We start from the raw sequence: 57671 nt of genomic DNA on the forward strand, positions 1-57671 counted from the left end.
CTGTTCAGTATCGTCAAGTAGCCCTTAAAAAAGTTGTCTGATTTAATATTGACAATCCAGCTATTACATTATTGGGGTATGTCTTAGTCAATTCTCTGACTCGTCTGATAACCTTTCCGCTGTCTTTACCTCGATTGATATAATCGCCGCCTAAGATAAGCTGATCCTTCGTAAAATCAATCTCAGCATGCCGTAGCAACATTTCCAGTCCATTGAACTCACCGTGTATATCAGAGATAAAAAACTTCATATGCCTGCCCCCAGTCCATATATAAAAATTCTAATTAGGAAGAGCCGAAGGTTTAATGAGTGCGAGCCATGATATTAACGAAATAGAGCCATAATAGGGAGAACGATTAATTGAGGGGTGGCCCTCAGCCTTCCAGTCGAATTATCGTTCCTCACTCATTGAGAAATGGTAGCACATTGATGTGAGCATCCGTTCTTCACTATTATACTTATCAAGTAATCAAATTACTTGTTCGTTGATAGTTGTGTAGAAGTTCGTAACTTCTTTTATACAATAATGTGGAAGTCTTTTAAAATCTATATATGGTATATGACTCTATTCCTTGGATAACGAATTATCATTTCTTAGTCGCTTTTTTAAGGTAATGCCTTCTTTCTCAAAAATTTCATCTATTGTTTCTCCTTCTCCTTCATGACGTTGGCTGTCCATAAATCCCAAATAAATCGGTTCTAAAGGCTCATCTTTAACCTTTTCTTTCCCCCCCATGTTTTTGATTTTAATTGAAGCTTCACCAAAACCAACGTTTACCGTTTCATACGTGCCTGGCATAGGAAAAAACTTGGCAATTTCGTCTGTACCTGGAATCGAGACGAATTCAATTTCATGACTACCAACTAATTTTGTATCCCTATTTTTACACGGGATTATAATTTGAAAGCTATAATTTGCGAATTCCAACAAGAATTGATAGTAGGGTACTAAAAGACTTTCATCTTTCCTAGTAAAGCCGAGTACTCTTAATTGCATAGGGTTGGGTCCAGGGACATATCGTTCAATTAAATATGTGTAGTTGTCCATGTTATATAAGGAATCTATATGGCTCTCCTCTTTTAACCAATCGATAGTATCTTCAAAATGTGGTATTTGTTCGTATGAAATCAATGATAATGCGATTTTCACTAAAGACTTATATACTGCTATAGGGGTATAGGAATCTCGCACTGCATGAAAAATGATGTGATTATTGTGCATAATGATGGATTCATTATCTTCTGTTGCCTGAATCACAATTCCTTTGTCTGTATAATCAATTCGACATTTTCCATCACGAGATTTATATGAGGGTACTCCATCTTTACCAAAAATCTGTGATAAGGTTCTTCCAAGCCCTAAGTATTTCCCCAAATCATCTTCTAATTTCTGACCGAAGAAACTATTACATGTATCACATTCGCTCTTTAAAACAAACTCCTTATTCCCTAACATCTCAGATATTGCATGAGCTTTTTTTTTGAATTTAACTTCAGGATATTGCTTTCTGCAAAATCTACAAACTTTATCTTTATCTGGTCGATCAACAATAGCCTGAGTTTCTCCTAAATTGTGGACATAGCTAAAAGCAACGTCATAGTTGTTATGAAAATGCATCATACGTTCCGTAAGTTCTTCGAATTTATCATTCATAGGAAGCACCAACCTTCATATTTTTCCTGCATTAATATAGTATCAAATGTTCTTGAGGTAAGCATATGTAATTGTGGCTTATTATTACTGTAGTTGTTTAATCTGAAGCATCCGTCTTCCACATTAATTTCCCACTAGTTTCGAGCTACTACTAATAGATTCTATACGAGTAATTTGAAAGAATTATCATGTTAATCTGCCGGTTAGCTTAATCCTTCACAAGTCTCTAAAAATTAGAATCATTACTCTGAGTTATTAACAATGTAACTTTCACAGATAACCTACAAAATCTCTGCTTCTGAAATATTCATATAGAAATTACTGATCTATATAATTAAAAATAGGCTTAAGTTTTTGTAGATGACTTTCGCAAATCTTTTATACCCATTGTGGATTCTCCTCCCTCAGTTTTAACCATGCTTTATATCTCTCTTTATGTGGATTGGCCTTGACTAGTTACATTGTTTCACAGCTTGATATACCTCCCTAAAAAAATTCTATTTTTATTAAACCAACAAAATTTAAAGCCATTTGTGGAATACCGAGTTTACCTTATATGTCACTCATTTTATATATATGAGCCGTATAACTTCCTATTGCTCATTTGATCTTAACAACGCTTCGCTTCTTATACGTAGGATCTCGTTATATTGAACAAGCATCTCTAGGATATCGTGACTCTCTTTGAGCCACTCACAATCAGAAACTTGCATTCGAGATATTAAAGGCTTGATGTTATTCCTTGAAATCGAGCCATTAAAGAACATTTCCATCCTCTCTTGTTTAACCCATTCTTTGACCGCGTTAGTGCTACCAAAATATGTATTGAACCTTCCTTGCTCAAAACATTCATACAGTGTCTTAGGCATTTGATCGAAATAGAAAAACCACGTTTTTGCATTTGTCTGTTTGGCAACCGCCTCACATTAGCTCTTGTAGAAGCTAACTCAGCAAATTGATACAACTCTTTTACTAAAGCATGTTCGGGGGGGAGGAATAGCGATTAATATTTTCTATAATGTCTTTCAAACACTCATTTTCTTTCGAAGGTGCTTTTCTATTACCATTATAACTAAAGGTATCTCCTGCCATACTTTTTAAGCTCATTTTTAAGGGAATCCATACCGCAAATATAGTATCAGCATGCAAGTCTCCATCTAACCATACGACATCTAAATCATTCTTTTTACGCCATTCTTCACCACCATAACCTGGTTGTTTAGGACCAGAAATCATATATGTTAAAAAATTGACGATTGGGTTGTCGGTATATTCCTTGCCAATGATGTTTTTCAATCTATTCTCTGACATTTACATTGCCCCTTTAATTAAAACACTCTGTATATATTGAAAGGATCTTGTTGAAGAGTTGGACGAAATTCTCAAAATTTGTGGAGAAGCTAGCGGGAGTTTGCAGCAAGCAGATAACAAGACAAAATACGGATTAATTTCGGTGTGCCCGCGAGACCCTAACATCGATTTTGATACCATAATGCTCTTCATAATGTAATGGATCCTAGAGAAAGCTAAGGGAGCGGTTTTGCGAATCCTACAAGAAACAATTGGCTATATAGGTTCAAACCGAAGAAAATCTGTCTAATGGACGGTTTAAGTTATAGAATATTCGGTTCTTGTGAATTAATCTTATTTTCATTCAATTCAGTCAAAATTTATTTCCTGATAGAAAAAGCAACAGGCGAATAATTCACCTGTTGCTTTTCTGTATAATTAATGTCTCAAGTTTCTTAAAATTTGTTGATTCAACTCACGAAGTTCTGTAAAACTTGTGTCTGCCTCTATTTTTGTAGTAAGAACTTTTCCTGATTTCGTCTTAACGGTGGGCACGGCTTTCACTTCGCTGGAGCTACGGTTGCTCCTAACACGGTTCGCTACTTTCGCCATTATTATCCCTCCTTTAAATTATTGATCTAAATATATTATACAAAACTTTCTTACTCTATATGCCAACTAAAAACATACATTAGATTTGCAATGTGAGAAACATCAACTTGATCCACTTTTGCCGTATCTCCAGCTTCAACCGAGATCAAAAAACTTCTTTTCGGAAGGGAAAACGGGATTACTAGAAGTCATGCAAAACGTGGCAGCAGAGAGAAAGGACGAATACCGTTTGATATGCTTCGAGATTACCTCGCTGATCCGTCTGATCAGGATAGGCTGCTCTTAACGGCATCTGCAAATGCGTTCAAGGGTAAGCGACAGCTGGTCTGGTCGAATGGTCTTAAAGCACGTTTTAACCTGAAGGATCTGACCGATGAAGAACTTGCGAAGAAGAAAGAGGAACCGGCCGATATTCTCAGTATTGTACCGTGAGAAATTTGGCTTCAGGCGGCAATAAAAAAAGACATCCCAGAAACCCTGCTAGGTCTCACGGAGAACATGCCCTTCGAGTTGATCCTCGAAGAAATTATGCGATTGATTCGGTAAACTGAAAAGTGTAGCATAAATCAAAGTTTATAATGAAGGTACCCTGAACCCGACTTTAGGCAATCTAAAGTCCAAGTCAAAGGAACGATTTTTTGCCTGCAGAGAGTTTCTATTGTGGCGAATAATTATCCCCTTTTTTTGCGGACAAATATGCACTTTATTTCAAAAAAGTTTTCCTTTCGGAATATATCAAAGCTTATTTTCCGTACTTTGTTCTCTTTTCGAATTATAACTAGACAAAATCTGGGCAACATCTCTTATTCATGCTGTCGAGAAGAGTTTTTGGAACGTACAGGATTAGCCTCTATACAGAAAAACTTCACGTTTTTCATCAGAAAGTTCATCCGGTTTTTTTCCTACGGATTTGTAGTAGTTAAGCATCGCTCTTACCTTCACTTTCGGAGTGACGGGAGTAGAAGGAATAGTAAATATCCCATCAGGAAAATGAAGGTCAAACTCTAAAGCTTCTTGGAATTCTTTTTGTTTCTTTTTATCTTTAATACTCTTATCCTTATTTTGATTTTTATTCAGTTGAATTTGAATATTCATTTTATCCAATGCTGAAAACCTCCTGAAAGGTATTGTTTTACGAGAGCTTCTGCTACTTATACATTACCCTATTTATAAGCTTTCAGATTAATCATTTTAGGCTACCCTAAGATGTCGTAACAATAGATCTGCGGCGAAATGTAGAATTAGTTCATTTTTACAGAACCAAAGAGAAATACTTTCACACTTTAAATCACGAAATCTAAAACCATATAGAACGTTTAAGCTCACTCAGATCCTCTTGCTTTTCTTATAATGATTATATTGAACAACTTAATCATTTAAAAGAATAAGGGTAAGTACTATGGAAAAAAATTATGATCTTCTAACAATTGACGAAGCAAGAGATATTCTGCGAATCGGAAGAAATGGCATGTATGATTTAATTAAAAGAGGCATGCCTCACATTAAAATCGGTAAACAGATTCGAATTCTTAGGGCATCACTTGATGCTTCGGTAGAGGAACATATTATCGCCTCATAAGAAAAACTCCTGTACGGTCTTTAAACCGTACAGGAGTTTTTTGTACTCAATGCATCACTTATTAATAAAACTGTTTCCCCTTTGTGTATTGTCAAATCTATGTGCATAAATTTTAGTCGTGGTCGATATATCTGAGTGACCCAACCAATCTGCGATTGCTTTAATATCAGCTTTCTTATCATATAAAATAGAGGCGACACTGTGTCTCAGATCATGAAATCTAATTTTTTCCAATTTTTTATCTTCAAGAAATTTTTTAAACTGTTCTGTCACTGAATTTACTCGATATGGTTCTCCATTGTCTTTTGCATAAACATAATCACAATCTACATACTCATTCTTCAATAGCTTTTTAAGTATTCTTGCTTCTTTCGATTTTTGCATAATACCTCTACTAAATCATTTGGCATAAAAAGTGTCCGTTTACTTTCTTTCATCTTAGGTTGCTTGGTAATCACTTCTTTACCGGCGGAAGTTCTAACTTCTACAATATTTATTATACCCTGCTCTAAATCGACATTTTTCCACTTCAATCCGCTAACTTCTTCCCTACGAAGTCCAAGCTGTTTTGCGAGATAAACCGGAACTTCAAGCTTAGTACCAACTACTTTTTGTAGCAGTTCAGTCATCTGCTCGTTATTATAGGCTTTCCCCTCAAAAGACTTCTTCTTAGACAAGGTTATTGCACTTGCAACATTGCGGTCTGTAAATTCTTGACTTACTCCATACTTAAGAGCACTTCGAATGCAAGCATGATGCTTATAAATTGTATTTATCGATAATTTTTTTCCCTCACCCAAATAATCATAGTAATTCCTTATATGCATTGGACGAAGCTCACTTAGTTTTAGATTACCGAAGTAATGAGACATATGCTTGGAAATTATATTGTTATACCCGTATCGGGTCGTTGCTTCACACTTCTTTTTAACATAATGCTTCATCCAGTAATCCAGCATATCAACTACGCTCATGCTATTTGAAGTTGCTAAATGTTTATTTTGTTTATTAACTTTAAAAGTTGTTAATGCCTTTTCTTCTTCCTCAATTGTATCGTACGTCTTAGTTGGTTTATACCTTTTTCCATTCACTACTCCATGATCAAGTGTTACTTGAAATTTTCCATTGTTTGTTTTCCGAATACCATTGCCATATTGATCTTCCCCTTTTCAATTTCTATGAGATATCAATAATCTAATATAATAAGGTACGGTCGTAAATGCTATATGTGTCGAACCTTGTTCTATGCCTCTCTTAGAAGAGTCTTTAACCTGAGTGTAAATTAACATGGCAACACTTTTATTAGGAAATACCATAAGTCGAACAGTCACCTTAGACGAAATTAGAATTCTGCTGATTTTTGAAGTTCCTATTTCCTTTGATGATTGTATGATGTTTTAACTTATTTAAATCTGTGACTCGATCATTAATACTAATCATTTGCTAGGTTATATCCACCTTCTGCTTCTTTTGTTTCTCTCTGAACAAGTACAACTTTCGTCAGGATTAGATAATAACTCCTTGGCTTTTTTCAACAATTCGAGTTCTTTTCTGCAAATCAATGTCGTCTGCATCTCACGCTTCGGATGTTCGCCAGGTTTACGATTGCGATTTATTTTAACCATATCTCACCTCTATTTCGCATTTTTTCTTTAAATAGTGGAAAAACAGATCCGTAACATAGAACAGTCGTCTGCTTTCGCTTCTTTTGGGATCCTTAGTAATTATGTATTTGCTCGCTGATGATTCTATAGTGAAAGTAACTTGATATTTGCATTCGCTGTTGTTCTAATCGTAGAGGAGTCTTTAACCTGAATGTAATTTAACATGTAATTAAAAGATATGACAATGGCCATCGTTAGACAAAATGTCTACTTCAAAAAGCTATAACCGGCCCACTTATATCATTCGTCTAACATTTATCTACTTTTTAAGACATAGAAAAACCCAGCCCTTGTGGGGACCGGGTTTTCAGTATGGAGGCGAGGGGAGTCGAACCCCTGTCCGAAGATAACGCAACATAAGCTTCTACGGGTGTAGTTACAGCTTTGATGTCACCCTAGAGACTCCCTGTAACCGGATTCCCTTCGGGTCAGCCTGGTTGTCTTCTTCAGCACACCTCAGGCGGAGATGTGACAGCGTAGCCCACTTAGAGTTGGGCCCTCATCCTGGCACATGGGCGATGCGAGGCGAGAGCACGATTCACAGTTTCTTAGGCTGCGAAAGCGTAGTTGTTTTGTTGTTTGCCGTTTAATAGGCTTTAGCGTTGATAAAGCGGACGCGTCCCCACTACCCGCTACTCATGCCCGACCTACCCCCGTCGAATCCAAGAACGCCCCCTTAATAAAAAGGGTCTGGATCAATACGGGACGAGCGCATGAGTCTCGTCTTCCGAAATGTCTGCTTCAAGCAGCCTTTCCCTCCATAGAAAGGGCTACCCTGGGAACCGACATGACTGTTTACTCCAATTGGAGCAAGCGGCAATAGGTTTCCTCACAGACTTTGATTATACTACATTTCACTACAAAATGGTAGCGGTGCAGGTGGGATGGCTCGACAGATACGAATAGGATATATACCATGTATCGTCTGCTCACACTTACCTGGCTGACTAACTGCCTATTCTATTCGTTACCACATAGAGGATACGATGAACCACCGCATCCTCGTCTATATGTTAGATCAACGCTTCTGATTCTCACGCAATGCACGCTGGATATCGCGCTGTGCATCTCGTTTCGCCGCTGTAGCACGCTTATCATGCTGCTTCTTACCTTTACCCAGTCCGATCAGCAGCTTGGCGTAGCCGTTACGAATGTACACTTTGAGTGGAACGATCGTATAACCGTCGCGCTTGGAGGCGCCGATCAGCTTGCTGATCTGTTCCTTGTGTAGCAGCAGCTTGCGGGTACGAGTCGGGTCTGCTGGATTGCTGCGATTCCCTTCCTCGAACGGGCTGATGTGCATATTGTGCAGGAACACCTCGCCATTACGGATCGTCGAGAAGGCGTCGTTAATATTCGCGCGTGCGCGGCGTAACGATTTGATCTCGGTTCCGGTCAGCACCATTCCTGCTTCGTATGTGTCCTCGATAAAATAATCGTGGGACGCTTTTTTATTTTGAGCGAGTACTTTGTTTTCGCTTTTTTTGGTTGCCATCTGTGGTCCTCCTTCCGCATAGGTTCCCGCGCAGGGAGTTACGGAGTAGATTCAGGTATCTATTGGCTGGAAATCCATGATACCGTGCTTAGTGTATTCGTCGCCATTTCGTCATACCTATCACTGCATACGGAAAATATATGAACTACTCTGGCGCCGATTCGTTGACTACATCAATCGAAAATTACGAAAAACACATATCATTAGGAGATAGGCCGTACACGAACAACCTATCTCCTTTGCAAAATGAATAGGTCGAATTAAACAATGAGGGATAACCGTATCTTGTACTTTTCGACCCTATCCATCCTCTGCTACCGTCTATATCTTATTCCGTACCCTTCGACTTATCCTTCTTTTTCTTGAATTTGCGCTTAGGCGGCTTGCTTGATTCTGCTGGAGCGCTGTTCGTTACTGATGATGAAGAATCGGAAGGCTTACGGGATTTACTTTTCTTCTTTTTACTCGATTCTACCGGGCTGCTGTAACCACCTTTACCAGAGCCGAAGGCGAAGCTACGCGTACTGCTTTCTCCACCCTTAGAGGAACTGGAGAAGTTAATGCCGCTGTCCTTTTTCCGTTTCTTCTTGTTGGAGCTGTTACCGGAGCTTGCAGTTTCACTTCCACTTCCTGCTGGAGTGGCTTGCGCGGATGTAGCTCCTCCTGCGGAGCCACGTTTGCGCTTACTGCGACCGCCTGTAGGATAACGTACGGAATCGCCGCCGTTACCGCTGCTCGCGTTACCTGAAGCAACGCTACTATCTCCAGTACGTCCATTTGGTGTACTCGCTGCTGTACCGTTACCACCAGCATTTGCTTTTGCATTCTTGGCAGCGCGTCCGAAGCGCTCGGCTTTTTTCGCGTTTTTGTTTTTGCTTCTGCGTCCTGTGCCAGCGGCGCGCTCGCCGTTGCCACTATCTGTACGAGTACCGCGTCCGCCGCGGCGTTCACTCTCTCCGCGTGCGCCACGATCTGCAAAACGACGATTCGATTTGGGCATATCCGTCAGCTCGAAGTCGATCGTATGATCGTCCATATTCACGCCGGCTACACGAATGGTAATTGTATCCCCGATACGGAAGATACGTGATGTGCGCTCGCCGAGCAGGATCATCTGTTTATCGTCGAAATGGTAGTAATCGTCCGTCAGCATACCAAGGCGGATCAAGCCCTCTACGGTATTTTCCAGCTCGATAAACATACCGAACCCGGTTACGCTGCTGATGATCCCTTCGAATTCCTCGCCCACTTTATCCAGCATGTACTCCGCTTTTTTGAGCTGATCAGTGTCGCGCTCAGCGTCTACAGCGACACGCTCACGCTCGGATGATTGCTGGGCGATATCTGACATACGGGATTCCAGATACGCCTGACGTTCTGGTGAGAGCCCACCGCCACCGTTTTCGATCACTTCGCGGATCACGCGGTGAATAACCAGATCGGGATAACGACGGATCGGTGAGGTGAAGTGGCTATAGTATTCAGCGGCAAGTCCGAAGTGACCGGAGCTATCTGCGGAATATTTCGCCTGCTTCATCGAGCGTAGCATCATTGTGCTGATCACTGTCTCTTCCTTCTCACCCTTGATCTCCTCCAGCAATTGCTGAAGCGCACGCGGGTGGATCAGATTGCCTGTCCCTTTGACCGCATAACCGAAGTTTTGCACGAAGCCGAGGAAGCTTTGCAGCTTCTCCTGATCCGGGTTTTCGTGAATGCGGTATAGGAATGGCACTTTGAGCCAGTGGAAATGCTCGGCTACCGTTTCGTTGGCAGCCAGCATGAATTCCTCGATAATCTGCTCGGCGATCGAACGCTCGCGTTTGACGATATCGACAGGCTTGCCGCTCTCATCCAGGATGATCTTCGATTCTTCAAAGTCAAAATCGACTGCACCACGACGCATCCGGTTACCACGCAGCTTCATCGCCAGCTCACGCATCAGCTTGAAGTCGTCGATCAGCGGTGCGTATCGCTCCATCAGTTCAGGATCTTCATCCTCCAGAATACGGCGCACATTTTTGTACGTCATCCGTTCCTTCGTCTTGATCACACTGGTGAAAATATCATGCTGCACGACCTTCATATTCTCGTCAAATTCCATCTCACAGCTCAGCGTCAGACGATCTACCTGTGGATTCAAGCTACAGATTCCGTTGGACAGGCGATGCGGCAGCATCGGAATGACGCGGTCGACCAGATACACGCTACAGCCACGATTGTAGGCTTCCTCGTCCAGCTTGGAGCCTTCGCGCACATAATAGCCTACATCGGCGATATGCACGCCCAGACGATAGTTCCCATTCGGCAGGCGCTCTACGTTAACCGCATCATCCAGATCCTTTGCATCCTCGCCATCGATGGTAACAATGTTTTTGCCACGTAGATCGCGGCGACCCTGCTGGATGATCTCTTCTTCCGTGATCGCATCCGGTGCGCCCTGCGCCTCGTCCATCACTTCATCCGGGAAGGCTTCCGGCAGCTGATGCTTGCGAATGATCGACAGAATATCGACACCTGGATCATCCTTATGTCCGAGCACTTCAACAATTCGGCCTTCCGCAGCTGCGCGTCCCTCTGGATAGCTGACAATCTCAGCAACGACCTTTTCACCGTCTACTGCATTGCCAAATGATTCCTTTGGAATGAAAATATCACGGTTAATGCGCTTGTCATCTGGCAGCACAAAGCCATACGTGTCCAGTCCCTGGAACACGCCAACGATGCGCGTATTTTTACGTACAAGTACACGCACTACAACGCCTTCCATGCGTCCACCAGAAGCGTTACGTGAGGTGACCTTCACCAGTACGGTATCCCCGTTCATCGCAGTGTTCAGGTCATTGGCATGGATGTACACGTCTCCATGCTCGCGATCCTCAGGGATAAGAAAGGCAAAGCCCTTCGCGTGCGCCTGAATGCGCCCTTTGACCAGATCCATACGTTCCGGTACGCCATAGCGATTGGCGCTATTCACAACGATATCGCCAGCTTCCTCCAAGCGATTCAGCAGCTTCACAAGCTCCTTAAAATCCGAGGCATCTTCAATACGAAAATGCTCCTCTAGTTCCTGGTACGTCATTGGTTTATAAGCGGTTGCCCGCATAAATGTTAATAATTGTTCTTCTGTAATCATAAAAATTCACCTCGGCCCACCTTCAGCAGCGCTCACGCTCATCCGGCTCATATGTAATTGCAGTTTGATGTGCTTTATACGCTGATCTGTGTCGGTGATGGATGATAGAACGCAGATCGGTCCATGATCTGCTGGACGTCTGCGTGTTGAACGAGTCGAACGATCATGCTTCATGTAGTATACACATACCCTAGTATACACTAATTTAATCCAGAGCCTGTAGTTCCCGGCGAAATTCATAAGCAATCGAGCCACTTCGCATCCGGTATACAAAAAAAGGCGGCACATCCACCACTCTCTCCTTGGTTGAGAGCGGTGAATCGCCGCAAAGGATCTTGCACATCATGGACTTCAGTCTTGCTTCAACTTGCATGGGAATAATGGACAAGCTCGGGAACAGTTCCCATTATAAAACGGTAATATGAACTCTATATGAACAGATAACAATGGATTATTCACCTGTAAACCAATCGCTATTCCCGACAGCCCATTTCATTCTTCCTAACAACAAATAACCCGGTACGCAGACTCCTCAGAGTCTCCATACCGGGTTATCCTTGCTACCCTTATCATCGCTAACGTTCAATTACTTGAAGACAGCAACCAGGATCGCGAATACGAAAAATGCAGCACCCAGACCAGCGGTCGTGCGTTGCAGCACCAGGTCCATACCACGTGCTTTTGTTTTACCGAAAAGATGCTCGGCGCCGCCGGAGATGGCACCGGAAAGACCAGCACTTTTACCTTTTTGCAGCAGCACAACAATAATCAAAGCAACGGAGACGATTGTAAGCAGAATCTGAAAAGTTAATTGCATAATTTCCACCTCCTTGAAGGGTTACGCCGAGCCTCTATAAATGTATATGTACAGGTTGTACAACCATATCATTCTATAGAAACAGCATTTATAGTTTATCATATCGCATACGGCAATGGCAATGCTTTCCTGATGGAGCTACCCACCGTTTTATTATAAAAAAATAGCCATCCGCTGAAACGGATGGCTGCTGTCCGGTACATGGCTGGCTAGAGCGACATAAGTAGCGGCTCAAGCCGCCTGTGCCAGAAATGTACGGTCAGCCGCAACGCCCATTCCTATAACGGATGGCAGGCAGCATGTTACCATGCTGTGCAGCTTTGACGGATACCGATTACCTTGAGCCAAGCCGCTCAAGCATCTGTGATCCAGTCACCATATAGATTGTATAACGGGAAGACGATCCCCGGAGCCGTCATCATGGCAGTGCAGATGAAGTAGCATATTGTCATTCCATCTACTGTCTACCATCTGCTAGTGAACGCTAAACGTCCAATAGCAATGAATGCCCACAATATGAGAATACCCGATGCGAGGTAGAACTCCTGCTGACCTTCATATAACGGGCTCCGTGTCGTCCCTCTCCAGGGCAGCCTTCGTTTGCCGACAAGCGGCAATGATCCGCTGACTGCCCGGTGTCTATCGATTCGGTATATCCCATTTGATCTGTTACAGCGATAGCAGATAAGCTGGTCTATTACCATCAGGAAATGGTGAATGATATTCTCCATTCCTTACCGATAGACGTGTATTACGTCCTGCTCAGATCAATCGGAATGCTCCGATCGAACCGAATTACTTCGTCAAACCTCTGTGCTCAGTCAGGTTGTAGAAGGATTTCAGGCCATCATATTTAGCAACTTCGCCCAGACGATCTTCGATGCGAAGCAGTTGGTTGTATTTCGCGATACGGTCAGTACGTGAAGGAGCACCAGTTTTGATCTGACCTGCATTTGTTGCAACTGCGATGTCAGCGATTGTGCTATCTTCGGACTCACCGGAACGGTGGGAGATAACTGCTGTGTAACCAGCGCGTTTCGCCATTTCGATCGCTTCGAATGTTTCAGTCAGCGTACCGATTTGGTTTACTTTGATCAGGATCGAGTTACCGATACCTTCTTCGATACCGCGGCCCAGACGCTCAGTGTTGGTTACGAACAGATCGTCACCTACGAGTTGAACTTTGTTGCCCAGTTTCTCAGTCAGCAGCTTCCAACCTTCCCAATCGTCTTCGGAGCAACCGTCTTCGATTGTGATGATTGGGTATTTTTCTACCCATGAAGCCAGCAGGTCTACGAACTCAGAAGATGTGAAGGATTTGCCTTCGCCTTCCAGTACGTATTTACCATCTTTGTAGAACTCAGTGGAAGCAACGTCCATACCCAGGAATACGTCAACGCCTGGTTTGTAACCTGCTTTTTCGATTGCTTCGATGATTGCAGTCAGAGCTTCTTCGTTAGAAGCAAAGTTAGGTGCGAAACCACCCTCGTCACCAACAGCTGTGTTCAGACCTTTGCTACTCAGTACGGATTTCAGGTTGTGGAAGATTTCAGCGCCTGTACGCAGAGCTTCTTTGAAGCTTTTCGCGCCAGCTGGGATAACCATGAACTCTTGCACGTCAACGTTGTTGTCCGCGTGCTCACCACCGTTGATGATGTTCATCATTGGTACTGGCAGTTGTTTTGCGTTGAATCCACCCAGGTAGGAGTACAGTGGCAGACCCAGAGCTTCAGCAGCAGCGCGTGCTACAGCCATGGAAACAGCCAGAATTGCGTTTGCACCCAGTTTACCTTTGTTTGCAGTACCATCCAGCTCGATCATTTTGCGGTCGATTGCCATTTGGTCTGTTGCGTCCATACCGATTACTTCTGGAGCGATGATTTCGTTTACGTTCTCAACAGCTTTCAGAACGCCTTTACCCAGGTAACGGGATTTGTCGCCATCACGCAGCTCAACCGCTTCGTGTGCACCAGTGGAAGCACCGGAAGGTACGATTGCGCTAGCTACAACGCCGGATTCCAGATATACTTCTACTTCAACAGTTGGGTTACCGCGGGAGTCCAGGACTTCGCGAGCATATACATTCTCAATAGTTGTCATGATTCAAAAGTCTCCTTCACTTGGATAAGTTTGGGCGGATGGGGACAGAGACTGCCATCCATCCTTATATGTGGAACGCGCCCTAGCAGCAGACAGGCGACTTCAGCGGAACATGACGAGCATGTTAATCGCATGCCAGCTACAAGGTTCGTTCATAACGGGTTTAAAAACGCTGCGCAAATAGCAGCCACATGCAGAAGCTTGCTTATTTACGGCTAGAAATGATAGACGTACCTGTCATTTCCTGTGGTTTGTCGATGCTGATCAGGTCAAGGATCGTAGGTGCGATATCACCCAGGATGCCGCCTTCACGCAGCACTACATTTTTGTCGGTTACGATAAACGGAACCGGGTTCGTTGTATGCGACGTTTGCGGGCGACCGTCTTCGTCGATCTCCGTTTCAGCGTTACCGTGGTCGGCTGTAATCAGCGCCACGCCGCCTTTTGCCAGGATCGCTTCAACGACACGTCCAACACATTCGTCAGTTGTTTCTACGGCTTTGATTGTCGGCTCCAGCTTACCGGAGTGACCCACCATATCCGGGTTAGCGAAGTTCAGGATAATAACATCCTGTCTTTCTGCTTCGATCTCCGCTACGCAGGCATCTGCCACTTCGCGCGCGCTCATCTCCGGTTGCAGATCGTACGTTGCAACCTTCGGTGAATTGATCAGAATACGAGTTTCGCCTTCCAGCTCTACATCGCGTCCGCCGCTAAAGAAGAAGGTAACGTGCGGATATTTTTCCGTTTCAGCAATACGCAGTTGCTTTTTACCGTGCTGTACCAGCACTTCGCCCAGCGTATTGTCGAGACTTTTCGGTCCGAAGGCAATATGGCCTCTTACCGTTGCGCTGTAGGTAGTCAGGCAGACATAATACAGGTCTTTCGGATAGTTGCCGCGCTCGAAGCCGTCAAAATCCGGCTGTGTAAATGCCTGAGACAGCTGGATAGCACGGTCAGGACGGAAGTTCAGGAACACAACGGAATCGCCATCGTTCACTGCACCTACCGGCTGGCTATCACCATCCACGATTACAGCAGGAACCACGAACTCATCGTATACTTCTCCCTGATAGGAAGTCGTTACAACGCCCAATGGATCAACAAACTGTGGGCCTTCGCCATAAGCGATGGCACGGAATGCTTTTTCTACACGATCCCAGCGCTTGTCGCGATCCATTGCATAGTAACGACCTTGTACGCTGGCAATTGTACCAACGCCGATAGAGCCGATCTTCTCGATCAATTGCTCCATGTAGCCTTTACCGCTATCTGGTGCTACGTCGCGACCGTCCAGGAATACGTGGATCAGCACATCGTTAAAGTCTTGCTTTTTCGCCATTTCCAGCGTAGCAAACAGGTGGTCGATGTGGCTGTGTACGCCACCATCGGACAACAGTGCAAATACATGCAGCTTTTTGCCGTTGGATTTAGCATTTTCGAATGCGCCGACGAGCGCTTCGTTTTGGAAGAAGTCGCCTTCGCGAATCGATTTGGAAATACGAGTCAGATCCTGGTACACCGTACGACCTGCGCCGATGTTCAGGTGACCTACCTCGGAGTTACCCATTTGACCTTCTGGCAGACCTACAGCTTCGCCGCAAGCCGTCAGTGTCGTGTGCGGGTATTCGGACATGTAACGGTCATAGTTCGGCTTTTTCGCCTGAGCAACACCGTTGCCCTCGACTTCTGCACGCAGACCGAAACCGTCCATAATGATCAGAGCTACTGGTTTTGGTACAGCCATTTACTTCGCCCCCTCAACGAGCGCGATGTAAGATTCAGGCTGTAGACTTGCGCCGCCAACGAGTGCTCCGTCGATGTCGCTTTGTCCCATGTACTCCTTCACGTTCTCCGGTTTTACACTACCGCCGTATTGAATACGAACCGCGTTAGCTACTTCTTCGTTGTACAGGTCTTTTACTACACCACGAATGTAAGAGATTACTTCATTCGCATCAGCGGAAGTAGAAGATTTACCTGTTCCGATTGCCCAGATTGGCTCGTAAGCGATAACTGTTGCTTTCGCTTGCTCTTCGCTCAGACCAGCCAGCGCGCCTTCAGTTTGTACTTTACATACATCCTTCGTTTGGTCAGCTTCACGCTCTTCGAGCTTTTCGCCAACACATACGATTGGAGTCAGACCGTGACGGAATGCAGCGTGTGCTTTCTTGTTCACGATCTCGTCGGTTTCAGCAAAATACTGACGACGCTCGGAGTGACCGATGATCACATAGTCCACACCCAGGTCTTTCAGCATAACGCCACTGATCTCACCAGTGAATGCGCCGTTGTCTTCGAAATGAAGGTTTTGCGCGCCGATTTTGATGGAGGTGCCTTTTACAGCTTCAACCAGTGCAGGCAGATTTGTAAATGGTGCACAGATTACGCTCTCTACGCCTTCTACTTCTGCTTTGCCCTTGATGCCTTCGATGAATGCTTGAGCTTCCGGAACGGTTTTGAACATTTTCCAGTTGCCGGCAATGATTGGTGTTCTCACTGAAGTATCACTCCTTCTATTCCATACTTGCACGCCGCTGGATTATAGCAGCGTGCATACTGCTTTTATTGTAAACTTATTTATCGTTAAGTGCCACAACGCCAGGAAGTGCCTTACCTTCCATGAATTCCAGGGAAGCGCCGCCGCCTGTAGAGATGTGATCCATTTTATCAGCCAGGTGGAATTTCTCAGCTGCTGCTGCGGAATCGCCACCACCGATTACAGTGTAAGCTTCTGTTGTTGCGCAAGCTTCTGCTACCGCACGAGTACCGTGGGAGAAAGGCTCGATTTCGAATACGCCCATAGGTCCGTTCCAAACAACCAGCTTGGAGTTTTTGATCACGTCAGCATAGATCTCACGTGTTTTTGGACCGATGTCGATGCCTTCCCAATCCGCTGGGATGTCGCCAACTTCAACGATTTTTGTGTTTGCATCTGCACTAAAATCGTCAGAGATCACGATATCTACTGGCAGGTAGAAGTTTTTGCCCAGTTGTTTTGCTTTTTCGATGAAGCCCAAAGCTACGTCGAGCTTGCTCTCGTCCAGCAGGGATTGACCTACTTCATGACCTTGAGCCTTCATGAATGTGTAGGACAGACCGCCACCGATGATTACGTTATCTGCCAGGTTCAGCAGATTGTCGATTACATCGATTTTGTCTTTTACTTTGGAGCCACCAACGATCGCTGTGAAAGGACGCTCTGGATTGTTCAGGGCTTTACCCAGTACATCCAGCTCTTTCTCCATCAGCAGACCAGCTACTGCTGGCAGATGATGCGCGATACCTTCTGTGGAAGCATGAGCACGGTGAGCCGCGCCGAATGCATCGTTCACGAACAGATCAGCCAGCTCAGCAAATGCTTTTGCCAGTTCTGGATCGTTTTTCTCTTCGCCTGCATGGAAACGAACGTTTTCCAGTACGAGCACATCGCCATCTTTCATGTCAGCGATTTTTGCTTTTACTGCATCGCCAGTCGATTCGTCAGCTTTTGCTACTGGTTTACCCAGCAGCTCGGACAGACGCTCTGCTGGAGCAGTCAGTCTCATCGATTCAACCACTTCACCTTTTGGACGGCCCAGGTGACTTGCCAGCAGCACTTTCGCGCCTTTTTCGATCAGGAAGTTGATCGTTGGCAGCGTTTCACGAATACGCTTGTCATCTGTAATTTTGCCATCTTCCATTGGTACGTTGAAATCCACACGTACGAATACCACTTTGCCTGCTACTTCTACATCACGTACACTTTTTTTGTTCATTAGTCGTTCCTCCATGCCCATAGTTTGGAGCATGCGCCAGGCGAAAATAGCCGCCGATATGTACAGCAGACACGGAAGCCATAGCTTCTGCGCTGCTGCTGATCCTGCACCATCCTCGCCACTGGCATCATGCTGATCTTTCATCTAACCCCACATCCGTCAGGCATTACCCTTCAGACGGTTAAACACTCCCGGTGAGTATTCAACTTAGAAAAAGCGGAAACAAATGAGCTCTGTTTCCGCTTTATGGAATTAATATTTATTTCAGCTAGAGGGCTGGATCAGCCTTTGTTCGCGAAGTATTCCAGCGTACGAACGAGTTGTGCAGTGTAAGACATTTCGTTGTCATACCAAGCTACAGTTTTAACCAGTTGCTTGTCGCCAACAGTCAGAACGCGAGTTTGTGTAGCATCGAACAGGGAACCGAAAGTCATACCTTTGATATCGGAAGATACGATTTCGTCTTCTGTGTAGCCGTAAGTTTCTGGGTCGGAAGCTTCTTTCATTGCTGCGTTAACTTCGTCAACTGTTACGTGTTTCTCCAGAACAGTTACCAGCTCAGTCAGGGAACCAGTTGCTACTGGAACGCGTTGTGCGCCACCATCCAGTTTACCTTGCAGTTCAGGGATAACCAGACCGATTGCTTTAGCAGCACCAGTGGAGTTAGGGATGATGTTTTCAGCTGCTGCGCGAGCACGACGGAAGTCACCTTTAGCGTGTGGTGCATCCAGTGTGTTTTGGTCGCCAGTGTAAGCGTGAATTGTAGTCATCAGGCCTTCAACAACGCCGAATTTGTCTTGCAGTGTTTTTGCCATAGGTGCCAGGCAGTTTGTTGTGCAAGATGCGCCGGAGATAACTGTTTCTGTACCATCCAGAATTTCGTGGTTAACGTTGTAAACGATTGTTTTCATGTCGCCAGTTGCTGGAGCGGAGATAACAACGCGTTTAGCGCCAGCTTTCAGGTGAAGCTCAGCACTTTCTTTTGTTGTGAAGAAACCAGTACATTCCAGAACGATGTCTACGCCAAGCTCGCCCCAAGGCAGTTCTTCAGGGTTACGGTTAGCCAGAACTTTAACTTCTTTACCGTTTACTTTGAAGAAACCGTCGTGTACTTCAACTTCACCGTTGAATTTACCTTGTGTTGTATCATATTTCAAAAGATGTGCCAGCATTTTAGCATCTGTCAAATCGTTAATTGCTACAACTTCAATACCTGCTACGTCTTGAATACGACGAAAAGCAAGGCGTCCGATACGTCCAAAACCATTAATACCAACTTTAACCATGAGTTAATTCCTCCTAGAAATAAGTTTGTTGAAATTTATGCAATCAAGACAAGGCTACTTGAGCCTGTCGAGACAGTGATAATAATAGTACGATATTTTGCTATCGCAAAAATCATTCTTCATTGAACCTCGTGTTAGAAATTCACTAACAACAGGGTTTCTGCGGGCAGCTGCCGGGAAAAGGAATGTAGCCGCAGCTTACAGCTCCTTTACGATCTCCCGTGCAGCCGCCTCGTCGATGACCAGAATATCCTCCTGGCCGAATTTAAGTACAGCGTGAATCGATTGTGCCTTGCTGCGTCCGCCAGCGATACCAATGACCACTTCCGCATTAGCGATATCCTCCAGTTGCAGACCGAGCGTCAGCATATGATGCACGGTCTGCCCTTCAGCATTAAAATAATGACCAAAGGATTCTGCCACTGCGCCTGCTCCCCGAATCTCTTCAACAAGCTGTGGGTCAAGGCGGCGACGTCGTACCATCTCCATCGCATCACCGATGCCATGAATGATAATACGTGCACGGCGAATGAATTCGACGATCTCTCGTACATTCTCATCCTCGTACAGCAGCTCATAAGCGTCTCTTCGCAGCAGGTCAGGTACATGCAGCAGCCGGTACTGCGCGCCTACCCGCTTCGCCATCGTGGATACGATGGAATTCGCCTGGTATTCCATATTTTCGCCAAGTCCGCCTCTTGCCGGAACGAACCAAGCATCCCTGAGCGGAGCTGGTAAGGTTGGGCTTAATTGTTCTGCCACCTCAGCCAGCGTAAAACCGCCGGTCACAGCCACAATATCATCGTCGCGCATCACACTGAGCAGCGCTCTCGCACCTGCTCGTCCCAGATTCTGCTTCGTACTAGCCGAAGTGTCGCTGTCTCCAGGCACAATAACGACCTGCTGTAGTCCATAAGCCTCGCGGATGCGATCCTCCAGAACGGACAAACCAAGTAGCTCTTCCATTAATGGCTCCAGCTCTTCAAGCAGCTGTCTGCCTGCATCGCTGACGCGCATTCCCGTGCTCTCAATCTCCAGCAGTCCCTGCGCCTTGAGCAGATCGGTTTCAGCGCGCAGCACACGCTCCGTCATGTTCAGCGAAGCGGCGAGCGATCTACGTCCAACCAACCCCGTCATCATAACCTGATGTAAAATCGCGTATCTTTTTTTCAGTACGTCAGTGAGATCGGGCAGAAGCTGCTTTTGTATTTCCAGTAATTTTCGCATGCTTTCCACTCCTGCAACTTATCTCGCTCAGTGTAATCTCATTTGCATTCAACCAGGCTTAGGTATATGGACTCAAAATGTCCCGGCATAACTTTTTAAGTCCCACATCTATATTAACCAATTTTTGATGTAGAAGCAAGTATTGATGACAACTATTTGAAGTGGATATGTTCCTACGTTACGATGCGAATAAAACGTTTATACATCTGAGCTTTGATCTGCTGTTTGCAAACGAGCAAGTGAAGAAGTCTACCCAAACGTCTTCAACGCAATCAGGACACACACAAAGCAGCCTTTGTATGTTTAGACCTTCTTTTCCTATTACTTTTCCTGCAAAGACAGCTCTTTCTCTATAAGCATTAACCGTAATCGATCGTTTTCATGACAGTTTTTCTATATATTTTCCTTTCGCATGATTTGGAAATTTAAAATAAGTTCCCCATCTCCATAGCATTCGAAAGCACCACAATGAGCACGAGACAACCCTGACCAGCTTGAAAATAGGTGTAAGGCAAAAAATAATATCGAAAGAGCATACGCTTTTTGAATTAACTTTGGCTTTTTTTAGGGTTATCTGCCATAACTACACTAAAATCGCCAGAAAGTACGCCATTAGCGCTAGAAAAATTAATGATATGTAAGCCTGTTCCTGTAGCTTTTCCATTGTTCGGAATAACCATTTGCTTTTTGGGAGGGATCTTATAATATAAATAATTTGTTGTACGATTAGCTTTTCTTACAGTTACGGTGAGTTCACTATTTCCAGTATTGTAAACCCAAACCTTCAGCCAACCATAGTTTGCTGGTACTACAAAGTTACCACCACTCCTAGTAATAGAACTTCTCGTAAGCGCAACTTGAGTATCATTTGGAGTCATTCTACCATCATGAGAAATAGAGGAAATGATAGAGGCAGAAGTTGGGGGCGCAGTTGCTGACTGTTTATTTAAAGCCTGCGAACTTATAAGAATAGTAGTAATCAAAGTTGCTGAAATAGCTACCAAAAAAGATCGGGATACATTCATAAGTATTGAACCTCTTTTCAAAATATATTATTTTGTAAATCTATATAGTTGCTAATTTTGATCAAGCTACTAAATGGCTACAATATCACTAGCTTGCTTCAATTCGTGCTGCTACCTTCAGTTAATCTGGAATCACAACTATTGCCTAAGGCAGATAGACAACCAAAGCTCAGTCTACCTACAGTTTCAATCCAGATTTATGTGTACAGTGAATAGAAGCTGGAGCAAAATGGAAGATCGAGTCGGAAGGTTGTCGTTATAGCTGTTGTAAGGGCTATCTTGCTTTTTAGGGTTCTTTCATCTATAATCATTCTTGCTGTTGCTTATTTGCGCCCGTGGTCCAATGGATATGACGTAGGCCTCCGAAGCCTGAGATCCAAGTTCGATTCTTGGCGGGCGCGCCACTTGATTTATCGTATGAGCGAGATATATTTTTCAAGGTATTCATCGTTTCCTTGCACAGCTTCCCAGTAATAGTTATACCAGACAATTGTTAATTACATATTATTTCCACTAACGAATCGTGGAAATGAACGTCAACCAGCCGAGGCTGGTTATTTTTATATGTACCTGTATACTGGAAAATAAGCGTGCTTCTTCTTATATTAACCCATTTTTCAGTAATTTAGGAATTTTCAGGATGGATAGTTTGACTTTCTTTGACTTTTAGTTTGAACTACCCTATAATGTGGTAAGAACAATTGATTCTTGTCATTGTTTGACCAGAGATTCCACTATATAATGACATTTACGATGATCGTAATTTAAGGAGGGTTTCTAGTGAGTTATATCCCTATGGTCGTAGAACAAAGCAGTCGTGGCGAACGCGCATATGATATTTATTCCCGTTTGCTGAAAGACCGCATCATCTTTCTAGGTTCGGAAGTTAATGATGTCGTAGCTAATGCGATTATTGCACAAATGCTGTTCCTGGAAGCCGAAGACCCAGAAAAAGATATTCACCTTTACATTAACAGTCCTGGCGGTTCGATTACTGCGGGGATGGCGATTTATGATACAATGCAATTTATCAAAGCCGACGTATCTACGATCTGTGTAGGTATGGCAGCAAGTATGGGCGCATTCCTGCTGAATGCTGGTGCAAAAGGCAAACGCTTTGCACTGCCAAACAGTGAAGTTATGATTCACCAACCACTCGGTGGTGCACAGGGTCAAGCGACCGACATCGAGATCAGAGCTCGCCGCATTCTGAAAATGCGCGACAAGCTGAACAAAATCCTGGCTGATCGTACAGGTCAACCACTGGATCGCATCGAGCGCGATACCGACCGTGACTATTTCATGACAGCGGCTGAAGCGGCTGATTATGGCCTGATCGATAAAGTAATTGAAAAAACACCTCCACAAGGCGTGTAATTGCAACTTGTGCATGTGTGGAAATAGCCAAAAAGCTGCAACGGGATGAGCCGTTGCAGCTTTTTTGTTTATTATTTCGTATGCTTTTATTTTGATGCTACTCATTGTATTAGGTATATATCACACTGATCAGGCAGTATGCCGATTGTTAGTGATACGCCTTCAACGGATTCGTACCCGCTTTCAGCAGTTGATTGAACGTGAAACTGAACTCTGGAGTACCTGCTGCATAAGGCGCAATCGCATATTGCTGGAAGAAGATCGTAAAGCCGCGATCGGTCAGGTAGTAATTATTCAAATAAGCGCTGGAGTTGTGAGACAGATCGTTAAATGAATCGAGTGTACCGTCCTCCGCACCGCCTTGCTTTTTAATTTCATTTTGTAGTAGCTCCTTGATATCCTGACGATACGAAGCATTCGATTTCAGTAGATCGTCCAGCTTGATCGCTTTACCGTCTTTGAGCGAGAACGTCATGCCTGTTAACGTCTCTCCACCGTGTGCACCACCCAGATATCCATAGTCATACAGCAGGAAGCTGATGACTCCATTCTGGTTATAGCTGACTTTATAACCGCTATCCACTTCATATTGCAGATTAGGTGAATCGGGCTTGCCTGCTTCCTCGATCTGCTTTTTCGTTGTAGCTATCGATTGATCGACATATGCCTTGAGCGCTGCATTGATCTTCTTTTGAGCGGCTTCATTATCCAAACCTGAGATGACCGGATACAGCACGCTCACGTCGGTATATTCGTTATCGTTGGGATCAGCTAGCTTGGTCGGTGTGATCGTGATGTCATTCATACCCGCAGTTGTAAAATTCACTGTATTCGTTGCTTTTGTCCATACCGTACGGTAACCGAAAGGCTCGGATAATGCTTTTGCTTCTACATAGGTCGTTCCTTTGATGACCTGACCATCAAAGGTATCACCAAGTGCGCTACTGTTGAATGTAACAAACAGATTATCCTTTGCGCCGCCATCGGTATACATAAGATATGAAGAGATTTGCTTCCCTTTGGATACGATCACGGTGCTTGTTTTCGTATCATATGTAACGGTAGCTCCTAGCGCTTTGGCTGCTTCCTTTAAGGGTACCAGCGTTTTGCCTGTTGGGCCGAGTATACCTTGTGTAGATATCGCTTTACCTTCTATCTGTACATTCACAATAGATGGATTCGTCTTAGAGCTAGCAGTCGCTGCATATGCAGAACCTGTACTTCCAGGCAAAATCGCGATTGTACCTGCTGTCGCCAGTGTGGCTGCGAGTACTAGTGCAGCCGTTTTTTTCAGATAGCTCGTATTTTTCAGCGAATATAATGTATTCATTTGATCGTTCTCCTATTCATTTATTTACTATTTTCTGTTCAGTGATTCACACCACCAGATTCGCAAGTCAGAGATCCATGTTCGTCTCATAACAACGAATTAAAAATTAAGCTTTGCAAAGCAAAAGCTGCAACGCGACGAACAGTTGCAGCTTTGTGTATGCAATTATCACTCAGCCTATGAGCTGTATTTTATAGCAAAAGCTCTTATTTAAAATCCTTCAGCGGATTTACACCAGATTTCAGTAGCTGGCTAAATGTAAAGTTAAACTCTGGATTGCCTGCTGCACCTGGAGCGATATCATATTTCTGGAAGAACACAGTGAAGCCGCTATCGGTCAGGTAGTAGTTATTCAGATAGCTGCTGGAGTTTTTGCTCAGATCGTTAAATTGCTCCAGGGAATAGCCCATTTCATCGCTTTGCTTTTTGATATCAGCTTGCAGCATTTTTTTGATATCCTGACGATACGAAGCGTTGGATTTGAGCAGATCATCCAGCTTGAGCGCTTTGCCATCTTTGAGCGAGAAAGTCATGCCTGTCAGAATGTTATCGCCATGTGCGCCACCGAGGAATTGGTAATCGGTCAGCAGGAAGCTGATCACACCGTTCTGGTTGTAGCTGACTTTATAACCGCCATCGATTTCATAGCTCAGGTCTTTGGAATATGGAGTACCTGCTTCTTCCACCTGCTTTTTCATGCCTGCCAGATATTTATCAAAATGGTCTTTAAGCGCTTTGTTGATTGCTGTTTGTGCAGCTTCATTATCCAGACCGGATACTACCGGGTACACCACGTTTACGGTTGTGTATTTATTTTGGATCGGATCAGCCAGCTTCGTTGGTGTTACGGTCACAGCGTTCACGCCTACCGTTGTAAAATTGACTGTACTGGTTGCTTTGTTCCATACAGTACGATAACCGAATGGCTCCGATAGCGCCTTCGCTTCAACATAGGATACCCCTTTTACAATCTGGCCGTCATAGCTTTCGCCCAGTGCGCCACCATTGAATGCAGCAAATACATTGTCAGTATTGATATCGTTATAGATCGTATAGGCTGCGGATTGCTTGCCTTTCGTAACAATGACATTATGTGTTTTGGCATCATAAGTAACCGTAGCACCCAGCGCCTTTGCGGCGTCCTTCAGCGGTACCAGCGTTTTGCCGGATTTACTGAGCATGCCCTGTGTTGCTACAGCTTTGCCTTCTACCTGTACATGTACAACAGCTTTATTTACCTTCTGGCTTGCTGCTGCGGCATACACGGAATTGGTGCTTCCAGGTAAAATAGCGACTGTACCTGCTGCTGCCATTGTTGCTGCCAGCACCAGTGCAGATAGTTTTTTGAGATACGTTGTGTTTTTCAGCGTATATTGCTTGTCCATTATTAATCTCTCCTGTTCGATATGTTTAAAGTTCATCTCAACATTGCTCAGTATAACCAGATTAGCAACCGTTTGATTTACAAACTGCTTAAAACAGAGTAACAACATCGATACGCTATTCTTACTAAAAGTAATAAATTTGTAAATAAACTTTTCGTTTCGAAACTAAACTTCCCTGCAAAATGAAGTTTCCATTTTTCCGATGTCTCTGGTTTGGCAAACAGGGATTATACTGAAACGATGTGAGAGACTCTACGTATTACCTTTAAAATTAAGCCCTTGAAACAAAACAGCACAGCCACTCCAGCGCCCCCTATGGGACTTCTGATATGACTGTGCAGCTTCGATTTGCTTTTTACGAAATTGACATTTTCATCGTCAATGATTTATTTCATGGCATATTGGACATTCAGCGTAGTATTCAGCTCGATCATACCTGGCTGAATCGATGTACCACCACTCGCTGTATCGCTCATCGCCGCTTCAGAACGTTGCATGATAACCGGAGGTGTAACGGTTCCCGAATCGCTAACAGACAGCAATTCACCCAGTGTGCGGTTCGCTGCTTTGGCAATGGAGCCTGCTTTGGATGCTGCATCTTTCATTGCTTTGGCGATGACCTGATCCTCATACGTTTGTGGGTTCTCGACATCAAAGTTTACCGAACCTACATTGTTCGCACCAGCAGCGGATGCATCATCCAGCAGCTGCCCGATCTTATCCAGATCACGATATTTTACTTCGAGCGTATGATATGCGGTATAGCCTGTAACTTTTTGCCCGCCCTTATCGTTATAGTTGTAGTTAGGCTGAACATAGAATTGCACAGTCTGGATATCCGCCTGTGGGATCGACCATTTTTTGAGCAGTTCAGTCAGCTTACTCATTTTCTGTGCATTGGATGCTTGTGCTTTGGCAGCTGTAGATGCTGTTGTTTGTGCGCCAATCGATACATACGCAATGTCAGGCTTTACAGATAGCTTGCCATTTCCGCTTACATTAATCACACCCGTAGCCGCTGTTGTAGCCTGCGTTGTCTCCGCTGCATACGCTGAGCTTGCTCCTGGTAAAGCTACACTCATCATTACTCCTGTAAGCAATGTACCGGCGAGCAGCAAGGAAGCCATAGATTTTGTTTTCTTCATTATCAATTCACCCTTTCGTCTTGTTACCTAGTAAACGCTTAGGTAAAAGCGAATGTTGCAACATATCCTAGCAATTTGGGGTATATACAATAAAAGGGCTTGATTGCTAGGTTGAAGCCGATCAAGCTAGACGCAGCAACGCTTATACAGCACAAGACAGACACCAGCGCACCAATCACCAGTCACATGATTCCAGTATCATCTTAAATAGTCCCGCCCCGTGGATGGCGCCAAGCTCGCTGCACAGGAGACAGGGATAACACAAGAGGGGAGCGTCACCATGTTAAAAAAGAAATTCGTACAAAGTTCCATGCTTCTTCTGGCCAGCGTCCTGCTGCTATGCAGCCTGATCCCTACCGCCAGTGCAGCATCCATGAATGCTGCACCACGTGAGGTCAAGCTGGAATGGAACGGTACTCGTCTTCCGCAAAATGGATTGCTTATTGAAGGCAGCACGATGATTCCAGTCGTATTACTGCGCGACTCCATTGGCGTGACACTCCGCTATGAGCCGACAGTTAAAACCTATACATTGCTGCAAAATGATGATCAGATCGATATGATCATGGGTACGGACAGTATCAATATCCGCCTGAACAATCACCAGTGGAAAGGCCCCAATGCACAGGTCATTAACGGACGAATGTATATACCTTTTACCGTACTGCGCGATGGCTTTGGCTATCAGAGCGCATGGAATGCATCGCAGGTAAAGCTGAATTTTGCGAAAAAAGGAATTTTCCTGGAGGAGTAGACTTCGTTCTGTCTCCATCGCAGCTATAGAGCATTGTATGAGCAGTCTGTTCATCATTTCTCCTGATATGAATAGCTTCTTACCACTCATCGATCATCGCTCGCGTAATATAACCACATACCAAAAAAACCGCCACCCTATGGTGACGGTCTCGGCCCTTTATCCGTTGGATGAGGGGCTTTTTTATTGGTTTTCCAGCTCTTCTTTGCTTACCAGTCCAACTAAAGCGTTTACAGCAGATTCTGCATCCGCACCCTCTGCGCTGATGTACACTTCAGTACCGGAACTAATCGCAAGGCTCATGATACCCATGATACTTTTAGCGTTAACTTTTTTGTCGTCTTTCTCCACAAAAATCTCAGAAGAATATTTATTCGCTTCCTGTACAAAAAGTGCTGCAGGTCTTGCGTGTAATCCCGTTTTCAAGCGAACCACTACCGGGTGTTTGATCATGTGACAGTTACCCCCTAAAATACGTATTCATTGCAATTTATAAGTTTATTACACTGATGCCTTCAATATTGACACTTATTCATCATACTACATTATTATAACATGCGCTTTAGTAGAAAAAAATAAAGCATCATTACGCATAACAGATATTTTATACTAGATGCTCGTTACGCACCTTTTCCGCCAGCTCGTCGATTTTGCGAAGTCGATGATTCACACCTGACTTGCTTACGCCACCCTTGAGCATTTCGCCAACTTCCTTCAGGTTCATATCCGGATGCGCCAGTCGAATCTCGGCTACCTCACGTAGCTTATCTGGCAGCTGCTCCAGCCCCAGGTGACGCTGGATAAGACGGATATTATCAATCTGGCGTACCGCTGCGCCGATCGTTTTGTTTAAGTTCGCAGTCTCACAATTGACGATTCGATTGACCGAGTTACGCATATCACGCATAATACGCACATCCTCGAACTTGAACAGCGCCTGGTGCGCTCCGATAATGCTCAGGAATTCGATAATCTTCTCGCCTTCCTTGATGTATAAAATAAAGCCTTTTTTGCGTTCGATACAACGCGCATTCAGATCGAATTCATTCGCCAGATCAACAAGTGCCTGGCACTGCTCTTCATACATGGACGCAATCTCCAGATGATAGGAGGAGCCTTCCGGGTTATTCACCGAGCCACCTGCCATAAAAGCACCACGAAGGTAAGCTCGCTTACAGCAATTTTTGCTCACCATCTGCTTATTGATGCCAGGCGTGAACATAAAGCCCTCGGACACAATTTTTAACTTACTCAAAATTTCCTGTACACCTGCTGGAATACGCACGATGTATACATTATTCTTTTTCAGCCGCATTTTTTTGCGTACAAGCAGCTCGGTATGGACCGCAAAATGCTTTTTGATCAGGGAATAAATCCGTCTTGCAATTGCGGCATTTTCCGTGGAAATGTCCAGTATAATCTTTTTGTTGGACACCTGCACGGAACCGTTCATTCGAATTAAGGCCGACAGCTCTGCCTGCTCACAGCAGTCATCCGCTTCAATCATGGTCAATTCTTTTTTGGTTTGCGCCGCAAATGACAATGGACTCACCCTTTCGATAAAATGTGTTTCTTGACCTGCTCATAAATATGATGGCTGAGCATCTCGGCATCATGCCGCAGATAGGTGCCGTACATCACCATTTTATCGGCGATGATCCGGTAGCCCATTGCTTCCACTTCATCCTGGTCAAGCTTAACCGGCTTGGCGCCTTGCTCCGCATAGCGCTTTTGCACTTTAAGCGGAATCGGCTCATTATTCACGAGTACATAGTCGAACAGCCGATGTCCAACATGCTCATAGATCGCGTTCAGATGGTCACTGACCGCGTAGTTGTCTGTTTCACCAGGCTGAGTCATCACATTACAGATGAACAGTCGGAGTGCATCAGATGCTAGAATCGCATCCGCTAGCTTCGGTACGAGCAGATTGGGCAACAGACTGGTATACAGACTACCCGGCCCGATCAAGATCGCGTCTGCCTGCTGAATCGCTCGTACAGCCTCTGGCAACGGCTCCACGTGATCCGGTTCAAGGAAAATACGTTTGATCCGCTTGCCCGCTTCTGGAATCTTGGACTCGCCTGTGACGATCTCTCCATCCTCCATCTCGGCATGCAGTACAACTGCCTGCTCTGCGGCAGGCAACACTTCACCACGAACGGCAAAGACTCGGCTTAGCTCACGTACAGCGGTGACAAAGTCACCTGAAATATCGGTCATCGCTGCCAGAATGAGATTACCCAGACTATGTCCAGCCAGCCCTTCCCCTTTTTGAAAGCGGTACTTGAGCATGTCTGACATAAGCGGCTCTACATCTGCAAGCGCGGTTAGCACGTTACGAATGTCGCCCGGAGGCGGCATTTTCAGCTCGTCACGGAGAATGCCTGAGCTTCCTCCATCATCAGCAACCGTTACGATTGCTGTAATATCAAGCGGCTTTTCCTTCAGACCTCTCAGCATAACAGACAGGCCAGTGCCGCCACCCATCACAACGATGCGTGGGCGCAGCACAGGCAGGTCTGGCTGTGAAATTGACATAGGTTCCACTCCTTAATGCCGATCACGATCAGCATCCCGATGACTGACACGTACGGTTTCGGTTTCACTGGTGCCTAGCATACGGCCAAGGTATTCAGAAATCGCAACCGAGCGGTGCTTACCGCCGGTACAGCCAATCCCGATAATCACCTGGCTTTTGCCTTCATTACGATATTGAGGGATAAGAAAATGCAGCATATCGAGCAGCTTGGTCAAAAACGCTTGCGTCTCTGGCCATTTCATCACATATTCGTACACATCGCTGTCCTGTCCGGTATGGGGACGTAAGGCATCGATATAATGCGGATTCGGCAAAAAGCGCACATCGAAGATCAGATCGGCATCAATCGGAATACCGTATTTGAAGCCGAATGATGTGATATTCACCGACAGACGATTCGTTTCCAGATGTGAAAAATGCGATACGATCGTCTGCTTGAGCTTCGCTGGCTTGGTCGTGCTTGTATCGATAACTTGCGTCGCTGCATTTCGTAGATCGTCCAGCATTTTGCGTTCAAGCCGGATTCCATCAAGGGGCATCCCTTCTGGAGCGAGTGGATGGCGGCGACGACTTTCTTTATAGCGCTGTACAAGCACTTCATCGCTTGCTTCCAAAAACAGAATCTCCGAATGAATCGTCAGGTGATTTTTTAGATAGCTCAATGATTCCGAGAGGGCGGCAAAAAATTCACGGCCGCGCAAATCGATCACAAGCGCAACCTTACCAATTTTGCCATTGGACTGTTCAATCAGCTCGGCAAACTTAGGAATTAGCACAGGCGGAAGATTATCTACACAGAAAAAACCAAGATCCTCCAGGCTTTGCACTGCAATCGTCTTACCTGCGCCAGACAGTCCGGTAATAATAACCATCGTGGCGGTCGTTGAATTGTCGCTGGTGCTCATGCTTTTGTCCCCTCTCTATCCAGTTGTATGTGGTGGTTACACCTTCGCTTGCTTGTATGTTAACGCAGCAGCAATCCTGCTGCTCCAACGATACCTGCATCATTGCCCAGCTTGGCAGGGATAATCTCAACGCCCTGCTGTAGTGGAGCGGGTGTCAGCTCAGCAAATACCTCACGGATTTTGCTGAACAGAATATCGCCAGCCTTGGATACACCGCCACCGATAATAAAGCGTTCCGGGTTCAAGGTCGCTGCAATCGCAGCCATCGATTTGCCCAGGTAAAAGGCAGCACGGTTAATGATGCGAATGCTCACCTCATCCCCTGCTTTAGCGGCATCAAAAATATCCTTCGCCGTAATCTGCTCCATACTCGACAGGCTGGTCTGATCGCCACGCTCGACAGCTTCTACCGCCATGCGCACGATACCTGTCGCAGAGGATACCGTCTCTAGACAGCCCATTTTCCCGCAGCCGCACTGGATCGCTTCCAGATCAGGCACAACGGAGATATGACCGATCTCGCCAGCCAATCCAGCAAAGCCCTGATAAATTTTACCGTTCAAAATAATGCCGCCGCCTACGCCGGTGCCCAGTGTGTAGCAGACGCAATCATTCACGCCTTTGCCTGCGCCACTCCACGCTTCGCCCAGTGCAGCTACGTTGGCATCATTATCGATGCGGATCGTTTTTCCGAGACGTTCTTCAAGGATGGCCCGGATCGGTACATCACGAAATCCGATATTCGGCGCTAGCAGGATCACACCTGCGCGAAGATCGGTAAAGCCGGCTACGCCTGCTCCCACGCCTACAAGCTGATCCCAGCTGTAGGGAGATTGCTCAACAATAAGACGCACATATTTGACGATATTGTCGATCACGGTATCGGTCCCTTTTTCTTTTTCGGTTGGACCTTCGTATGTGTGAAGCAGTTCTCCTTCATGATTGCAAATGCCTACCTTAATCGCAGTACCACCAAGGTCGACGCCGACGTAAATATTTTCAGACATAGAACCGAGCCACCTTTTCTACTCAAAATTTGATATATATCCATATGCATTTTAACTGTGTCTGCTGCTTCATGATATCGCTTGCTTATGTATCGAAACTAAGCAAGCTGTGGCATGGATGAACACAGGCTGTACATTCTATACTATTGTACCATTTCCGTTCTGTCGGATACTGCTAAAAATGCGATTATACACAAAATTTATAGTGAAGAAATACGGGGATTGCCCGTCATAGCAGTGCTTTCTCCATGAGAAAACGACTGCATTATACGCTCTGAGGTAATGAAAACGTTCGTATCCAACTATAAGCGAACCGCACCATCAGGTCAAGCGAAACCCGCGGGTCTGTTGTCTTGTACAATCCAAGCAAAAAAGGAGCCGTAAGTGGCTCCCTTTTGTCTGAACGCTCTCTTATTTATCCAGCGCTTCGCTCCAGTCATGCACCATATGGCCTTCCAGGAATTTCTCCGCATCCATCGCTGCCATACAGCCGCTACCCGCAGCCGTAATCGCTTGACGATAACGGGTATCCTGAACATCACCACAAGCGAATACGCCAGGGATGTTCGTTTCGGTTGTACCCGGTGTGACCATGATGTAGCCATGATCGTCGGTTGTAATCTGCCCTTTGAGGAAGCCGGTGTTCGGCGTATGTCCGATCGCTACGAATACGCCATCTGCTTCAACTAGCTCTTCCTGCCCTGTTTCATTGTTAAGCACCTTCAAGCCTTTTACGCCTGTATCGCCTGCAACGACTTCAAGCGGCTTGCGGTTTAGCGCCCATTTGATCTTCGCATTGTCACGCGCACGATCCTGCATGATCTTCGAAGCGCGCAGCTCGTCACGACGGTTCACCACCGTTACCTCTGTTGCAAAACGAGTCAGGAAGCTCGCTTCCTCCATCGCAGAGTCGCCACCGCCAACAACGATAAGCTTTTTGTTACGGAAAAAGAAGCCGTCGCATGTTGCGCATGTACTTACACCACGTCCAACATTATCCTGTTCACCCGGAATGCCCAGATAACGAGCCGATGCACCGGTTGAGATAATGACAGATTCCGCTTCCAGCTCGCCTGCACCCTCAACCTTAATTTTGAATGGACGCTTGGATAGATCGATATGCTCTACCCAGCCAGAGCGGAATTCCGCGCCAAAGCGCTCCGCCTGCTTGCGCATATTGTCCATCAGTTCAGGCCCCATAATGCCATCCGTGAAGCCCGGGAAGTTCTCAACCTCTGTCGTTGTCGTCAGCTGTCCACCTGGCTGCAAGCCTTCAATAACGAGTGGCTGCATATTGGCACGCGCCAGATAGATCGCTGCGGTAAGTCCCGCAGGTCCTGTTCCGATAATGATTGATTTATACATAATATTAAGAAGCCTCCTTATGAAATGGTACACCTGTTGATATAACTATATTCAAGCTCAATACGATTGGCTTTAGGAGCCTTGATTACTTTTCGCCAGACTGCGCTGCATTTTACTCTGTACATGGCACAGCCGGCTGATTCGACGTGCATATCGACTGACACTGGAAATGGTGCTTCCATAGCGCTCCGCCACTTCTGCATAGGTAAGCGGCTGGCGAAATAGACGCGCAACCAGATATTCCAGCGCTGCTGCCCAGCCCTCTGGATGCTGTAGCCGCGGAAGTTCCGCATACGAACGCTTAATAAATTCCAGCCACAGTGCCTCCACATCATGCCGGAAGTCTCCCTGCTGACGCATCGGTGAATGCAGAAGGAACATCTCCAGCACCTGCTGCCAGCGCTCCTCCCAGATCGGCAAGCTCGCACGTGCTGACTCCAGATCATCGATCAGGCGATCATCCACCAGCGAGTTAGTCGATACCCATTGCCGTAACAGGCGCTCTGACGCCTGCTTGAGCGCCGTCGATGCTTGTGCAGAAGCTACATACTCACGCAATATACGATGCAGCTCATAGCTGCCATCCAGCTTGTATACTTGGAGCGCCTGAAGCTTCTGCTGCTCGGTTCCGTGATGCAGTATATGCAGCAGCTGCGCCTCGCTATCAATCGAACCGATATGCTCTGATGCTCGCGCCGCACTGCGGGCTGATTCCTCGGTTGTATGAGGTAATGCATAACGATACGAAGGCTGAAGCTGTCCCTGACGCAGCTCCTCCAGATGAGCGATGTAAAAGGCAGGCACCTCAGCTTGCGCATCCAGCCGCAGTATACGCCGCCACCATTGTTCACCTTGATTATATTTACCCACATAGCATGCCGCTACGGCAGCATAATGATAAATTTCTAATTGCTCGCCTTCACGATACTGTTTGACGAGACGTGTAAAATGCGGATATGCCGCATCATGCTGTCCCAGCATCGCCAGCGTAATCGCCAGCTTGAGCAGATGCTCCCCATGCATCGGATGGATACGGCGCAATGTGCGAATCTGCTGTAGCAGCAAACTATGCTGACCCATCTGCTGTAAAATCAACGCCTGATTGCACAGACCATGCAGATTATGCGGATCACGACGTAGTACTTCCTCCACTTCAAAAGCCGCTTGCTCCAGCTCCCCCAGATGATGCAGCGCGACGACCAGATTATTACGTGTCGCATCGTCATCTGGATCATCGACAAGCGCCTGCTGTAGCAGATCACAAGCCGCCTGCACATCGCCTTCCTCTAGCAGCTGCCGTCCTTGCTCACGCGGCTCCTGCTGGACTTCTGCATTCATTTCCGGCACAGCGAGACTTGGCGCTCCACTGCGTGCACGCTCACGCTGCACAACCTCTATCATTTCATTCGCCTCGGCGATAAACGCACCATTGGGTTCTTTTTCCATATAAATAAGCAGCTCGCGTTCAGCCTCCGCAAATTGCTCCATATTCGCATAATTGTTCGCCATGTAAAAATGACATTCACTCAGAAGTGGGTCGACCTGCGCGATAATATGCTGCAACGCTTCATTGGATGCATCATATTTGCCCATTTCGGACAGAATACCAGCCAGATTGCAATGATTGACTGGATTCTCAGGCTCATATTCGACCGCCTTTTGAAAATAATTCAATGCCTTGTCATAACGATAACGGTCTAATGAGCGGACAGCTCGTTCAAAAAAGAAATTGGCATCCATCTGTAGTCTGATGACCTTGCGCTCCGCCTCTTCCGTTTTCCGCTTATAATCATTCACCGGATCAAGGCACCTCCTTCTATCACTTCACCCATCTGCTGCTTGTTAATTGCTCTACAGTAAATGAGCTGTGTTACCTGTAACCAGCACCGTTTAGTATACCATAATAGCTGAACGGGCTAAAGGCGTATCGACCTTTATACACGTACACATTGCCATCTATGGGCTACATCAAGGCGTTAGATACCGGCGTCGCTAAACATGGTGGCAATCGAGCCACCCTCCATAATAATGCGTACCGCATGGGCAAGCATCGGTGCCACCGACAATACAGTTAAGCGATCTGGCGTCACAGATGGCAAGCTGATCGAATCGGTAACGACCAGCTCACGAATCGCTGGATGATCCAGTCGTTTCAGCGCCTCACCGGAAAAGAGTCCATGCGTTGCGCAAACGATTGCGTCATGCGCCCCACGTTCCTTGAGACTTTCGACGACATTTACAATCGTTGTGCCTGTGTCGATCAGATCCTCGATAATAATCGGAGTCTTGCCCTCTACATCGCCGATCACATGCGTGATGACCGATTCATTATGCGCCGGGCGCTTTTTGATCATCATCGCAAATGGGGCATCCAGACGATTAGCTAGCTTTTCCGCCATGTAAGCGCGTCCAGCATCCGGTGATACAACGACAGCATCCTCAATCGATTGGCTACGCAAATAGCCACTGATCAGATCGAGTGCCGTCAGATGGTCAACCGGGATATTGAAGAAGCCTTGAATCGCAGATGCGTGTAGATCAATAGTAATTACCCTGTCTGCGCCAACTGTAGTCAGTACATCAGCGACCATTTTTGCAGAAATAGGCTCTCTTGGTGCAGATTTGCGTTCCTGACGTGCATATCCGTAATACGGGACAATAATATTGATCGTTCGTGCAGATGCTCGCTTGGCTGCATCGATCATAACAAGTAGCTCCACGAATAGCTCGTTGATCGGGTGAGACAAGGATTGCACGAGAAAAACATCCATGTTCCGAATCGTTTCTTCATAATGTACATAGGTTTCACCGCTTTTGAACTGAGAGAGCTTGATTTTGCCCAGTGTCACGCCCAGACGATCGGCGATTGTCGTTGCCAGCTCCGGACTGGATGAGCCGGAGAAAATTCGCATATGTTCCTTCATAATTCCTCCTGATTTAGATGGCGAGCTTGCTTTACCCTGTTTTTAAATATTGTATATCGCCGCGTAACGATATCAAAGACAATTCTGCTCTAAACTGCAATTCTTCATCTTTTTAAACGTCAAAAATAAGCGCAAAATCGCTGATTTGTCGCTACTTAGGTAAAGGCAAAGAAAAAATTGTCGGATGATGATGCTTTCTTTTGTATTATGTTGAAATATTCATATTTTTCCTCTTGACGGCAAGTAGTTAGGCACCGTACAATATCTCCATTAAGATAGTTGGAGAAAGGTGAAGAGAATGTCCCAATTTGAACCGTCGGAAATGGTGAAGCATCTCAAGGATTTGGATCGGCTTAAAAATCTAGCACCGCTGTTTCCGCAGATCGATGTGGACTGCATGCTCACTTCTTTTTTGCTTATTCGTACTTCTCATGAGCTGTATCACGAAGTATCGCCTCTACTCACGGAAAATGGGCTGTCACCGGGCAAGATTCGAATTCTGATCTCGCTCATGCTGCTCAAAAAGCCGTTATTGCCTTCTGAAATGGCAAAATCGGCTGGTGTGACCCGCTCCACAATGACTGGATTGATTAACGGTCTTGAAAAGGACGGCTTAATTCGTCGCGGTTCCCATGAGGATCGCCGCATGACAGCTATTCATTTGACAGACGAGGGTGAAGCGGTTGTACGTCATATTTTGCCGCAATATGCCACGCAATTAGCTGGAGTCATGAACCATTTGACGATTGACGAGCGTGAGGTGCTCAAGCAATTGCTGTACAAAATTCGCTCCGGTATCGAATCGAACCATAGCGAATCCTGAGCTAAAATGAACGTTTTTTGCGGTCTAATAGTACGGCTCCGAACTATTCGCCAGCTAACGTCTTCAATTTTAGCTTACATTTTATATTAGATTTCCATAAAGACAGGAGAGCAAACCAAAGTGAAAATCGTAAAATTAATTCCCATCATCGTTCTAATTGTTGCGCTGGGCGTAGGAGGAACACTGCTAGCTATGCACGGTAAGGACGCTGTTTCGATGGCTGCTATGAAAAAGGAAGGCGTGCTGACCATTGATACGGTCAACAGCTCCTTTGAAGGGCAATCCGGTAAAGTGACCTCCGTTAAGGTCAAGGAAGAAGACCATGTGAAAAAAGGACAGGTGCTCATGACACTGGATACGCAGGATATCGATCTGCAAATTCAGAACGTTAAAGAGCAAATGTCCCAGCTCGATGTACAGATCAGCCAGGCGCAAAGCGAGCTGACCAGTCAATCGCACAAGCTGGCTCAACAAAAAGCAAGCGCACAGCTGAGCGTACAGGCTGCACAGGTAGCCGAGCAAAAGGTTCTGACTGGCGCACGTCCTGAGGATATTCAAAGTCAGGAAATCGCGGTCGATTCTGCCAAAAAATCGGTAGAAGTGGCGAACAATGGCGTAAATGCCGCACAGACAGCAGTCGCTACTGCACAGCAAAATGTCGATTATGCACAAACCAGCTATGACCGTGCCAAATCCCTGTTTGACAATGGACTGGGAACACAGGCAAGTCTGGATACTGCACAAAACGCACTGAACACCGCGCAAAAGCAATTGCAAAGCACACAGGATCAGCTGGTCAGTGCTCAAAAGCAGGTTGAAGTGGCTGGTAATCAGGTACGCGCGCAGGAAACCGCGCTGGAAAAGCTACAAAACGGCGCGACCGCTGAGGATCGTCAGGCTGCACATGTTCAGGTAGAGCAAGCACAACAAGCCCTGAAGCAAATTGATCAGGGTCAAGAGGATATCCAAAACGGTCAATACAATATCGAGCTACTCAAAAAGCAAAAGCAATCGCTGCAAATCAGCATGGACAATCTGCTTGTTCAAAAGAACCGCCGCGTGCTGGTTGCATCGGCTGACGGTAAAGTGACCCGTGTCGTACCAAAAGCAGGCGAAAACGTCTCTGCCGGCACACCGGTCGTAATGATCGAAACAGGCAAGCTGTACTATGATCTGTACGTAGGCGAAGAAAATATTAAGAGCTTCCAGGCTGGCGCGAAAGTGGATACCAATATCGTATCGCTGGGCAAAAACGTCCAAGGTACCGTGCGTTACATCACTTCTGCACCACAATATGCTGCACTGCGTATGAGCCGTGAAAAAGGACAGGCAGATACGACTTCATTTATCGTGCGTGTCGATGTGAACCGTACATCTGACCTGCTGCCGGGAATGACGGTGGAGGTTCCGACCAATGAAAGCAATAATTGATGAATTCAAACTGATTCTGCAAGGTAAGTTTATCTGGATCATGCTCATTGCGCCGCTCATTATCTCTGCGGCGTTCGGCTACGTATTTAAAAACAACCAGCTAAACGAGGCACCGGTCGCTGTGGTCGATATGGATCACAGCGCCTACAGCCAGCAATTGATCGAAAAGCTCGATGCTGACCAGTATATCGATGTTAAATACATCACCTACAACTACATGGAGCCGAACAGCTTCCTGTACAATGAAGAATATTTCGGTGTGATCTACCTGCCAGCAGGTCTGGAAAAAGCCCACACGCAGGGCGGGCAGACGAATATCGGCTTGTATGTTGATACAGCGCTCGCTACAGCAACTACCTATCTGCGTAATGGTGTGACCGAGGTGATCAATGCGGAGAATGCAACAACCGCCGCAGGCAAGCTGGTCGCGATGGGCGTTAGCTCTGCACAGGCAACTAACTTTACGACAGGGCTGAGCTTGCAGACCCGTCTGCTGTACAACCCGACGAATAATACGCTGATGAGCTCGGTTATCGGCTTCGTTAATACGGTATTCCTGTCCATTCTGGGTGGGGCTACATTGACGATTGTTCCGCGTCTACGCGAGCAGGGTCTGCTGGCAGAGGCATTACGTCGTCCACTCAGCCTTGTACTGCGTGTGGTGCCGTATGCGATCATCGCTACCGTTTCTATGTATGTCGTCATGGGCTGTCTGAAGCAGGTGGGCGGACTTCGCTTTGAGGCGAATGTGTTCCAGCTGTGGATTCCATTCCTGATGTATACCGTCTCGCTGTCTCTGCTCTGTATGCTGGTAGGCTGGAGCGCGAGTAGCCCGGCCAAAGCGGCTGGACGGATCACGATGATCCTGCTGCCATCGTTTATTTTAAGTGGTGCGCAGATTCCAGTTGCCCTGCTGCCACCGATTTTGCAAAATGTCAGCCATGTGCTGCCACTGTCCTGGCATTTCAAATTCCTTCGTGGACTGGGCTTCCGTGGTGGCGATCTGCACTACTTTGGACAGGAGCTGGGCGGCTTCCTGATTCTAATCACCAGCTTCCTCGTTGTGATCTTCCTGCTCATGCTGAACGAAATGCGTAAAATTCGCAAAGCCGAGCGTGATGGGGATATGCATACCGATTCGGTGGACACAACGACCCAGGTGATTACTACAGAAACAACAAGCTCTGCATCTGCTCCAATCAAGGTGAGCCTGAAGAAGAATGGCTCAGGTACACCGAAAGAAGTTCAATAATGAAGCATATCAAGCGCTGATTCGAGTTCAAAATTATATTCTATTTTAGAGTGTTAGAATATGACCATTCGAGCTTTCATTAGCCCGACCTAGAAAAAGCTATCTAATAGAAAAAAACAACACGCGGTGTAATGGGATCATTTTCCTTATACCGCGTGTTGTTTTGTTTATACCGATCTATAGTATAGAAATTCCAGAGCATACTCAGATGCTAAGCAGGGTTGGGATGTTAAGCATTTTGCTTTATTTTACTCCAATTGCCCGGGTTCGTCGTATCCGGACGACGACGCTCCAAAATCTCCTGATAATGCATCGTCTTCTCTTCCAAATAAGCTACACGCTTCCTTGCCGCTTCAAGCTGAGCCTGCGCCGCATCCTTGTATTGTAGCATCAGCTCACAGCGCTGGGGCAACGTGTCATCCCCTTGCAGACATAGATCAACATAGTGCTTGATCACTTCAATCGGCATACCGGATTGTTTCAGACATTGGATGCCAAACAGCCAGTTGATCGAGTCCTCATCAAATAGCCGAATATTATTGGCATCGCGCTGCACGCTTGGTACCAACCCTTTATCCGTATAAAAACGGACGGCATGCGGCGTAAGTCCTGTCATCATCGCAGCTTCTTTCACAGTGTACATCGGTAACCCACCTCCATAAAATAGGTAAACCAAACCGCTTGACTTCGTGTAGCACGAAGGCGCTAGGCTTATTGTAATGCAAATACGGCACAAACAGAATCCTGATTTTGAGTGCTACTCAGGCAGACTAGCTGGCCATTTGCAAATACTTGAAGTAGATCAAACAGGAGGCATGAACATGCAAACAATAACATTAAATAATGGAATTCGTATGCCGATTATCGGTTTTGGGGTATATCAGATTCCAGATGCAGACGAATGTGAGCAGGCTGTATATGATGCCCTTATGGCAGGCTATCGTCTGATCGATACCGCTTCAGGCTATTTGAATGAAGAAGCGGTTGGGCGGGCGATTCGGCGTAGTGGAATCCCACGCGAGCAATTGTTTATTACAACGAAGCTATGGATTCAAGATGCAGGCTATGAGAGTGCCAAGCATTCCTTTGCCAGATCACTGCAAAAGCTACAGCTCGATTATCTTGATCTGTATCTAATTCATCAGCCGTTTGGCGATTATTATGGAGCATGGCGGGCGATGGAAGAGCTGTACCATGAAGGCAAGATCAAAGCGATCGGTGTGAGTAATTTTCTGCCGGATCGTCTGATGGATCTGATTATTCATAATAAAGTGGTGCCTGCTGTGAATCAGATTGAGACGCATCCTTTTTACCAGCAGACAGAAAGTGCCGCTTTTATGCGCACACAGGGAGTGCAACATCAGTCATGGAGTCCATTTGCAGAGGGGCGGAACGATCTTTTCCACAATGAGGTACTGATGAAGATTGGTCAGCAGTATAATAAGTCCGTCGCGCAGGTGGTGCTCCGCTGGATGGTACAGCATGATATTGTTGTGATTCCCAAGTCAGTACGCAAGGAACGTATCGCTGAGAATATTGATATTTTTGATTTTGAACTAAGTAAGCAGGACATGGAGCAGATTGCGGCACTGGATACAGGAAAAAGCTTATTTTTATCCTATCATGATCCTGAAGTGGCGAAAATGCTTGGAACATTGCGAGTGAATCTATAACGTTCTGAATCTGGGTGTACTGCTCTACATCAATTGAAAGCTATAGGGCATATCTATAGTGGTTCTCGTTGCATTTTCCGTTAACTATCATCCACTTCACGTTAAATAACCTCAAGGACTCGTGCTGAGATAGGCTCTCTGCCGCGATCCTTGAGGTTATTCCTTGTCATGATTCACCAGATTATGATTTAACAGTACAATAAGCGTTATCCGTTCAACGGCACCATCTGACGCTGACGTTCCTTGAACGTCGCAATCTGCTCCACTCCAAGCTCGGTCAGCAGCGCGCGCGCCTGATCCAGACCATCGCTCAGCTTGAGCGGATCATGCGCATCCGAGCCTAACGTCAGCGGAATACCGAGCGCAATCGCCTGTTCCACGATCCGACGCGCGGGGAAGATCTCCGCACAGGCTTTGTATAGCCCGGACGAATTCAGCTCCATCGTCATGCCAGCCTGCTGTACAGCTCGTAGTGCCGCATCCTCCAGCGCTTCACGCTCAGCATCCTGCTCGGCAGGTGGTACATAGCCAAAGCGCTTGATCACATCCAGATGCCCGGCAATATCGTAAAATCCAGTCGCTGCTGCCTTTTGCATCGCATCATAATACTGACGATACACATCCAGCACCTCACGACCATTCCAGCCATCGGTCTGGCGATAATCGGAAATGTCCCACTCGCCGAGAAAATGCACCGAACCGATCACATAATCAAAAGGATACTGCGTGATGATCCGCTCAATCGTCTCTTCATAGCCCTCGATATAATCGGCTTCCAGTCCAACCCGGATATCGATGCGATCGCTATACTTTTGCTTGAGATGCAGGCATTCCTCCACATAGCGAGGTAGCTCCTCCATCGGCATCGCCATCTCTGGGTAGTAGGTTGCCGGATCAACGTGAATGAGTGGCAAATGATCCGACAAGCCCAGTTGATCCAGACCAATTTCTATGCCACGCTGTACATATTCCTCCAGCTCACCTACCGCATGACCACAGCGCACATGATGAGTATGATAATCGACTCGCATACGGCTCGCTCCTTCGTGTTCATGGTAGCCATGATGCTACCTTTTACAAAATATCGCTCTTACAACTATAAGACTCCATTAGTCCTTACGCGGACGCTCATGACGACGATCCAGTTCAGCCAGCACATCATCCAGTGGCAGCTTGCGCTCCTGTAGCAGCACGAGCAGGTGATAGATCAGATCGCTCACTTCATAGCGCAGCTCATCATTGTCACCATTTTTGGCTGCAATGATCGTTTCGGCCGTTTCCTCGCCGACTTTTTTTAGAATCTTATCGATTCCTTTTTCAAATAAATACGTTGTGTATGCACCTTCTGGACGCTCTACATCACGCTCCGCAATCATTTGCTCTAGCTCGGCTAGAATAGCAAAACGATCTGTCGATGCCGCGGATGATGCTTGGTTGTCGGAAGATTCAAAGGTTGGCTTATTATCCACTTCATTCACCTCATTATAAAAGCAGCTTATTCGTCCCGTATGGCAGGCAGGCCCATTCGCCTCTACCCCTACGAGCAGTGTGTCTCCATCACAATCATAATACAGCGACGTAATGCGCTGGGTATTGCCGGATGTACCGCCCTTATGCCAGAACTCCTGGCGCGAACGGCTCCAGAACCATGTATCGCCCGACTCTAGCGAGCGACGCAGTGATTCCTCGTTCATATAGGCCATCATCAGCACAAGTCGGCTGGACGCATCCTGTACGATAGCAGGTACGAGTCCATCGCGATCCCATTTGATCGCTGCGACTAGCTCATCCCACGAATGAGATTGATGAAGGATTTCCTTTTGAAAGGTTGTATAATCGTTCGTTCCATTATAATCGTTGGCTTGAGTCATTAGCGAATCTCCACCCCTCCCGAGCGCAGCTCGGTTTTCAGCGCTGGAATCGAGATTTCCTTATAGTGAAAAATGGTCGCTGCCAGTCCGGCATCAGCTCCCGTTTGCTCGAACACATCCAGGAAATGCTCCGGCAAGCCTGCTCCACCGGAAGCGATCACCGGAATACGTACTGCCTCGCATACCGCACGCGTGAGCGGCAGATCGAAGCCATCCTTGGTGCCGTCTGCATCCATACTCGTCAGCAAAATCTCACCTGCACCGCGTTGCTCGACTTCTTTGACCCAATCCAGCGCCTTGATACCGGTCGATTTGCGTCCGCCATGCGTGTATACTTCCCACTCGCCCCATTCTTCATTAAAACGCGCATCGATCGCCACGACGATACATTGCGCGCCAAAGCGCTGCGAGCCCTCATTGATCAGCTGTGGATTCACGACTGCTGCCGTATTGATCCCGATCTTGTCGGCACCTGCACGCAGAATCTTTTTCATATCGTCTACAGAGGAGATGCCTCCGCCGACAGTAAATGGAATCGAGATTTCCTCAGCAGTACGCCGTACGACCTCAACCATCGTTTCGCGCCCTTCCACTGATGCCGAAATATCGAGAAATACTAACTCATCCGCACCCTCGCGGTCATAGATCGCTGCCAGCTCTACCGGATCACCGGCATCGCGCAGATTCACGAAGTTCACGCCTTTGACCACGCGTCCTTCCTTCACATCCAGACACGGAATAATTCGCTTTGCAAGCATGAATGCTCCTCCTCTCCTGCCCGATGATTAGCGCACCTTGAGTAGCGCGTCCTGTAGATCAATTTTACCTGTATAGATTGCTTTGCCTACAATGGCGCCGCTAATGCCCTCGGCTTGACGCTCTGCCAGACGGATCAGATCATCTAGCACGGTTACGCCGCCCGATGCGATCACGCCTTTACCAGATGCTTTAGCAATCGAAGCAATCGCTTCAATATTCGGCCCCTGCATCATGCCATCACGCGAAATATCGGTAAAAATAAATGTCTCTGCACCCTTAGTAGCCAGCTCCTTGGCAAGCTCCTCGGCCTTCACCTCGGACGTTTCCAGCCAGCCGCGCGTAGCTACATATCCATTGCGCGCATCGATACCGATTGCTACACGGTCACCGTAGGTGCCCAGTACCGCTTCGGTAAATGCACGATCCTCAATGGCTGCTGTGCCAAGGATGACACGACTTACACCGAGACCGATCAATTGCTCTACATCAGCAAGCGTACGCAGTCCACCGCCGAGCTGAACAGGCACCTGCACACTGCTAGCAATACGTCCGATCAGCTCGTGATTGACCGGATGCCCTGCTTTGGCTCCATCCAGATCGACCAGATGCACAAATTGTGCGCCCTGCTCCACAAAGCCCTTTGCGACCGCTAATGGATCATCGTTATAGACAGTTTCCTGATTATAATCACCCTGGATCAGACGCACACAGCGACCACCACGGATATCAATTGCCGGATAGATTGTAAACGAAGACAATGTGCTTCCCCCTTATATATGCGGAACGGATATGCTGCTATCCCTGACCGCTTCAAATGCGAGCTTTCATCCTGATGATGACATCGTATGGACTTTATACTGAACAGCTATTATTCTCCATAGAGCAAAAAATTACATGCAATATAAAAAGCTTACGTGCGATATTTGAACGCTAGATTTCGAAAAAAGTATCCAAATACCGATCCATGTTATCCATCACTTCACTATTTTATTTATTACTTTAACGTTTTTTTACTTTACTCGTTCGCCTACACAGAGAGCGAGGAAATTACGCAGCAGCAGCTTGCCCAGCTCACCGCTCTTCTCCGGGTGGAACTGCATACCGTACACATTATTGCGCCCGACAATTGCCGTCACCTGCTGACCGCCATACTCTGTCACCGCGATCAGATCGTCCTGCTGAGCCGGCAATACATGATATGAATGTACAAAGTACGCATGACCGGCATACAGATCACGTACCAGCGCATGGTCTGGCTGCTTGTACTCCAGCTGGTTCCAGCCCATATGCGGCACCTTGTAATCACCCTCAGCAAAGCGTACAACACGACCTGGTAAAATATCCAGCCCCTGATGGATACCGTATTCCTCGCCTTCGGTAAACAACAGCTGCATTCCGAGGCAAATGCCGAGCAGCGGCTTCCCACTATCGGCCACCTCATGCACGATATGATCCATACCACCTTCGCGAATATGGTTCATCGCATCACCAAAGGCGCCCACACCTGGCAAAATCACACCTTCTGCCGCTAGAATCTCTTCGCGATCCCCTGTGATCGTGTAATCATAGCCAAGACGCTCAATCGCCTTGCTGACACTGTGCAGATTGCCAATGCCATAGTCTACAATTGCAATCGCCATACTTTACAGCACCCCCTTCGTCGAAGGTACTCCTGTCACACGCGGATCGATCGACGTTGCTTCATCAATGGCACGTCCCAGTGCCTTGAAGACCGCTTCGATCATATGGTGTGTATTTTTGCCGTAATGCACGATCACATGGAGCGTAATACGTGCTTCCAGTGCCAGCTTCCACAGGAACTCATGCACCAGTTCTACCTGAAAGCTCCCTACCTGCGAGGATGGATATTCTGCACGGTACTCAAAGTGCGGACGGTTACTCACATCGATCACAACCTGAGCGAGCGCCTCATCCATCGGAATGAACACATTCGCATAGCGCTTAATGCCGCGCTTGTCGCCGAGCGCTTCACGCAGCGTTTGTCCCAGGCAGATACCGATATCCTCTACCGTGTGGTGATCATCGATCTCGATATCCCCCTGCGCCTTCACACTCAGATCAAAATGCCCGTGCTTGGTGAACAGATCCAGCATATGATTCAGAAACGGCACATCTGTCTCGATCTCTGCCTGTCCTGTACCATCCACCTGCAAAGCGAGCTGGATATTCGTTTCGTTCGTTTTGCGGCTAATCTCCGCGCGGCGTACTTGTTCATTTTCCGTTGTCATAAGGCTACTCCCCCAGCTTGTTTATAATAAGTGTCCCAATCGGACGTAGATTCGCTTCTATAGATATATAGAGAATGTCTATTTATTCGTTAGTTGCCTTCCTGCTCCAGACGAATCTCGATCGCACGTGCATGACCTTCCAGCCCTTCATGACGCGCCAGCTCCATAATCGTCCCTCCATTAGCAAGCAACGCTTCCTTGCTGTAGTAGATCATGCTTGATTTTTTAATAAAATCATCCACATCTACCGGTGATGAGAAGCGTGCTGTTCCGTTGGTTGGAATGATATGGTTCGGGCCAGCAAAATAATCACCGACCGGTTCCGAGCTATAAGGCCCGAGGAAAATGGCGCCGGCATTTTCGATTCGACCGAGAATATTCATCGGCTGCTTAACCATAATTTCCAGATGCTCAGGCGCCAATCGGTTCACAACCGCGATGCCTTCATCCAGTGTATCGGTCAAAATGACCGCACCATAGCTTTCTACCGAAGCCGCTGCAATCTCGCGCCGTGGTAAAGTCTCCAGCTGACGCTGTACCTCCACAGACACCTTATCTGCCAGCTCACGCGAATCAGTCACCAGAATGGCTGACGCCATCTCATCATGCTCTGCCTGTGACAGTAGATCCGCAGCCACATAGGCTGGATTAGCCTGCTCATCCGCAAGCACTACGATCTCACTTGGGCCAGCGATACTGTCGATATCGACGATGCCGTACACCTCACGCTTGGCAAGCGCGACATAGATATTACCAGGACCACAGATTTTATCTACAGGCTCAATCGTTTCGGTTCCATAGGCGAGTGCAGCGATCGCCTGCGCCCCACCAATGCGGTATATTTCGGTAACGCCCGCTTCCGCAGCAGTTACGAGAATATACGGATCGATCCCTTCACGTCCGCCTGTAGCAGGCGGCGTAACCATCACAATCTCCGGTACCCCTGCCACCTGTGCAGGAATGACATTCATCAGTACAGAGGAAGGATAAGCCGCTTTTCCACCGGGTACATACACGCCTACTCGCTTGAGTGGTCGAATGATCTGACCAAGCAGACTGCCATCTGGCTGTAGATCCATCCACGAATTACGCTTTTGCTTCTGATGGAACTGGCGAATATTATGTGCCGCCTGTGTAATCGCCTCGATAAAAGAAGGCTCGACATGCGCATAGGCAGCTTGAAGCTCTTCATCCGTAACACGAAGGCGCTCAGTCGTCAGCTCGGTACGATCGAACTGCGCAGTATAACGCAGCAGAGCGAGATCGCCTTCATTTTTAATATCCTGAACAATTTGCTTTACAGCGGCATTTTGCTCTGGCGAGCCGTACTCCACCTCACGGCGCAGATCAAAATCCTGTGCAGCTACGATTTTCAAGCTAATCTCTCCTTTACTCCATCCGCTCTATAATGATACTGCTCTACATGGATATGGATCAGTCATTTCGTATAGGGTGTAGCATATAGCTGTAATCTTTAATTTGTAACCTGTGATCTGTCATGCAGTGGAACTCGTCCATTTATAACGAAGGCTGTACAATGACCTTTTGCAGGGTATCACACAGCTGCTGAATTTCTTCGTTTTTCATCCGGTAGCTAACCCGATTCGCAATCAGGCGACTCGTAATACCGAACAATTCCTCCAGCTCCACGAGTCCATTTTCACGTAGCGTTTGACCCGTTTCCACCATATCGACGATACGATCTGCGAGACCGATCATAGGTGCTAGCTCGATCGAGCCGTTCAGCTTGATCACTTCCACCTGCTGTCCGCGCTCGCGGAAATATTGTGAAGCCACATTCGGATATTTGGTCGCCACGCGCTGCTGAATGCCGGGCTCCCAGTCCGGTAAAGCAATAACCGACATGCGGCATCGTGCAATACCGAGATCCAGTAGCTCGTACACGTCACGGTTTTCTTCCATTAATACATCCTTACCAACGATACCGATATCCGCTACACCGTGCTCGACATAGATCGGTACATCAACCGGCTTGGCGAGAATGAACTCCATTCCAAGCTCAGGCAGCTCTACGATCAGCTTACGTGATTCGTCGACATCTGTAGGAATTGGAATCCCTGCTTCACGGAATAGCTCGGCTGCTTTTTTATAAATACGCCCTTTGGGCATAGCTACTTTTAAAATCTGGCTCATCAGGTACGCATCTCCCTGTTCTAATTTTTGCCTGATGGCATGATGGTCTACAGGCTGGCTCCCTTAGCCCAGCACTGGCTTGCCGCCAGTAAAACGAATAATCTCTCGATAGCCGATACGCGCTGCTTCAGCCTCATCAAGGGCAGCTCCGTATTCGGTAACAACCATATGCCCTTCCCCGCGAAGCTGCGCCGCTCTAACAAATGCTTCATGTCGACTGGACTCATCATATACGATCAATACAGGCTGCGGCTGCTCCGGTACAGGCAATTGTACGCCGTCCAGAATACGATTGGTTTTGAGTGCAAAGCCCGTCGCTGCCAGCGGACGCCCAAACTGTGCTAGCAGATTATCATAACGACCACCGCTGCATACCGGGAAGCCCAGTTCAGCTGCATAGCCCTCGAACACCATGCCTGTATAGTAGGAAAAATTACCGATCATCGTCAGATCGATCATCACATAGTCCGACATGCCGTACGCTTCCAGCACCTCCCACACCTTGCACAGATGACGAATCGCATCGGCAGCCTGCGGGTTACTGCTAATCTCTAATGCCTGCTCACAGATATCCTGTGCGCCGCGTAGTCGAAGCAGGCCTTCCAGCTCCTGACGCTGCTCTGCGGATAGCTTGAAGCTTGTCAGCTGCTCACGGAAACCAACAAAATCACGATTCAGCAAGCGATCCTTGAGTGCCTCCTGCTTGTCCGGCTGCTCCGGTAACGCTTCATCCAGCAGGCCGCTCAAGAAGCCAACATGACCGAGTGAAATCTGAAAATTTTGTACGCCTGCTGCCTGTAGAGAAGCAATCGCCAGCGCAATAACCTCTGCATCACCCTCTGGTGAATCTACACCGACCAGCTCGGCACCGGTCTGGAAAAACTCTGCTTCTCGTCCAGCTTCCTCTTCAATCGAGCGGAACACATTCGCATGATACGCCAGGCGTACAGGCAATGTCTCCTGTTGCAGCAAAGAACCCATCACGCGCGCGATCGGAGTCGTCATATCTGAGCGCAGCACCATCGTGGTTCCACGATTGTTGAGCATTTTATATAGCTTGCTATCGGAGGTGGAGCTTGCCACACCTACCGTATCGTAATATTCAAGAGTTGGAGTAATAATCTGCCGATATCCCCAGCGAGACATACAATCAATAACATTGCGTTCGATATAACGCAGCTTGGACACGACGTGCGGCAAATAATCACGCACCCCAATCGGCTTTTCAAATCCTTTCGGCTTGGACAAGACGTTCACCTCTGACTGGATTATAAATTTCACGGTATAGATTAATCATTGTTTTATATTTTAACACATTAAAGTGGTGCTTTGCTAATAAAGTAAAGGATATTTGATATCTTATCATAATCCGCCCAGCATCGTCAATTCAGTTGGGATTGGCATGATCCGGTGGGAAATGAAAAGAAATAAACAGCTCTCGTCGCCATCACTACCTTTATTGTTACCCGTTATTCCCCTCTACTACATTCGCCTTCCAACGCCTGGAATCCTGTTCAGCTCTATAGCGTCCCACACACAGCATCGACCACTTTGCACTTTGCACTCTGCACTCTGCACTCTGCACTCTGCACTCTGCACTCTGCACTCTGCACTCTGCACTCTGCACTCTGCACTCTGCACTCTGCACTCTGCACAAGTGATGATCTCGAACACCGCCCTATACAAACAAGCCCCGATATTCCATCATCAGAATATCAGGGCTTGCCTGAGCTACTACCTCCCGTAGCTACTTATATCATTATTCATTATCGATTACAGCGTACTTCATTTGTTGTTTCAACAAATATGTACACACGTACACGTCTTATTTTGCCCTTTCCATCCTGCTGCCACAGCGGAAAGAGACAATCTAAGGCATCGTACGTTGAACCACTTTCGGCTGGCGGCGCTGTTTACGTTGCAATTTCCGTTTGCGGTGTCGTCCAGATAGCGAGTATGGAATGCTGCCCAGCAATACCCATGAAGACGAAAAGCGACGGAACAGAAACTGTACCAGTAATGCAGACAGAACAAGCGCCAGTATCAGACCACTGTAGATCCATATAAAGTAAGCCAGTGGGCCCAGCGTGAACCATGACTTGGTATCGCGATAATACGCTAAAATGAACGGATGCACTAAATAAATCGCAAACGACAACTCACCCAGTCGCCGCAGCACAGCCAAAATCACTTTCGGTGCAATACGATTCACAATAAATGCCGCCTGGAACAGTACAAGTGACGATAACATCGTATACACATTCCACAACAGCTCATACCAGAGCGAATCAAACCAGTGATCCGTCATCCGTGAATCATACCAGATTTGGACATAGAGTAGCCCTGTAGCCAGCCAGCTTATCCATAATACAGCCGTAACGAGCTTCAGATTCCCATTCATATCCTTCCAGCGTGTCATGACCCATTGTCGGAATGGCTTAAAATAGATCGCTACAAACGCACCCAGCATATAATAAGCAAAATATGAAAAAGCAATACTGCCCTTATTTGCATACTGAAATTCATACTTGTTCCAGAATACCCATGCCCACTGCACAGCCAGACCGATCACAATCGCCCAGCGTGCCATCCAGCGCTGATTTTTCAGCAGCACGAGCATTAACGGGAACAAAATATAAAATTGAACACTAATAAATACAAAATAAAGATGCGTCCATGCAGTACCACTAAATATCGCATCCACATAGTCACGCAATAGTAATAGGATAGGCTCACCCAGTAGCCCACGCGTATATAACTTATAAAATAAATACAATGCCGAGATCAAGATATACGGCAACAAAATATACAGAATCCGCTTTTTATAAAAGCTCGAAATCAGCTTGCCTGTTAATGGGCGATCAAAATAATTATAAAACAGCACAAAGCTGCTTAAAAAAATAAAAGCAGGTGTACCATACTTGAACATTAAATTCAGAAAATTAAACACATAATAAATAGACGTATCTACAGCATCAATCGTCGCATCCGATGTAGCATGCACATGCAATACGCCAATGATCGCTAACGCACGAAAAAAATCAAGCTGTGGCAGCCGCTCCTTTTGTAGTCGATCCACTATCCAAACATCCCCTTACATCTATAATGGCACAACCGATCACTACCCTATCTTCCCGAGGCTTGTCCCTTCCCATAGAGAGCAGATGCAACTTGTACCATAATAATGTCAGTCCGACATGCTACTGGCTGAAGAATTCGATTCTCCAGCCAGTGATGCCGATAGTCGATATACGCTATATCTATATTATGCTTTATTACCCACACGTAATCACTCTGACTACTTTTCTTCATAATCTGGTTGCTTGATAACTACAGCGTCAGCGAGCACGCGCAGTGGATTCCCACCGACAAAGCTCCCTGCCGCTACATCCTTGTGCACAACCGAGCCTGCGGCAACGACCGCTCCATCCCCAATCGTGATCCCTGGCAAAATTGTACAATTGGCGCCAACCATAACCTCATCACCGATAATGACATCGCCAAGCCGATATTCTCGGATCAAATACTCATGTGCCAGAATCGTCGTATTGTAGCCAATGACCGAGTTTTTCCCGATTCGTATCCGTTCCGGGAAAAATACGTCCACCATCACCATCAGCCCAAATGCCGTATCTGCTCCGACTTCCATACGTAGCAGATATCGATACATCCAATTTTTCAAACCAAGGATCGGACAGTATCGAGCAAGCTGAATGATGATAAAGTTGCGTACACCCTTCCACGGACTGACTGTGCTGTAGATTTGCCGCAATGCATTACGCTTGCCTTTGACGGGATAGCGCTCCAGCTTTCTCATCGATCAACCGGATCAGCGAGCACCAGATTATACAGATCGCTCATACGATGAATGACAAACGTAGGCTCATACTTGGACAGCTCCTGCTCCCCCTTGAGTGACCAGGCTACCGCTGCCGACTGCACACCTGCTGCTGTCGCTGACTTTAGATCAGCCGGGCTATCGCCGACCATAAGCGTACGCTCAGGTGCTGAGCCAAGCGCTTCCAGTGCTTTGCGAATCGGCTCGGCATCGGGCTTCGGATGCTCCACGTCATCCAGTGTCACAATCACCTGCATATACTGATCCAGATCAAACAGACCGAGTACACGGGTAGTCGTCGCACGAATTTTCGTGGTAACCACGCCCATCTTGATCCCTTGAGCTTGCAGACGAGCAAGCACCTCACTCACCTCTGGAAAAGGTGCCACCATCTCATCATGATGCAACGAATTATATTCGCGATACGCCTTCACCAGCGGCGCTACATCCTCCTGACCGGAGAAGGTGCGCAGCTGCTGCTCCAACGTTGTTCCCATATGCGGGATAATCTCTTCACGTGTGAGCGAATGATTCATCACATGCATAAAAGAAGCGATGATCAGCTCATTCGTATCCACGATCGTTCCATCCAGATCGAACAAAATCGTATCTATCATCCTTCACTACTCCTTACGTTCCACCTGAGGCTTTTCCGAATGCTCCGCTTCCGTTTTCGCAGCGCCATGATGAGGAGCTGTATGATCATGATGATCAGGGACAGGCTCACTGCTGGCTACACGCGTAGAAACAATCGGATCGCTATAATGCTCCAGATTCTTTTTCGTTTTGCGACGAATGATAATGAATACAATCGCCACAATGATCAGCACCAGCGATAACAGCTGAGACACACGAATATTGCCATAACCCGGCTCAATCGCACCCTGCTGGAATCCAAACCAGGTCATTGGCGACCACAGACCATTCACAAGCGAAACGAGCCATGCTGGGCCATCAAAGGTCAGACTATCCGTACGCAGTGCTTCAATAAAGAATCGACCGATACCGTACCAGATAAAATACCCCATAAAAATCTCACCGGCACGTACAAAATGGCGACGACGGAAAAACATCAGCACCAGTATACCGACCAGATTCCATACCGATTCATATAAGAACGTTGGATGATGATACACACCATTTACATTCATCTGGTTTACGATAAAGTCTGGCAGATGCAGATTACCACGCAGGAATGCCTCGTCGGTTGGGCCACCATACGCTTCCTGGTTTACAAAGTTACCCCAGCGTCCGATCGCTTGACCGATCAGCAATCCCGGCCCACAAATATCCGCGATACGCCAGAAGTTATACCCTTTGTAACGTGTGTAGATGACCGCACAAATGATCGCGCCGATCAGCGCGCCATAAATGGCAATACCACCTTGCCAGATTTTGAACACATCTACCCAGTGATCCTTATAATCCGGCCAACGAAATGCTACATAATAAATACGTGCTGCGATAATCGCCGACGGTACACCGAACAGGAGCAGATCCATAAAGAACTCCTGCGGAATCCCATAACGTCGTCCCTCGCGAATAATAAGCAGCAAGCCCATTAACGCACCCAGGCCTAAAATCAAGCCGTACCAGTGAACCTCAAGCGGCCCAATCGAAAAAGCGATCGGATTAATTAACGATGTCCCCATTGCTTACCCTCTCCTTAATCCATTTCATCGAGATCTTCAGCGATAGTCTCGGTCAACTTATGCGTGAATTGGAGAGCGGCATTGTAACCCATCCGCTTGAGACGGAAATTCATCGCTGCTACTTCAATGATAACGGCCAGGTTTCGACCTGGACGTACAGGAATCGTTACGAGAGGCACATCCGTATCAATAATCTTCGTTGTTTCCTCATCCAGACCAATGCGATCATATTGCTTATCCTGCTGCCATGCTTCCAGACGCACAACAAGCGTAATTCGCTTATTGTTACGAATCGCACCAGCACCGAATAGCGTCATTACGTTAATAATACCAACGCCACGAATTTCCAGCAGATGACGAATCAGTTCAGGTGCTGTACCGTGCAGCTGGTTGTCCGATGTTTGACGGATTTCAACCGCATCATCCGCAATCAGACGATGTCCACGTTTGACAAGCTCTAGAGCGGTTTCACTTTTACCGATACCACTGCTACCTGTGATCAGCATCCCTACACCATAGATATCCACCAGAACGCCGTGAATCGTTGCTGTAGGCGCAAGCTTCTTCTCCAGGAAGTTGGTGATGCGGCTGGATAGAATCGTTGTAGACAGATTACTACGCAGTACAGGCAATCCGTGCAGATCGCTTGCTTCAATCAGTTCTTCCGGTACATCCAATCCTCGTGTAACGACAATACATGGCGTTTCTTCATTACATATCTTGCCCATACGCTCTGCCTTCTCCTCATGCGTAAGCATCTGGAAAAACGCAAGCTCGGTACGGCCAAGAATCTGTACACGCTCTGTCGGGTAATACTCAAAATAACCTGCCATCTCCAGACCGGGACGGTTCAGATCATCTACGGTAATGTTTCGTTTTAATCCAAGTCCCCCGGATACTACTTCAAGTTGGAACATTTGTACTAATTCCGAAACTTTAACATGTTTGGCCATTCTGTTCTTCCTTTCCCTGAGTAGGTCACTTGTCTTGATCGGGTAAGTCTGAATTGCTATACATATTGCTCCCAATGTACCCATGGTAATGGAATACGTCTATAAAATCAATTATAACGCCTGTATCGCACCCGAAAGAAACCTACTGGGATCCGAAGATCGAATATTGTCCCTCCAAAACATGCTGAGTATACCCAAAAGATAGCTGCCCGCTGCCCCAGCATATGGATTCACATGCTAATGAGTAGCTTATTCAATTGACATAGAACGACGCCCTTATGCAAGCGAGCGGACTCCACTCTCACTGTATTAAACGAGCCGAGTTGTCACACTATCCATGTGTTACTTATCCTTAGCTTATCGCAATAACATGTCGTCTTTATGAACAAGCGCGTATTCAAATATCAAAAAAGCCTGCTGCTCTGGCACACGGCCAGATACAGCAGGCTTTAAATACAAATCGATTATACAGTTGCAGGCTCTACGTAGAACAGGTTATCTTCCGATGCTGGATCGAAGATATGAACTTTGTTCATGTCGATTGCCATCGTTACTGTAGCGTTGTCGCGTGTAGTGGAGCGACCGTCTACACGTGCGATAACTGTATCAGAGCTGATACCGCTCAGGTACAGCAGTGTTTCGTGACCAAGGTTCTCAGAAACGTCCACTTTTGCAGTGAATACACTGTTCGGAGAAGCTTCCAGGAATACTGGCTCTTCGTGGATATCCTCAGGACGAACACCCAGAATAACCTCTTTACCATTGTAACCCTGATCCTTCAGCACCTGTGCTTTACCGCCAGGCAGGTTAAGCTCCAGACCTGTTGCGGAGAATACAGTACCGCCGTTTTTCTCGGACAGTGTACCACGGATAAAGTTCATTGTAGGGGAACCGATAAAGCCCGCTACGAACATATTACGTGGGTGGTTGTACAGCTCTTCTGGAGAAGCTGCTTGTTGAATGATGCCATCTTTCATAACAACGATACGATCGCCCATTGTCATCGCTTCGATCTGATCGTGCGTTACGTAGATAACAGTCGTTTGCAGACGTTTAGCCAGTTTTGTGATTTCCGCACGCATCTGACCACGCAGTTTTGCATCCAAGTTGGACAGCGGCTCATCCATCAGGAAGACTTGTGGATCACGGACAATCGCACGACCGAGGGCAACACGCTGACGCTGACCACCGGAAAGTGCTTTTGGTTTACGATCCAGCAAATGCTCGATGTCGAGGATCTTCGCTGCTTCACGTACACGCTTGTCGATCTCGTCCTTTTTCACTTTACGCAGTTTCAGACCAAACGCCATATTGGAGTATACATCCATGTGTGGATACAGGGCGTAGGATTGGAATACCATCGCGATATCGCGGTCTTTTGGAGCTACGTCATTTACGACGCGATCGCCAATGTACAGTTTACCTTCGGAGATTTCTTCCAGACCTGCGATCATACGCAGTGTTGTAGATTTACCACAACCGGATGGACCTACCAGAACCAGAAACTCTTTATCTTTAATGTCGAGGTTGACATCAACTACTGTTGCTTTGTCGGAACCCGGATATTTTTTGAAAATATGCTCTAAGCGTACACCTGCCATAATCAAAAACCTCCCTGAATATAAATGTGGTTTGCTTCATTCATCACGGTAAAGCACCTATGCCCTGGGACAATCATCCTTGTCATCTGATTGCTCCGGTTGCCCATTTCGCTACCGATTATGTACCTGCTCATTCAAAGAGGAATGATAGGAAGCTTGCAAGCAGATGCCGCAGACAGAATCACCGGCTTCATTCGATATATCCAAAACCTGTAAATTAAGCCATCAGATAGCCTAATTGGGGAGTCGGATCAATATCCTCAAACAGCACGATTTGCACCGTTTTGTAACCGGTTTCTTGATCTGGTTCTATCTTACCCTAATCTGCTTGCGAACTCTATCGACAAACTATACAAAAAAAGTTTTAGCTTTTTGTTACTTTATACAATAGCAGTGTCAGACGCATAAGTACCGCGTCTTCAAATCGCCGTACATCCAGCTGTGTATCCTGCTTAATCCGATCCAATCGGTATAGTAACGTATTACGGTGAATGTACAATTGCTTTGCCGTCTCACTCACATTACAATCCATTTTGAAAAAAGTCTCCAGTGTAGCCACTGTCTCGTCATCATCAAATAACTGCGAGTACCGATCAGCCGCCTCCACAAAGCGCAGACGCTCATCCTCGGGGATACGATACAACAGACTTTCCAGACGCAGCTCCCATGGTAAGTGAATATGCTCAGTTACATGGAAGAGTCGTCCCAGATGAATCGTCTCACGTAGCTGGCTCACCATCTGTGCCAATCCATGCAGAGGATGTAGCGGCAAGCCTACACTAATATGGAAGCTCCCAACCCATTCACTCGCAACAAGCTCATGTAGCCCCAGCGCAAAGGCAGTCAGCAAATCCTCCTCTGTATCCTCTCCCTCGCCCGCACCATCCCAGCCCTCACGAGCAGATTCGCGCGCTTCCTTACTTCCGTGACCGTTATTGGAGCGTGAGGCTTTACTACCTTTTTCTTCTATAGAAGATGATCGTGATTTAGTCGAAGATATAGATTGCTTTTCCAAAGTTTCCTCATCCTCAATTAGCCCAT

Annotated in this window: 54 protein-coding genes, 1 tRNA gene and 1 other RNA gene (1 of these 56 running past the window's edge); 9 read left to right on the top strand and 47 right to left on the bottom strand. The window is 46.6% G+C overall.

Annotated features, from left to right (window positions below; all coding sequences use genetic code 11):
- Positions 1 to 13 precede the first annotated feature (13 nt).
- From IEX62_RS21050 to IEX62_RS24145, 5 genes are all read right to left on the bottom strand, one after another.
- A complete protein-coding gene (locus tag IEX62_RS21050; RefSeq protein ID WP_188777988.1) occupies positions 14 to 250 on the bottom strand; it encodes a metallophosphoesterase in 237 nt (78 codons plus the stop codon).
- Positions 251 to 565: 315 nt separating this feature from the next.
- The gene (locus IEX62_RS21055) at positions 566 to 1654 is read right to left on the bottom strand and encodes an HNH endonuclease (protein ID WP_188777990.1); all 1089 of its coding nucleotides are present in this window, start codon (positions 1652 to 1654) and stop codon (positions 566 to 568) included.
- 972 nt (positions 1655 to 2626) lie between these two features.
- Positions 2627 to 2965 (bottom strand): hypothetical protein, encoded by a 339-nt coding sequence (locus tag IEX62_RS21060; RefSeq protein ID WP_188777992.1) that lies wholly within the window; start codon positions 2963 to 2965, stop codon positions 2627 to 2629.
- 417 nt (positions 2966 to 3382) lie between these two features.
- Positions 3383 to 3556, bottom strand: coding sequence for a hypothetical protein (locus IEX62_RS21065; RefSeq protein ID WP_188777994.1), 174 nt, complete (start codon positions 3554 to 3556; stop codon positions 3383 to 3385).
- 50 nt (positions 3557 to 3606) lie between these two features.
- Complete coding sequence (locus tag IEX62_RS24145; protein WP_506329716.1) at positions 3607 to 3735, bottom strand: type II toxin-antitoxin system SpoIISA family toxin; 129 nt, start codon at positions 3733 to 3735, stop codon at positions 3607 to 3609.
- Positions 3736 to 3790: 55 nt separating this feature from the next.
- Here IEX62_RS24145 and IEX62_RS21070 point away from each other — a divergent pair, with 55 nt between their 5' ends.
- Complete coding sequence (locus tag IEX62_RS21070; RefSeq protein WP_188777996.1) at positions 3791 to 3988, top strand: hypothetical protein; 198 nt, start codon at positions 3791 to 3793, stop codon at positions 3986 to 3988.
- Positions 3989 to 4399: 411 nt separating this feature from the next.
- Here the strand turns inward: IEX62_RS21070 and IEX62_RS21075 are convergent, their stop codons facing one another.
- Complete coding sequence (locus IEX62_RS21075) at positions 4400 to 4660, bottom strand: hypothetical protein (RefSeq protein ID WP_188777998.1); 261 nt, start codon at positions 4658 to 4660, stop codon at positions 4400 to 4402.
- Between the two features lie 295 nt (positions 4661 to 4955).
- On the opposite strand from IEX62_RS21075, the gene IEX62_RS21080 reads away from it, so the two are divergent.
- A complete protein-coding gene (locus IEX62_RS21080) occupies positions 4956 to 5135 on the top strand; it encodes a helix-turn-helix domain-containing protein (protein WP_188777999.1) in 180 nt (59 codons plus the stop codon).
- Between the two features lie 54 nt (positions 5136 to 5189).
- Here IEX62_RS21080 and IEX62_RS23880 read toward each other — a convergent pair whose 3' ends face one another.
- From IEX62_RS23880 to IEX62_RS21140, 13 genes are all read right to left on the bottom strand, one after another.
- Positions 5190 to 5519, bottom strand: coding sequence for a tyrosine-type recombinase/integrase (locus IEX62_RS23880; RefSeq protein WP_229685999.1), 330 nt, complete (start codon positions 5517 to 5519; stop codon positions 5190 to 5192).
- Positions 5477 to 6226, bottom strand: a complete 750-nt coding sequence (locus IEX62_RS21085) for a site-specific integrase (protein WP_229686001.1) — start codon at positions 6224 to 6226, stop codon at positions 5477 to 5479. The genes IEX62_RS23880 and IEX62_RS21085 overlap by 43 nt, the downstream gene beginning before the upstream one ends.
- Before the next feature lie 883 nt (positions 6227 to 7109).
- Positions 7110 to 7475: a transfer-messenger RNA gene (gene ssrA / locus IEX62_RS21090) on the bottom strand.
- Between the two features lie 342 nt (positions 7476 to 7817).
- Positions 7818 to 8294 carry an SsrA-binding protein SmpB gene (gene smpB / locus IEX62_RS21095; RefSeq protein ID WP_188778001.1) on the bottom strand — a complete coding sequence of 159 codons (477 nt, stop codon included), beginning with the start codon at positions 8292 to 8294 and terminating at the stop codon, positions 7818 to 7820.
- 328 nt (positions 8295 to 8622) lie between these two features.
- Positions 8623 to 11427: a ribonuclease R gene (gene rnr / locus IEX62_RS21100; protein ID WP_188778003.1), complete on the bottom strand. Its 2805-nt coding sequence runs from the start codon at positions 11425 to 11427 to the stop codon at positions 8623 to 8625.
- A gap of 586 nt (positions 11428 to 12013) precedes the next feature.
- A complete protein-coding gene (gene secG / locus IEX62_RS21105) occupies positions 12014 to 12244 on the bottom strand; it encodes a preprotein translocase subunit SecG (RefSeq protein ID WP_188778005.1) in 231 nt (76 codons plus the stop codon).
- Positions 12245 to 13039: 795 nt separating this feature from the next.
- Positions 13040 to 14344: a phosphopyruvate hydratase gene (eno, locus tag IEX62_RS21110; protein WP_188778008.1), complete on the bottom strand. Its 1305-nt coding sequence runs from the start codon at positions 14342 to 14344 to the stop codon at positions 13040 to 13042.
- Between the two features lie 205 nt (positions 14345 to 14549).
- A complete protein-coding gene (gene gpmI / locus IEX62_RS21115; protein WP_188778010.1) occupies positions 14550 to 16091 on the bottom strand; it encodes a 2,3-bisphosphoglycerate-independent phosphoglycerate mutase in 1542 nt (513 codons plus the stop codon).
- Entirely contained in the window at positions 16092 to 16844 is a 753-nt protein-coding gene (gene tpiA / locus IEX62_RS21120) for a triose-phosphate isomerase (RefSeq protein WP_188778012.1), read from the bottom strand.
- Between the two features lie 76 nt (positions 16845 to 16920).
- Positions 16921 to 18102 (bottom strand): phosphoglycerate kinase, encoded by a 1182-nt coding sequence (locus tag IEX62_RS21125; RefSeq protein WP_188778079.1) that lies wholly within the window; start codon positions 18100 to 18102, stop codon positions 16921 to 16923.
- Between the two features lie 281 nt (positions 18103 to 18383).
- Positions 18384 to 19388, bottom strand: coding sequence for a type I glyceraldehyde-3-phosphate dehydrogenase (gap, locus tag IEX62_RS21130; protein ID WP_188778013.1), 1005 nt, complete (start codon positions 19386 to 19388; stop codon positions 18384 to 18386).
- Positions 19389 to 19586: 198 nt separating this feature from the next.
- Positions 19587 to 20615 carry a sugar-binding transcriptional regulator gene (locus IEX62_RS21135; RefSeq protein ID WP_188778014.1) on the bottom strand — a complete coding sequence of 343 codons (1029 nt, stop codon included), beginning with the start codon at positions 20613 to 20615 and terminating at the stop codon, positions 19587 to 19589.
- Between the two features lie 548 nt (positions 20616 to 21163).
- Positions 21164 to 21640: a hypothetical protein gene (locus IEX62_RS21140; RefSeq protein WP_188778015.1), complete on the bottom strand. Its 477-nt coding sequence runs from the start codon at positions 21638 to 21640 to the stop codon at positions 21164 to 21166.
- Positions 21641 to 21969: 329 nt separating this feature from the next.
- Here IEX62_RS21140 and IEX62_RS21145 point away from each other — a divergent pair.
- Both IEX62_RS21145 and clpP read left to right on the top strand, forming a co-directional pair.
- Positions 21970 to 22044 (top strand) — tRNA-Arg (locus tag IEX62_RS21145).
- 376 nt (positions 22045 to 22420) lie between these two features.
- Positions 22421 to 23017: an ATP-dependent Clp endopeptidase proteolytic subunit ClpP gene (gene clpP, locus IEX62_RS21150; protein ID WP_308422664.1), complete on the top strand. Its 597-nt coding sequence runs from the start codon at positions 22421 to 22423 to the stop codon at positions 23015 to 23017.
- Between the two features lie 148 nt (positions 23018 to 23165).
- Here clpP and IEX62_RS21155 read toward each other — a convergent pair whose 3' ends face one another.
- The 3 genes from IEX62_RS21155 to IEX62_RS21165 form a co-directional block, all read right to left on the bottom strand.
- Positions 23166 to 24347, bottom strand: a complete 1182-nt coding sequence (locus IEX62_RS21155) for a PdaC/SigV domain-containing protein (RefSeq protein ID WP_188778016.1) — start codon at positions 24345 to 24347, stop codon at positions 23166 to 23168.
- A gap of 206 nt (positions 24348 to 24553) precedes the next feature.
- Positions 24554 to 25732: a PdaC/SigV domain-containing protein gene (locus tag IEX62_RS21160; RefSeq protein ID WP_188778017.1), complete on the bottom strand. Its 1179-nt coding sequence runs from the start codon at positions 25730 to 25732 to the stop codon at positions 24554 to 24556.
- 386 nt (positions 25733 to 26118) lie between these two features.
- Positions 26119 to 26877 (bottom strand): SIMPL domain-containing protein, encoded by a 759-nt coding sequence (locus IEX62_RS21165; protein WP_188778018.1) that lies wholly within the window; start codon positions 26875 to 26877, stop codon positions 26119 to 26121.
- Between the two features lie 280 nt (positions 26878 to 27157).
- Between IEX62_RS21165 and IEX62_RS21170 the strand changes: the two genes are divergently transcribed.
- Positions 27158 to 27631, top strand: a complete 474-nt coding sequence (locus tag IEX62_RS21170; protein WP_188778019.1) for a stalk domain-containing protein — start codon at positions 27158 to 27160, stop codon at positions 27629 to 27631.
- Between the two features lie 183 nt (positions 27632 to 27814).
- On the opposite strand, the gene IEX62_RS21175 is transcribed toward IEX62_RS21170, so the two are convergent.
- The 8 genes from IEX62_RS21175 to IEX62_RS21210 form a co-directional block, all read right to left on the bottom strand.
- Positions 27815 to 28084 carry an HPr family phosphocarrier protein gene (locus IEX62_RS21175; RefSeq protein ID WP_188778021.1) on the bottom strand — a complete coding sequence of 90 codons (270 nt, stop codon included), beginning with the start codon at positions 28082 to 28084 and terminating at the stop codon, positions 27815 to 27817.
- A 151-nt stretch (positions 28085 to 28235) separates the two neighbouring features.
- Complete coding sequence (gene whiA, locus IEX62_RS21180; protein WP_188778023.1) at positions 28236 to 29174, bottom strand: DNA-binding protein WhiA; 939 nt, start codon at positions 29172 to 29174, stop codon at positions 28236 to 28238.
- A gap of 5 nt (positions 29175 to 29179) precedes the next feature.
- Complete coding sequence (mgfK, locus tag IEX62_RS21185) at positions 29180 to 30172, bottom strand: gluconeogenesis morphogenetic factor MgfK (protein ID WP_188778025.1); 993 nt, start codon at positions 30170 to 30172, stop codon at positions 29180 to 29182.
- 12 nt (positions 30173 to 30184) lie between these two features.
- Positions 30185 to 31078, bottom strand: coding sequence for an RNase adapter RapZ (rapZ, locus tag IEX62_RS21190; protein WP_188778027.1), 894 nt, complete (start codon positions 31076 to 31078; stop codon positions 30185 to 30187).
- 59 nt (positions 31079 to 31137) lie between these two features.
- Positions 31138 to 32085, bottom strand: a complete 948-nt coding sequence (locus IEX62_RS21195) for an ROK family glucokinase (RefSeq protein ID WP_188778029.1) — start codon at positions 32083 to 32085, stop codon at positions 31138 to 31140.
- 411 nt (positions 32086 to 32496) lie between these two features.
- Positions 32497 to 33450, bottom strand: a complete 954-nt coding sequence (gene trxB / locus IEX62_RS21200) for a thioredoxin-disulfide reductase (RefSeq protein WP_188778031.1) — start codon at positions 33448 to 33450, stop codon at positions 32497 to 32499.
- Between the two features lie 72 nt (positions 33451 to 33522).
- Positions 33523 to 35247 (bottom strand): tetratricopeptide repeat protein, encoded by a 1725-nt coding sequence (locus IEX62_RS21205; RefSeq protein WP_188778033.1) that lies wholly within the window; start codon positions 35245 to 35247, stop codon positions 33523 to 33525.
- 179 nt (positions 35248 to 35426) lie between these two features.
- Positions 35427 to 36374, bottom strand: a complete 948-nt coding sequence (locus IEX62_RS21210; protein ID WP_188778035.1) for a ribose-phosphate diphosphokinase — start codon at positions 36372 to 36374, stop codon at positions 35427 to 35429.
- A gap of 298 nt (positions 36375 to 36672) precedes the next feature.
- On the opposite strand from IEX62_RS21210, the gene IEX62_RS21215 reads away from it, so the two are divergent.
- The 3 genes from IEX62_RS21215 (at position 36673) to IEX62_RS21225 (ending at position 39880) form a co-directional block, all read left to right on the top strand.
- On the top strand, positions 36673 to 37197 hold the full coding sequence (locus IEX62_RS21215; RefSeq protein ID WP_188778037.1) for a MarR family winged helix-turn-helix transcriptional regulator: 525 nt from the start codon (positions 36673 to 36675) through the stop codon (positions 37195 to 37197).
- 120 nt (positions 37198 to 37317) lie between these two features.
- Entirely contained in the window at positions 37318 to 38628 is a 1311-nt protein-coding gene (locus tag IEX62_RS21220; protein ID WP_188778039.1) for an HlyD family secretion protein, read from the top strand.
- Positions 38612 to 39880: an ABC transporter permease gene (locus IEX62_RS21225; RefSeq protein WP_188778041.1), complete on the top strand. Its 1269-nt coding sequence runs from the start codon at positions 38612 to 38614 to the stop codon at positions 39878 to 39880. Before IEX62_RS21220 ends, IEX62_RS21225 begins: the two co-directional genes overlap by 17 nt.
- Before the next feature lie 229 nt (positions 39881 to 40109).
- On the opposite strand, the gene IEX62_RS21230 is transcribed toward IEX62_RS21225, so the two are convergent.
- Positions 40110 to 40523, bottom strand: a complete 414-nt coding sequence (locus IEX62_RS21230) for a MerR family transcriptional regulator (protein ID WP_188778043.1) — start codon at positions 40521 to 40523, stop codon at positions 40110 to 40112.
- A 178-nt stretch (positions 40524 to 40701) separates the two neighbouring features.
- On the opposite strand from IEX62_RS21230, the gene IEX62_RS21235 reads away from it, so the two are divergent.
- A complete protein-coding gene (locus tag IEX62_RS21235; protein ID WP_188778045.1) occupies positions 40702 to 41553 on the top strand; it encodes an aldo/keto reductase in 852 nt (283 codons plus the stop codon).
- A gap of 206 nt (positions 41554 to 41759) precedes the next feature.
- Here the strand turns inward: IEX62_RS21235 and hisJ are convergent, their stop codons facing one another.
- The 16 genes from hisJ to IEX62_RS24120 form a co-directional block, all read right to left on the bottom strand.
- Positions 41760 to 42584, bottom strand: a complete 825-nt coding sequence (hisJ, locus tag IEX62_RS21240; protein ID WP_188778047.1) for a histidinol-phosphatase HisJ — start codon at positions 42582 to 42584, stop codon at positions 41760 to 41762.
- Positions 42585 to 42662: 78 nt separating this feature from the next.
- A complete protein-coding gene (gene hisIE, locus IEX62_RS21245; protein WP_188778049.1) occupies positions 42663 to 43424 on the bottom strand; it encodes a bifunctional phosphoribosyl-AMP cyclohydrolase/phosphoribosyl-ATP diphosphatase HisIE in 762 nt (253 codons plus the stop codon).
- Positions 43424 to 44182, bottom strand: a complete 759-nt coding sequence (gene hisF / locus IEX62_RS21250; protein WP_188778051.1) for an imidazole glycerol phosphate synthase subunit HisF — start codon at positions 44180 to 44182, stop codon at positions 43424 to 43426. The genes hisIE and hisF overlap by 1 nt, the downstream gene beginning before the upstream one ends.
- A 27-nt stretch (positions 44183 to 44209) precedes the next feature.
- Positions 44210 to 44941: a 1-(5-phosphoribosyl)-5-[(5-phosphoribosylamino)methylideneamino]imidazole-4-carboxamide isomerase gene (gene hisA / locus IEX62_RS21255; RefSeq protein ID WP_188778054.1), complete on the bottom strand. Its 732-nt coding sequence runs from the start codon at positions 44939 to 44941 to the stop codon at positions 44210 to 44212.
- Between the two features lie 252 nt (positions 44942 to 45193).
- The gene (gene hisH, locus IEX62_RS21260; RefSeq protein ID WP_188778056.1) at positions 45194 to 45823 is read right to left on the bottom strand and encodes an imidazole glycerol phosphate synthase subunit HisH; all 630 of its coding nucleotides are present in this window, start codon (positions 45821 to 45823) and stop codon (positions 45194 to 45196) included.
- 3 nt (positions 45824 to 45826) lie between these two features.
- Positions 45827 to 46432, bottom strand: a complete 606-nt coding sequence (gene hisB, locus IEX62_RS21265; RefSeq protein ID WP_188778058.1) for an imidazoleglycerol-phosphate dehydratase HisB — start codon at positions 46430 to 46432, stop codon at positions 45827 to 45829.
- 89 nt (positions 46433 to 46521) lie between these two features.
- The gene (gene hisD / locus IEX62_RS21270) at positions 46522 to 47808 is read right to left on the bottom strand and encodes a histidinol dehydrogenase (protein ID WP_188778060.1); all 1287 of its coding nucleotides are present in this window, start codon (positions 47806 to 47808) and stop codon (positions 46522 to 46524) included.
- A gap of 142 nt (positions 47809 to 47950) precedes the next feature.
- Positions 47951 to 48586, bottom strand: coding sequence for an ATP phosphoribosyltransferase (hisG, locus tag IEX62_RS21275; RefSeq protein ID WP_188778062.1), 636 nt, complete (start codon positions 48584 to 48586; stop codon positions 47951 to 47953).
- Between the two features lie 63 nt (positions 48587 to 48649).
- The gene (locus tag IEX62_RS21280) at positions 48650 to 49834 is read right to left on the bottom strand and encodes an ATP phosphoribosyltransferase regulatory subunit (protein ID WP_188778065.1); all 1185 of its coding nucleotides are present in this window, start codon (positions 49832 to 49834) and stop codon (positions 48650 to 48652) included.
- A gap of 622 nt (positions 49835 to 50456) precedes the next feature.
- Entirely contained in the window at positions 50457 to 51665 is a 1209-nt protein-coding gene (locus tag IEX62_RS21285; RefSeq protein ID WP_188778067.1) for an acyltransferase, read from the bottom strand.
- Positions 51666 to 51884: 219 nt separating this feature from the next.
- The gene (locus IEX62_RS21290; protein ID WP_188778069.1) at positions 51885 to 52403 is read right to left on the bottom strand and encodes an acyltransferase; all 519 of its coding nucleotides are present in this window, start codon (positions 52401 to 52403) and stop codon (positions 51885 to 51887) included.
- Positions 52400 to 53041, bottom strand: coding sequence for a pyrophosphatase PpaX (gene ppaX, locus IEX62_RS21295; RefSeq protein ID WP_188778071.1), 642 nt, complete (start codon positions 53039 to 53041; stop codon positions 52400 to 52402). Before ppaX ends, IEX62_RS21290 begins: the two co-directional genes overlap by 4 nt.
- 6 nt (positions 53042 to 53047) lie before the next feature.
- Entirely contained in the window at positions 53048 to 54076 is a 1029-nt protein-coding gene (gene lgt / locus IEX62_RS21300; protein ID WP_188778073.1) for a prolipoprotein diacylglyceryl transferase, read from the bottom strand.
- Between the two features lie 14 nt (positions 54077 to 54090).
- Positions 54091 to 55029 (bottom strand): HPr(Ser) kinase/phosphatase, encoded by a 939-nt coding sequence (hprK, locus tag IEX62_RS21305; RefSeq protein WP_188778075.1) that lies wholly within the window; start codon positions 55027 to 55029, stop codon positions 54091 to 54093.
- Between the two features lie 464 nt (positions 55030 to 55493).
- Entirely contained in the window at positions 55494 to 56630 is a 1137-nt protein-coding gene (locus tag IEX62_RS21310) for an ABC transporter ATP-binding protein (protein ID WP_188778077.1), read from the bottom strand.
- 364 nt (positions 56631 to 56994) lie between these two features.
- Positions 56995 to 57671: the 3' portion of a PucR family transcriptional regulator gene (locus tag IEX62_RS24120; protein WP_373289178.1), read on the bottom strand. Its footprint extends 961 nt past the window's final position; the window shows 677 of its 1638 coding nt (coding positions 962-1638); the start codon falls outside the window, past its right edge; the stop codon is at positions 56995 to 56997.

Source organism: Paenibacillus hunanensis (assembly GCF_014645615.1).
In the GTDB taxonomy this organism is placed as follows: Bacteria; Bacillota; Bacilli; order Paenibacillales; family Paenibacillaceae; genus Saccharibacillus; species Saccharibacillus hunanensis.

Bases quoted from the DNA above. Each gene is read 5' to 3' on its own strand.
- IEX62_RS21155 (WP_188778016.1), bottom strand. From the start codon at position 24,347: ATGAATACATTATATTCGCTGAAAAATACGAGCTATCTGAAAAAAACG.
- secG (WP_188778005.1), bottom strand. From the start codon at position 12,244: ATGCAATTAACTTTTCAGATTCTGCTTACAATCGTCTCCGTTGCTTTG.
- IEX62_RS21225 (WP_188778041.1), top strand. From the start codon at position 38,612: ATGAAAGCAATAATTGATGAATTCAAACTGATTCTGCAAGGTAAGTTT.
- IEX62_RS21235 (WP_188778045.1), top strand. From the start codon at position 40,702: ATGCAAACAATAACATTAAATAATGGAATTCGTATGCCGATTATCGGT.
- trxB (WP_188778031.1), bottom strand. From the start codon at position 33,450: ATGTATAAATCAATCATTATCGGAACAGGACCTGCGGGACTTACCGCA.
- IEX62_RS21210 (WP_188778035.1), bottom strand. From the start codon at position 36,374: ATGAAGGAACATATGCGAATTTTCTCCGGCTCATCCAGTCCGGAGCTG.
- IEX62_RS21215 (WP_188778037.1), top strand. From the start codon at position 36,673: ATGTCCCAATTTGAACCGTCGGAAATGGTGAAGCATCTCAAGGATTTG.
- IEX62_RS21050 (WP_188777988.1), bottom strand. From the start codon at position 250: ATGAAGTTTTTTATCTCTGATATACACGGTGAGTTCAATGGACTGGAA.
- IEX62_RS21065 (WP_188777994.1), bottom strand. From the start codon at position 3,556: ATGGCGAAAGTAGCGAACCGTGTTAGGAGCAACCGTAGCTCCAGCGAA.
- ppaX (WP_188778071.1), bottom strand. From the start codon at position 53,041: ATGATAGATACGATTTTGTTCGATCTGGATGGAACGATCGTGGATACG.
- IEX62_RS23880 (WP_229685999.1), bottom strand. From the start codon at position 5,519: ATGCAAAAATCGAAAGAAGCAAGAATACTTAAAAAGCTATTGAAGAAT.
- IEX62_RS21310 (WP_188778077.1), bottom strand. From the start codon at position 56,630: ATGGCAGGTGTACGCTTAGAGCATATTTTCAAAAAATATCCGGGTTCC.
- IEX62_RS21140 (WP_188778015.1), bottom strand. From the start codon at position 21,640: ATGAATGTATCCCGATCTTTTTTGGTAGCTATTTCAGCAACTTTGATT.
- IEX62_RS21230 (WP_188778043.1), bottom strand. From the start codon at position 40,523: ATGTACACTGTGAAAGAAGCTGCGATGATGACAGGACTTACGCCGCAT.
- smpB (WP_188778001.1), bottom strand. From the start codon at position 8,294: ATGGCAACCAAAAAAAGCGAAAACAAAGTACTCGCTCAAAATAAAAAA.
- IEX62_RS21170 (WP_188778019.1), top strand. From the start codon at position 27,158: ATGTTAAAAAAGAAATTCGTACAAAGTTCCATGCTTCTTCTGGCCAGC.
- gap (WP_188778013.1), bottom strand. From the start codon at position 19,388: ATGGTTAAAGTTGGTATTAATGGTTTTGGACGTATCGGACGCCTTGCT.
- rapZ (WP_188778027.1), bottom strand. From the start codon at position 31,078: ATGAGCACCAGCGACAATTCAACGACCGCCACGATGGTTATTATTACC.
- eno (WP_188778008.1), bottom strand. From the start codon at position 14,344: ATGACAACTATTGAGAATGTATATGCTCGCGAAGTCCTGGACTCCCGC.
- IEX62_RS21195 (WP_188778029.1), bottom strand. From the start codon at position 32,085: ATGTCTGAAAATATTTACGTCGGCGTCGACCTTGGTGGTACTGCGATT.
- lgt (WP_188778073.1), bottom strand. From the start codon at position 54,076: ATGGGGACATCGTTAATTAATCCGATCGCTTTTTCGATTGGGCCGCTT.
- gpmI (WP_188778010.1), bottom strand. From the start codon at position 16,091: ATGGCTGTACCAAAACCAGTAGCTCTGATCATTATGGACGGTTTCGGT.
- IEX62_RS21175 (WP_188778021.1), bottom strand. From the start codon at position 28,084: ATGATCAAACACCCGGTAGTGGTTCGCTTGAAAACGGGATTACACGCA.
- mgfK (WP_188778025.1), bottom strand. From the start codon at position 30,172: ATGTCAATTTCACAGCCAGACCTGCCTGTGCTGCGCCCACGCATCGTT.
- hisIE (WP_188778049.1), bottom strand. From the start codon at position 43,424: ATGACTCAAGCCAACGATTATAATGGAACGAACGATTATACAACCTTT.
- hisG (WP_188778062.1), bottom strand. From the start codon at position 48,586: ATGAGCCAGATTTTAAAAGTAGCTATGCCCAAAGGGCGTATTTATAAA.
- hprK (WP_188778075.1), bottom strand. From the start codon at position 55,029: ATGGCCAAACATGTTAAAGTTTCGGAATTAGTACAAATGTTCCAACTT.
- IEX62_RS21080 (WP_188777999.1), top strand. From the start codon at position 4,956: ATGGAAAAAAATTATGATCTTCTAACAATTGACGAAGCAAGAGATATT.
- IEX62_RS21290 (WP_188778069.1), bottom strand. From the start codon at position 52,403: ATGAGAAAGCTGGAGCGCTATCCCGTCAAAGGCAAGCGTAATGCATTG.
- IEX62_RS21125 (WP_188778079.1), bottom strand. From the start codon at position 18,102: ATGAACAAAAAAAGTGTACGTGATGTAGAAGTAGCAGGCAAAGTGGTA.
- IEX62_RS21160 (WP_188778017.1), bottom strand. From the start codon at position 25,732: ATGGACAAGCAATATACGCTGAAAAACACAACGTATCTCAAAAAACTA.
- hisH (WP_188778056.1), bottom strand. From the start codon at position 45,823: ATGGCGATTGCAATTGTAGACTATGGCATTGGCAATCTGCACAGTGTC.
- IEX62_RS21055 (WP_188777990.1), bottom strand. From the start codon at position 1,654: ATGAATGATAAATTCGAAGAACTTACGGAACGTATGATGCATTTTCAT.
- IEX62_RS21135 (WP_188778014.1), bottom strand. From the start codon at position 20,615: ATGCGAAAATTACTGGAAATACAAAAGCAGCTTCTGCCCGATCTCACT.
- hisF (WP_188778051.1), bottom strand. From the start codon at position 44,182: ATGCTTGCAAAGCGAATTATTCCGTGTCTGGATGTGAAGGAAGGACGC.
- hisB (WP_188778058.1), bottom strand. From the start codon at position 46,432: ATGACAACGGAAAATGAACAAGTACGCCGCGCGGAGATTAGCCGCAAA.
- hisJ (WP_188778047.1), bottom strand. From the start codon at position 42,584: ATGCGAGTCGATTATCATACTCATCATGTGCGCTGTGGTCATGCGGTA.
- IEX62_RS21165 (WP_188778018.1), bottom strand. From the start codon at position 26,877: ATGAAGAAAACAAAATCTATGGCTTCCTTGCTGCTCGCCGGTACATTG.
- IEX62_RS21060 (WP_188777992.1), bottom strand. From the start codon at position 2,965: ATGTCAGAGAATAGATTGAAAAACATCATTGGCAAGGAATATACCGAC.
- IEX62_RS21070 (WP_188777996.1), top strand. From the start codon at position 3,791: ATGCTTCGAGATTACCTCGCTGATCCGTCTGATCAGGATAGGCTGCTC.
- rnr (WP_188778003.1), bottom strand. From the start codon at position 11,427: ATGATTACAGAAGAACAATTATTAACATTTATGCGGGCAACCGCTTAT.